The 56,623-nt window shown below is 64.3% G+C and carries 49 protein-coding genes and 1 pseudogene (2 of these 50 running past the window's edge); 24 read left to right on the plus strand and 26 right to left on the minus strand.

Annotated elements, in window-relative coordinates; translation table 11 throughout:
- Together AC1D3B_RS15450 and AC1D3B_RS15455 are read left to right on the plus strand one after the other, a co-directional pair.
- Positions 1-61, plus strand: a pseudogene (locus AC1D3B_RS15450) (DNA repair protein RadA) (its annotated part extends 188 nt beyond the left edge of the window); the annotation flags it as partial.
- 169 nt (positions 62-230) lie between these two features.
- A complete protein-coding gene (locus tag AC1D3B_RS15455; protein WP_478191541.1) occupies positions 231-587 on the plus strand; it encodes a hypothetical protein in 357 nt (118 codons plus the stop codon).
- A 255-nt stretch (positions 588-842) separates the two neighbouring features.
- Here the strand turns inward: AC1D3B_RS15455 and AC1D3B_RS15460 are convergent, their stop codons facing one another.
- From AC1D3B_RS15460 to AC1D3B_RS15470, 3 genes are all read right to left on the minus strand, one after another.
- Positions 843-1,337, minus strand: a complete 495-nt coding sequence (locus AC1D3B_RS15460; protein WP_478191542.1) for a methyltransferase family protein — start codon at positions 1,335-1,337, stop codon at positions 843-845.
- A 379-nt stretch (positions 1,338-1,716) separates the two neighbouring features.
- Entirely contained in the window at positions 1,717-2,646 is a 930-nt protein-coding gene (locus tag AC1D3B_RS15465; protein ID WP_478191543.1) for a class I SAM-dependent methyltransferase, read from the minus strand.
- A 280-nt stretch (positions 2,647-2,926) separates the two neighbouring features.
- The gene (locus tag AC1D3B_RS15470) at positions 2,927-3,898 is read right to left on the minus strand and encodes a Bug family tripartite tricarboxylate transporter substrate binding protein (RefSeq protein WP_478191544.1); all 972 of its coding nucleotides are present in this window, start codon (positions 3,896-3,898) and stop codon (positions 2,927-2,929) included.
- A 229-nt stretch (positions 3,899-4,127) separates the two neighbouring features.
- On the opposite strand from AC1D3B_RS15470, the gene AC1D3B_RS15475 reads away from it, so the two are divergent.
- Positions 4,128-5,078: an IS110 family RNA-guided transposase gene (locus AC1D3B_RS15475; protein ID WP_478191545.1), complete on the plus strand. Its 951-nt coding sequence runs from the start codon at positions 4,128-4,130 to the stop codon at positions 5,076-5,078.
- A gap of 33 nt (positions 5,079-5,111) precedes the next feature.
- Here the strand turns inward: AC1D3B_RS15475 and AC1D3B_RS15480 are convergent, their stop codons facing one another.
- Positions 5,112-6,320 (minus strand): acyl-CoA dehydrogenase family protein, encoded by a 1,209-nt coding sequence (locus AC1D3B_RS15480; RefSeq protein ID WP_478191546.1) that lies wholly within the window; start codon positions 6,318-6,320, stop codon positions 5,112-5,114.
- Between the two features lie 10 nt (positions 6,321-6,330).
- Positions 6,331-7,902, minus strand: a complete 1,572-nt coding sequence (locus tag AC1D3B_RS15485; protein ID WP_478191547.1) for an AMP-binding protein — start codon at positions 7,900-7,902, stop codon at positions 6,331-6,333.
- A gap of 172 nt (positions 7,903-8,074) precedes the next feature.
- On the opposite strand from AC1D3B_RS15485, the gene AC1D3B_RS15490 reads away from it, so the two are divergent.
- The gene (locus tag AC1D3B_RS15490) at positions 8,075-8,971 is read left to right on the plus strand and encodes a LysR family transcriptional regulator (protein ID WP_478191548.1); all 897 of its coding nucleotides are present in this window, start codon (positions 8,075-8,077) and stop codon (positions 8,969-8,971) included.
- Positions 8,972-9,567: 596 nt separating this feature from the next.
- On the opposite strand, the gene AC1D3B_RS15495 is transcribed toward AC1D3B_RS15490, so the two are convergent.
- From AC1D3B_RS15495 to AC1D3B_RS15510, 4 genes are all read right to left on the minus strand, one after another.
- Entirely contained in the window at positions 9,568-10,302 is a 735-nt protein-coding gene (locus AC1D3B_RS15495; RefSeq protein ID WP_478191549.1) for a Crp/Fnr family transcriptional regulator, read from the minus strand.
- 396 nt (positions 10,303-10,698) lie between these two features.
- Positions 10,699-11,127: a hypothetical protein gene (locus tag AC1D3B_RS15500; RefSeq protein ID WP_478191550.1), complete on the minus strand. Its 429-nt coding sequence runs from the start codon at positions 11,125-11,127 to the stop codon at positions 10,699-10,701.
- 216 nt (positions 11,128-11,343) lie between these two features.
- Positions 11,344-12,093, minus strand: a complete 750-nt coding sequence (locus AC1D3B_RS15505; RefSeq protein ID WP_478191551.1) for a sensor histidine kinase — start codon at positions 12,091-12,093, stop codon at positions 11,344-11,346.
- Positions 12,090-12,473 (minus strand): hypothetical protein, encoded by a 384-nt coding sequence (locus AC1D3B_RS15510; protein ID WP_478191552.1) that lies wholly within the window; start codon positions 12,471-12,473, stop codon positions 12,090-12,092. Before AC1D3B_RS15510 ends, AC1D3B_RS15505 begins: the two co-directional genes overlap by 4 nt.
- 394 nt (positions 12,474-12,867) lie before the next feature.
- Between AC1D3B_RS15510 and AC1D3B_RS15515 the strand changes: the two genes are divergently transcribed.
- A complete protein-coding gene (locus AC1D3B_RS15515) occupies positions 12,868-14,067 on the plus strand; it encodes a DesA family fatty acid desaturase (RefSeq protein WP_478191553.1) in 1,200 nt (399 codons plus the stop codon).
- Positions 14,064-14,222, plus strand: a complete 159-nt coding sequence (locus AC1D3B_RS15520; RefSeq protein ID WP_478191554.1) for a DUF3309 domain-containing protein — start codon at positions 14,064-14,066, stop codon at positions 14,220-14,222. Before AC1D3B_RS15515 ends, AC1D3B_RS15520 begins: the two co-directional genes overlap by 4 nt.
- A gap of 343 nt (positions 14,223-14,565) precedes the next feature.
- Here the strand turns inward: AC1D3B_RS15520 and AC1D3B_RS15525 are convergent, their stop codons facing one another.
- Together AC1D3B_RS15525 and AC1D3B_RS15530 are read right to left on the minus strand one after the other, a co-directional pair.
- Positions 14,566-15,471 carry a LysR family transcriptional regulator gene (locus tag AC1D3B_RS15525; protein ID WP_478191555.1) on the minus strand — a complete coding sequence of 302 codons (906 nt, stop codon included), beginning with the start codon at positions 15,469-15,471 and terminating at the stop codon, positions 14,566-14,568.
- 6 nt (positions 15,472-15,477) lie between these two features.
- Entirely contained in the window at positions 15,478-16,242 is a 765-nt protein-coding gene (locus AC1D3B_RS15530) for an SDR family oxidoreductase (protein ID WP_478191556.1), read from the minus strand.
- A 194-nt stretch (positions 16,243-16,436) separates the two neighbouring features.
- On the opposite strand from AC1D3B_RS15530, the gene AC1D3B_RS15535 reads away from it, so the two are divergent.
- From AC1D3B_RS15535 to AC1D3B_RS15550, 4 genes are all read left to right on the plus strand, one after another.
- On the plus strand, positions 16,437-17,009 hold the full coding sequence (locus tag AC1D3B_RS15535; RefSeq protein ID WP_478191557.1) for a TetR/AcrR family transcriptional regulator: 573 nt from the start codon (positions 16,437-16,439) through the stop codon (positions 17,007-17,009).
- Between the two features lie 76 nt (positions 17,010-17,085).
- A complete protein-coding gene (locus tag AC1D3B_RS15540; RefSeq protein WP_478191558.1) occupies positions 17,086-17,559 on the plus strand; it encodes a (2Fe-2S)-binding protein in 474 nt (157 codons plus the stop codon).
- Between the two features lie 65 nt (positions 17,560-17,624).
- Positions 17,625-19,826 carry a xanthine dehydrogenase family protein molybdopterin-binding subunit gene (locus AC1D3B_RS15545; protein ID WP_478191605.1) on the plus strand — a complete coding sequence of 734 codons (2,202 nt, stop codon included), beginning with the start codon at positions 17,625-17,627 and terminating at the stop codon, positions 19,824-19,826.
- Between the two features lie 310 nt (positions 19,827-20,136).
- A complete protein-coding gene (locus tag AC1D3B_RS15550; RefSeq protein ID WP_478191559.1) occupies positions 20,137-20,493 on the plus strand; it encodes a hypothetical protein in 357 nt (118 codons plus the stop codon).
- Between the two features lie 33 nt (positions 20,494-20,526).
- Here the strand turns inward: AC1D3B_RS15550 and AC1D3B_RS15555 are convergent, their stop codons facing one another.
- Positions 20,527-22,737, minus strand: coding sequence for a hypothetical protein (locus AC1D3B_RS15555; RefSeq protein WP_478191560.1), 2,211 nt, complete (start codon positions 22,735-22,737; stop codon positions 20,527-20,529).
- Positions 22,738-23,080: 343 nt separating this feature from the next.
- Between AC1D3B_RS15555 and AC1D3B_RS15560 the strand changes: the two genes are divergently transcribed.
- Positions 23,081-24,862, plus strand: a complete 1,782-nt coding sequence (locus tag AC1D3B_RS15560) for an ATP-dependent nuclease (RefSeq protein WP_478191561.1) — start codon at positions 23,081-23,083, stop codon at positions 24,860-24,862.
- A gap of 298 nt (positions 24,863-25,160) precedes the next feature.
- Here the strand turns inward: AC1D3B_RS15560 and AC1D3B_RS15565 are convergent, their stop codons facing one another.
- Together AC1D3B_RS15565 and AC1D3B_RS15570 are read right to left on the minus strand one after the other, a co-directional pair.
- A complete protein-coding gene (locus AC1D3B_RS15565) occupies positions 25,161-26,744 on the minus strand; it encodes a hypothetical protein (RefSeq protein WP_478191562.1) in 1,584 nt (527 codons plus the stop codon).
- 9 nt (positions 26,745-26,753) lie between these two features.
- On the minus strand, positions 26,754-27,473 hold the full coding sequence (locus AC1D3B_RS15570; protein WP_478191563.1) for a toll/interleukin-1 receptor domain-containing protein: 720 nt from the start codon (positions 27,471-27,473) through the stop codon (positions 26,754-26,756).
- 274 nt (positions 27,474-27,747) lie between these two features.
- Here AC1D3B_RS15570 and AC1D3B_RS15575 point away from each other — a divergent pair, with 274 nt between their 5' ends.
- Genes AC1D3B_RS15575 through AC1D3B_RS15585 form a run of 3 tightly spaced genes read left to right on the plus strand, consistent with a single transcriptional unit; the run spans position 27,748 to position 33,582 of the window.
- Positions 27,748-28,950, plus strand: coding sequence for an efflux RND transporter periplasmic adaptor subunit (locus AC1D3B_RS15575; RefSeq protein ID WP_478191606.1), 1,203 nt, complete (start codon positions 27,748-27,750; stop codon positions 28,948-28,950).
- A gap of 8 nt (positions 28,951-28,958) precedes the next feature.
- A complete protein-coding gene (locus tag AC1D3B_RS15580; RefSeq protein ID WP_478191564.1) occupies positions 28,959-32,123 on the plus strand; it encodes an efflux RND transporter permease subunit in 3,165 nt (1,054 codons plus the stop codon).
- A 1-nt stretch (position 32,124) separates the two neighbouring features.
- Positions 32,125-33,582 carry an efflux transporter outer membrane subunit gene (locus AC1D3B_RS15585; RefSeq protein ID WP_478191565.1) on the plus strand — a complete coding sequence of 486 codons (1,458 nt, stop codon included), beginning with the start codon at positions 32,125-32,127 and terminating at the stop codon, positions 33,580-33,582.
- 17 nt (positions 33,583-33,599) lie between these two features.
- Here AC1D3B_RS15585 and AC1D3B_RS15590 read toward each other — a convergent pair whose 3' ends face one another.
- The gene (locus tag AC1D3B_RS15590) at positions 33,600-34,148 is read right to left on the minus strand and encodes a nucleotidyltransferase family protein (protein ID WP_478191566.1); all 549 of its coding nucleotides are present in this window, start codon (positions 34,146-34,148) and stop codon (positions 33,600-33,602) included.
- 45 nt (positions 34,149-34,193) lie between these two features.
- Positions 34,194-38,225: a Pls/PosA family non-ribosomal peptide synthetase gene (locus AC1D3B_RS15595; protein ID WP_478191567.1), complete on the minus strand. Its 4,032-nt coding sequence runs from the start codon at positions 38,223-38,225 to the stop codon at positions 34,194-34,196.
- A gap of 202 nt (positions 38,226-38,427) precedes the next feature.
- Between AC1D3B_RS15595 and AC1D3B_RS15600 the strand changes: the two genes are divergently transcribed.
- Both AC1D3B_RS15600 and AC1D3B_RS15605 read left to right on the plus strand, forming a co-directional pair.
- Positions 38,428-39,075 (plus strand): dihydrofolate reductase family protein, encoded by a 648-nt coding sequence (locus tag AC1D3B_RS15600; RefSeq protein ID WP_478191568.1) that lies wholly within the window; start codon positions 38,428-38,430, stop codon positions 39,073-39,075.
- Between the two features lie 32 nt (positions 39,076-39,107).
- Positions 39,108-39,584 (plus strand): glycerate kinase, encoded by a 477-nt coding sequence (locus tag AC1D3B_RS15605; protein WP_478191569.1) that lies wholly within the window; start codon positions 39,108-39,110, stop codon positions 39,582-39,584.
- On the opposite strand, the gene AC1D3B_RS15610 is transcribed toward AC1D3B_RS15605, so the two are convergent.
- Positions 39,581-40,570, minus strand: a complete 990-nt coding sequence (locus AC1D3B_RS15610; protein ID WP_478191570.1) for a recombination-associated protein RdgC — start codon at positions 40,568-40,570, stop codon at positions 39,581-39,583. The genes AC1D3B_RS15605 and AC1D3B_RS15610 overlap by 4 nt on opposite strands.
- 113 nt (positions 40,571-40,683) lie before the next feature.
- Between AC1D3B_RS15610 and AC1D3B_RS15615 the strand changes: the two genes are divergently transcribed.
- Together AC1D3B_RS15615 and AC1D3B_RS15620 are read left to right on the plus strand one after the other, a co-directional pair.
- The gene (locus AC1D3B_RS15615; RefSeq protein ID WP_478191571.1) at positions 40,684-41,622 is read left to right on the plus strand and encodes a branched-chain amino acid transaminase; all 939 of its coding nucleotides are present in this window, start codon (positions 40,684-40,686) and stop codon (positions 41,620-41,622) included.
- Positions 41,623-41,627: 5 nt separating this feature from the next.
- On the plus strand, positions 41,628-41,840 hold the full coding sequence (locus AC1D3B_RS15620) for a zinc-finger domain-containing protein (RefSeq protein ID WP_478191572.1): 213 nt from the start codon (positions 41,628-41,630) through the stop codon (positions 41,838-41,840).
- Here AC1D3B_RS15620 and AC1D3B_RS15625 read toward each other — a convergent pair.
- The 9 genes from AC1D3B_RS15625 to AC1D3B_RS15665 all read right to left on the minus strand — a co-directional run bounded on the left by AC1D3B_RS15625 (position 41,806) and on the right by AC1D3B_RS15665 (position 51,175).
- Complete coding sequence (locus AC1D3B_RS15625) at positions 41,806-43,068, minus strand: O-antigen ligase family protein (RefSeq protein WP_478191573.1); 1,263 nt, start codon at positions 43,066-43,068, stop codon at positions 41,806-41,808. The genes AC1D3B_RS15620 and AC1D3B_RS15625 overlap by 35 nt on opposite strands.
- Positions 43,069-43,202: 134 nt before the next feature.
- Entirely contained in the window at positions 43,203-44,387 is a 1,185-nt protein-coding gene (locus AC1D3B_RS15630; RefSeq protein ID WP_478191574.1) for a sensor histidine kinase, read from the minus strand.
- A 4-nt stretch (positions 44,388-44,391) separates the two neighbouring features.
- Positions 44,392-45,105 (minus strand): response regulator, encoded by a 714-nt coding sequence (locus AC1D3B_RS15635; RefSeq protein ID WP_478191575.1) that lies wholly within the window; start codon positions 45,103-45,105, stop codon positions 44,392-44,394.
- A 133-nt stretch (positions 45,106-45,238) separates the two neighbouring features.
- A complete protein-coding gene (locus AC1D3B_RS15640) occupies positions 45,239-46,867 on the minus strand; it encodes an NAD(P)/FAD-dependent oxidoreductase (protein ID WP_478191576.1) in 1,629 nt (542 codons plus the stop codon).
- A gap of 5 nt (positions 46,868-46,872) precedes the next feature.
- Positions 46,873-47,703 carry a beta-ketoacyl synthase chain length factor gene (locus tag AC1D3B_RS15645; RefSeq protein WP_478191577.1) on the minus strand — a complete coding sequence of 277 codons (831 nt, stop codon included), beginning with the start codon at positions 47,701-47,703 and terminating at the stop codon, positions 46,873-46,875.
- Entirely contained in the window at positions 47,700-48,893 is a 1,194-nt protein-coding gene (locus AC1D3B_RS15650) for a beta-ketoacyl-[acyl-carrier-protein] synthase family protein (protein WP_478191578.1), read from the minus strand. The genes AC1D3B_RS15645 and AC1D3B_RS15650 overlap by 4 nt, the downstream gene beginning before the upstream one ends.
- A 119-nt stretch (positions 48,894-49,012) precedes the next feature.
- Complete coding sequence (locus AC1D3B_RS15655) at positions 49,013-49,456, minus strand: type II toxin-antitoxin system VapC family toxin (protein ID WP_478191579.1); 444 nt, start codon at positions 49,454-49,456, stop codon at positions 49,013-49,015.
- Entirely contained in the window at positions 49,453-49,776 is a 324-nt protein-coding gene (locus AC1D3B_RS15660) for a FitA-like ribbon-helix-helix domain-containing protein (protein ID WP_478191580.1), read from the minus strand. The genes AC1D3B_RS15655 and AC1D3B_RS15660 overlap by 4 nt, the downstream gene beginning before the upstream one ends.
- Before the next feature lie 34 nt (positions 49,777-49,810).
- Complete coding sequence (locus tag AC1D3B_RS15665; RefSeq protein ID WP_478191581.1) at positions 49,811-51,175, minus strand: AmpG family muropeptide MFS transporter; 1,365 nt, start codon at positions 51,173-51,175, stop codon at positions 49,811-49,813.
- Between the two features lie 283 nt (positions 51,176-51,458).
- Between AC1D3B_RS15665 and atzF the strand changes: the two genes are divergently transcribed.
- The 6 genes in view from atzF to AC1D3B_RS15695 are tightly spaced (at most 44 nt apart) and all read left to right on the plus strand, a layout consistent with a single transcriptional unit that may run on beyond the window.
- Positions 51,459-53,183: an allophanate hydrolase gene (gene atzF / locus AC1D3B_RS15670; RefSeq protein WP_478191582.1), complete on the plus strand. Its 1,725-nt coding sequence runs from the start codon at positions 51,459-51,461 to the stop codon at positions 53,181-53,183.
- A gap of 44 nt (positions 53,184-53,227) precedes the next feature.
- Positions 53,228-54,241: an ABC transporter substrate-binding protein gene (locus AC1D3B_RS15675; RefSeq protein WP_478191583.1), complete on the plus strand. Its 1,014-nt coding sequence runs from the start codon at positions 53,228-53,230 to the stop codon at positions 54,239-54,241.
- Positions 54,242-54,245: 4 nt separating this feature from the next.
- Positions 54,246-55,076, plus strand: coding sequence for an ABC transporter permease (locus AC1D3B_RS15680; RefSeq protein WP_478191584.1), 831 nt, complete (start codon positions 54,246-54,248; stop codon positions 55,074-55,076).
- Positions 55,073-55,903, plus strand: coding sequence for an ABC transporter ATP-binding protein (locus AC1D3B_RS15685; RefSeq protein ID WP_435519620.1), 831 nt, complete (start codon positions 55,073-55,075; stop codon positions 55,901-55,903). The genes AC1D3B_RS15680 and AC1D3B_RS15685 overlap by 4 nt, the downstream gene beginning before the upstream one ends.
- Positions 55,904-55,912: 9 nt before the next feature.
- On the plus strand, positions 55,913-56,119 hold the full coding sequence (locus AC1D3B_RS15690) for a DUF4089 domain-containing protein (RefSeq protein WP_478191585.1): 207 nt from the start codon (positions 55,913-55,915) through the stop codon (positions 56,117-56,119).
- Positions 56,116-56,623, plus strand: the beginning of a protein-coding gene (locus tag AC1D3B_RS15695) for an AtzE family amidohydrolase (protein ID WP_478191586.1). The gene runs 917 nt beyond the window's last position; 508 of the gene's 1,425 nt are visible here — the first part of the coding sequence; the start codon lies at positions 56,116-56,118; the stop codon falls past the right edge of the window. The genes AC1D3B_RS15690 and AC1D3B_RS15695 overlap by 4 nt, the downstream gene beginning before the upstream one ends.

Below are 56,623 nucleotides of genomic sequence, written 5' to 3' on the forward strand. Positions count from 1 at the left end.
GACGATCCATGCGGTGGAGCGGATCGAGGAGGCGTTGGACATCGTGCGGCAGATGCAATAGGCGCTGGCATACTGCGTGCCCCCTTATGGCGGCTCGACGGGCGGGCGCAAGCTCGGCCGGTTTCTCGCAAGAGGTTGCCCGGTAAGTCCAACTCGTCGAGCTGCCGCCCTCGATTGGTCTCGGGAGCGGCGGTTTCTGCAAACCGCAATCTCTTGGGAGGCCTAAAAAAATGGCTAAGTCTGGTCGCGTCGCCGCGAGTTCTTCCGACAACTCCAAATCCAAAAGGCGCAAGGCCGTTGAACGCCGACAGGCGACAAGTCCCGCGCTTCAGACAGCCGCCACGAACAAGGCGGCCCGTGAAGCAGCGCTACTCGTCGAGGACCAGTTCAACAGCCTGCGCGCGGCGCATCGTGCTTACGACTGCGTGCAGAGCTTTCTGACGCCTCTCTATCTCCAAGAATTTGAGGAGTTCTCCATTCAGCCGACCGAGTTGCGCGCCTTGATGGAGGTAGTCAACGCGGAGATGGTGCGGCGAATGCAGATCGTGACCGAAGCGATTCAGTCGGTGCGCAAAGCGCTTCACTGAGGCTAGTCTGGTCGTTGTGCGCGGTCGGTGACGAACGCATTCATCGTCTGGCGGGACGACCGTTGAAGGCGCGCCAGCGGTCATTCACGCGCAAAGCGCGTACAGCAAGGATGGGCCCATCCGCGACCTTCGCGCCTCGCGGGTGGACTTCTGCAGACTTTCTCTGCCGCAGCCCCTCGTGGTTCAGTCGGCTCTCATCGGTCATGGTAGCGGCTGCGATGCTGGACGACGACGCGCACGCAGCGTTCTTACCACCTACCCGCGCCATGGGGTGATGCGAGGTAACCATCGCCTCACGTTTGCCCGGTAGCGCTTGTACTCGTCGCCGAACTGCTCGCCCAGCGTGGGCTCTTCGTAGGCGACAACGAACAAGAAGAATCCGGCCCACACGATCGCGCTGTACTCCAGCACCGTGACGCTCCCGAACAGGAGGCCCTGGCCTGCGATCAACGCCGTGACTGCGACGTATATCGGATTGCGGACGTGGCGATAGAGCCCGGTGACAACGAGGCGCTTGGGAGGCATCACAGGCGCCGGTGTGCCGAGGCCCTGCAACGCGAAGCGAGCGAACGAATCGAGCAAAATGGGCAACCCGGCGACGATCAGGGCGGCGCCGAGCACGCGCGCGATCGGGAATAGCGAAGGCGCGAAGTGCCAGTGCGTGAGGTACCAAGGGACGTACACGGCGAGCGTGCCCGGAGCGATGATCAGGAAGATCGCGGAACCGATGATCGCGGCGGCGCGCTGCACGATAGGATGATACTCAACGCCGCCGCGAATCGTGCGGATTGGGCGAGCGCTGGCGTCGCGTGATGTCCTGTGCGGGGGTGTAGTCGACTCGGGAGCACTTCCATCTTCGCCGGCAGTGTCCCGAAGAAGGTCCCGCGCCCGAGGGATTGCAACGGCCGGTTCAGCTCGCATTGCGGGCATGCTTGGGACGAAGCCGAAAGACTGTGATGGGCCCGAAGTTCTTGGTAGCCGACAGGCTACAGTCGGCCAGGAGCGGAAGTTCGCCTCATGTTGTCTAGATCGCTCCAAAGCCGACCTCTGCTGCTCGTGGTCCACATCCACCGAAGTCTCAGACAACTCTGATTTCGACCAATCGCGCTACGCGAGCCACGGCCCCGTTCTATGCAAGCGAATCAGCGCCGACCAGCCGCACATGGGCCATATGCGCGGCTTTAGAGGTCCTGAAGGCGTTGAGTCCGCCAGCGTCGTAGCGAGCAGCGGCTTGGTTTCCATCCAGATCCTCGAGGAGTCGTAGCCCGGTTTCGAGCAGCAAATCGTTGATGGTTCGCGGGTCGAACCCGGATAGAAACGCTTCTCCGGCAGCAGCGACGTTGCTCTTGAGTCTGAGAAACTCTTCATCGACTGCATGGTCCGGGCGAAAGATGGCCTCGTCAACATACGTGAAGACCATCTCGCTTCCCGCACGCGCGCAGGTGGCAATTGATCGAAGGGCTTTGAGGTTTGCCTCCCGGGTCAGGTAAGTCGTGACGCCCAACCAGGAAAAAAAGGTGAGACGGTCACCCTGAAACGAAGATCTCGTCAGCGCCGTTCCCAATGCCTCCATCGACAGGTCGGCTTCGACGAATTCCACGGAGCCGGGGACGCTCACGCCACAGGCAGCCAGGCGTTCACGCTTCAGCCGCTGCGTCGCCGGATGATCCACCTCGATGATCGTCACGCCCTCTGCCCATGCCGAGCGCCGGCAGATGAAGCTATCGAACCCGGCGCCGATGATGACGTATTGAACGATGCCGCTCGCTACGGCCTGCTTGAGCGCGTCCTCCGTGTATCGGGACCGAAGGATCACGCCCCCGTAGGCGGGATTGGACCGAAGAGCGAGGTCGAGACCCTGAACGCCATCCAGTGTCAAACCCGGCTTGGTGGCCTCTATGCGTGCCATCGCACGCTGAAGCAAGGCGGCCTGCGCCGATTCCGGGACAAGGCGATCTCCCCACGTATCGCTCAGGAGTGGCAGGGGGTCGTTGCGCGAATGAACTGCTCGCATGAGCGAAGTTGCAAGTGCGGTGCGGCTGGGTGTCGACGGGTTCAACAGATTCTCCAAGGTTGCTGACTAGACGAGCGAGCGGCAGCTTACAACCGAACCGTGAGGCTGCAATGGGCCCGAAGCTCCTGGTAGCCGACAGGCTACAGTCGGCCAGTTCCAGACCTTCGTCTGGTTGGCGTCTAGGTCCGCAATCGGGGTAACCGGTCATCCATCGGGGTTCATGGGATACCGCAGGTCACGCGTAGGCCTGATTCTGAAAATCGTTTGACGTGACGGCGAACATTGATCACCCGCATGTGGTCCTTCACGTCCGGGGCACCGGGATTCACTGCGCCGTGACGTTGGTGGCCTTCATCATCTTCTCCGTCAACGCAATCTCCGATTCGAGGCTTTGAGCGTATTCCTCGGACTTGCTGGCCACGACGGCGCCGCCGTTGGCTTCGAGCTTCGCACGGACGCCGGGGTCGATTAACGCCTTCTGCAGCGCGTCAGAGACGCGTTGCACGATTGGTGCGGGTGTCCCGGTCGGCAACGAAAGCCCTCCGTAGGACACCAGCGTGACATTTGGTATGCCCGCTTCCGCGAGTGTGGGAACTTCGGGGAGCCGTGGATTGCGGGTAGGCGCCGTCACCGCGAGCGCTTTCAGCTTCCCGCCGGCAATGTGGGGCAGCGATACCGAACTGATGGTGAGCGCGAAGTCCACCTGCTTGCCCAACACGGCATTCGCCGATTCCGACGCGCCCTTGTAAGGAACGTGTAGCGCCTGCGTCCCGGTCGTCTTGAGGATGAGTTCGGCGCCCATGTGTGCCGGGGTACCCACGCCGCCGGATGCATAGGACAACTTGCCCGGCTGCTGCCGCATGCGTTCGACAAGCTCCTTGGCGTCGCGGATGCCGCTATCTGCCGCCACGACCAGCACCACGTCCGAGCGGGTGATCCCGCCCACATGGATGAAGTCCTTCATTACGTCATAGCCGGACTTGCGGTACATGCGCATGTTGGTCGCCATAGGCGTCGCGGAGTAAACCCACGTGTAGCCATCGGCTGGGGCGCGGGCCGCGAGCTGCGCACCCAGATTGCCGGCCGCGCCGCCTTTGTTTTCGACCACCACCGGCTGCTTGAGGATCTGCGACATTGCCTCGGCAGTGATGCGTACCGTCGTGTCAGGGGCGGTGCCGGCGAGGTACGGCACGACCCATTTGATCGGCCGTGCGGGGTAATCCTGCGCCAGCGCCGCACCGTGCAGTGCGAGGCCGGCGGTGGCCAGCAACAGGCCGCGTCGGGTGATTGTCTGCATGCTTGTCTCCTTATATCTTTCAAATAATTCAAACTTCAGTGGTCGAAGTGCATGCGAGCACGTCGATCAGTGAACGGGTTGACTCGCCACCGCGCAGCCTGGGTCTCCTGCGAGCCCGAGCTCGAACCTCAGCACAGGGCGCGCGGTGGTGGTCTCTTTGTTCTGCTGCATCCCGAATGGTTGAACGAACACATTTCGTATTCATAAGGCTGGGAGCCGGAGAACTGCTATGAGTGAACCTGTCTATGTGGGCATCGATGTCGCCAAGGCCAGCTTCGAGGTGGCTGTCAGCGGCGAGGCGCAAACCTTGAGCCTGGGCAATGACGAGGCGGGCCACGCCGAGTTGTGCCAGGTGCTGGTACCGCTGGCACCGCGCCTGGTCCTGCTGGAGGCCACGGGCGGCCATGAGCGGCTCCTGGCGCTCGCGCTGGCTGCAGCGGGACTGCGCGTGTCGGTCATCAATCCGCGCCAGGCACGCGACTTTGCGCGCTGCACGGGCAAGTTGGCCAAGACCGATCGCATCGACGCGCAGGTGCTGCGCGGCTTCGCCGCCTTGCTGGACGCGCAGGGTCACGAGCCGCGTGCACTGCTCGATGAGCAGCAGCGCGAACTCACCGCGCTGGTAACGCGTCGACGCCAATTGGTCGCCATGCTGGTGGCCGAGCGCCAGCGCCTTGCGCTGGCCCACCCGAAGGCCAAGGCCAGCATCCTGGCGATCATGGATGCGATCGCCGCCCAGCTCCACGACGTGGACGGGCAACTGCGCGAACACGTGCAGGCCCACCACGCCGACTTGGCCAAACTGCTGACCTCCGTCAAAGGCGTTGGCCCCACGACCGCCAGCACGCTGCTGGCGCAACTGCCCGAACTCGGTCACCTCAACCGCAAGCAGATCACCTCGCTGGTGGGCCTGGCCCCCATGAACCGCGATTCGGGCACCTTGCGCGGGCAACGTCATATCTTCGGCGGCCGAGCCGACGTGCGTCGCGTGCTCTATGTGGCGGCCCTGGTGGGCACGCGATTCAATCCTGTGCTCAAGGCCTTCTACGCAAAGCTGTTGGCCGCGGGCAAGCCCAAGAAGGTCGCCCTCGTGGCCTGCATGCACAAGCTGCTGATCATCCTGAACGCCATCGCTCGCACCAAGTCGCCCTGGAGCCACGAGATTGCGGGTATTGCTTGAGCTAGTCATTCAAGATGGTTGCTGATCTGTGATTTAGCGCACCGCGTGGCCGAGTAGTTCGCGGGCGATGGTGTTGCGCTGGATTTCGCTGGTGCCGGTCAGCACGCGGTACATGCGCAGCAGCCGGAAGAGGAATTCGACGCGGCTGCCCTGCACGATGCCTTCACCGCCATGCACCTGCACGGCACGATCGGCGATGCGGAAGGCGGTCTCCGAACAGAACAGCTTCGCCATCGATGCATCGGCCCGCGCCTCGCCACCTGCGTCCAGGCTGCGCGCCACGCTGAGCATCAACGCGCGCGCTGCGGCAAGTTCGGTCGCCATGTCGGCCAGCAAGTGCTGCACGGCTTGGAAGGCGCCGATGGGCTGGCCGAACTGGCGCCGCGTCGCAGCATGCGCCAGCGAGTCCTCCAGTGCCAGCCGAGCCAAGCCGAGCATCGCAGGGCAGTGCAGCAGGCGGTTGACGGTAATACGCCCCAGGGCCAGCGCCAGTCCGCGGCCACGCTCGCCGATCTGGTTGGCGGCTGGAATACGGCAGTCGGTCAGGACGATGTTGCCTGTGTGCGATTGGCCCGCCATGGTCTTGTAGCCTGCTTCGACGCGGAAGCCTTCGCGATCGCGCTCGACGAAGAAGGCCGTCGTCTCGCGCACCGCCGGGTCCTCGCTCGTCGAGCAAATGATCACTGCAAAGTCGCAGAAGGGGGAGCCCGAGATGAAGCGTTTGGTCCCGTTCAGCACGAAGCTGTCGCCGTCGCGCACGGCGCGCGTTTGCAGTGCGCCGGCATCCGAGCCCGCCTCGGGCTCGGTGATCGCGAAGCAGATCGCCTTTTCAGCGCGTGCGACGGGCAGGATGAAACGTTCCATCTGGTCCGGCGTCGCCTGCTTGGCCAGCGCGCCCACGCGCGGCGGCCCAGTCAGCTCGCCAAGGACGTGTGGCGCGAAAGGGGAACCACTAGCGTAGATGAACTCCTTGATCAGCGCGTGATCGACGACGTTGAAGCCGGCGCCGCCCAGCGTCTTGGGCAGCGTCATGCCGTAGAAACCAAGGTCACGCGAGCGCTTCCACACCAGCTCCAGCAGCGCGCGCGGCGCGCCGTTCTCGGAAGTGATGTGGTGCTCGGTAGCGAGCGGCTGCAGCTCTTCGCGAAGAAATGTGTCGAGTCGGGCGATGAAGTCACGTGCGGCGTCGGAACCCTCGAAAGGAGGCAGCGGCATGCGCAGGGGCGGGTTGATGGCATTCATGACGGTCTCCTCAGTTCACGCGCCGCTCGCGGCCGCGCCAGTAGTGCTCGCGCACATCCTTGCGCGAGAGCTTCCCGTTGCCGTTCTTCGGCAACTGCGGCACGAAATCGACCGAGCGCGGCCGCTTGAAGTCCGCCAGCCGCCCGCGGCAGAAGTCCATGATCTCCCCGTCATCCGCGCGGGCACCATCTCGCAAGACGACAACTGCCTTGACCGTCTCGCCCCAGTGGTCGTCGGGCACGCCGACCACGCACACCTCGTAGATCGCGGGGTGCTGGGCCAGCACCGACTCGATCTCGCTCGGGTAAACGTTGAAGCCGCCGGAGACCAGCATCTCTTTCTTTCGATCGACGATGTAGATGTAGCCTTTCTCGTCTACGCGCGCCAGGTCGCCGGTGTGCAGCCATCCGCTGGCATCCAGTGCCTGCGCGGTCTGTTCGGGCTCACGCCAGTAGCCTGCGAATACGTCGGGGCCACGCACGCAGATCTCGCCGATCGCGTCGCCGCTGACGGGCCGTCCCGCGTCGTCCAGCACTTGGACATCCGACTCGCAGAAAGGACGGCCACACGCAGACAGCAGCGCGTCCTTGCCATCCTCGATGGCCGCGGCGTGGTCGGCGACGCCAAGACCCACGACGCCGCCGGTGGTCTCGCCCGCGCCGTAGCCTTGCGCCAGCACAGGGCCAAATGCAGCCCAGGCTTCGCGTATGCGTGCCGGCGACATCGGTGCAGCGCCATAGCTCAAGAGGCGCAGGCTGGAGAGGTCGCGCGTGCGGATGCTCGGCTCGGCCAGCAGCGCGTAGATCATTGCCGGGACCAGGAAGGCCATGGTGACGCGGTGCTTCTCGATGGCCTCCAGGTACTCGGCGGGGCGGAAACCTTCCATCAGCAGGATGGTCGCGCCCTGGAACAGCATCGGCTGGATGAACATGCCGCTGGCGTGCGTGATCGGGCCGGACAGCATGAGCACGTCGCCTGGGGCGGCATTCATGCGGCCCATGACATTCTTGCGCAGCGACGCATAGCGGTTGCCCACCGTCTGCATCGCGGCCTTGAGCTTGCCAGTTGATCCGGAGGTGTAGTGCAGTACGGCCAATTCCTCAGGCCGCATCTCCTCGTGCATGTGCGTGTCGGGAGCGCGGGCCAAAAGCGCTTCGTACGAGAGCCAACCACCTTTTTCGTTCGCGGGTCCAGTATCGAACGCGATTCGGTGCGTCAAACACGGCACGTTTGCAGAAGCCTCTTCGACCATTCCCCGGTGTTCGGGTCCGGCAAGACAGGCCATGGGCTCGGCGTTGGCGAGCGCGTCTGCCAGCTCCTGGGGTGCGAGCCGCGAGTTCAGTGCTACCTTCACGAGGCCAGCCTTGTAGAGCGCGCACTCCAGCTCCACGATTTCCGGCCGATTGGGTGACACCACGGCCACGCGGTCGCCGCGCTGCAGGCCCAGCGCCTTGAGGGCGTGGGCGAGCCGGTTAGAGCGCAGTTCCAGATCACGGTAGGTGAGAGCGCCGTCGCGGAAGAGTACGGCAGGACGCTCCGCCCACTGGCGGGCGCCGCGCGCGAGGTACATACCGAGATTCATGATTGGCGCTCCGGTCGGCAAGGGCTGTGGTTCATCTGTTGTCTCCGAAAGTGATGCGGAAGTCTAGGAAGCGGTGGCCTTGTTGCGGATAATCCAGTCGCGTTGTCCGATAACGGACGGTTATCGGATGGCGTACACCCGCGTGCAACGGGAATCTTCACGGAGGTACGCCATGGCCCTGCGGCTGGACGACATTGACTATTTCCTGGCGGTGGCTCAGCACGGGCAGGTGCGCCGCGCTGCCGCGGCTCTGGGCTTGTCACAACCCGCTCTGACAAAGGGTCTGCAGCGGCTGGAGAAGGAACTGGGCTTTCCGCTGTTCGAGCGAGGCGCGCGCGGCATGACGCTCACGCCGGTGGCCGAACAGTTCCGCCAGCGTACGCAGACCCTGCGCGCCAGCCTGGGCGACGCCATCAAGGAAGCCGCGGACCTGCACCTGGGCGCGATGGGCACGTTGCGCGTGGGCGTGTCTCCGCTCTACGCGGATCGCCTGTTTGTGCCGGCCTTCCTGCAGTTGCATCAGCAGCGCCCCGCCGCGCGGCTGCGCTTGATGATCAATCTGAACGACACGCTGCTCGCCGCGCTGCGACTGGGCGACCTGGACCTGAGCATCAACGCGATCCCGCGGGCGTTGCCCGATGACCTACAGGCGTTGCCGCTGATGAAGGACGACCTCTGCATGATCGTGCGCGAAGGCCATCCTCTGCTGTCGCGCCGACGCGTGCGCTTGCAGGATCTGGTGGATGCGCAGTGGATGCTGCCGGGTCCCGACGTCGCTGCCCGCCGCGGGGTTGAGGCAAGGTTGGCCGAGGCCGGCCTTCCACCCCCGCGTGTGGCGGTCGAGGTGAGCAACACGGCGTCTCCGCTGAGCCGATTGCTCGCGCACAGCGACCTGGTGGCGCTCATGAGCGAAGCCAGCTTGGCAGGGCCGGGTGGCGGGGGCTTCGTGCCGCTGCCCTTCGCGGAGGCGCGCTTCACGAGGGCCATCGGCGTGGTCATGCGGAAGAAAAACGTGCTCTCGCCGCTCGCGATGCGCTTTCTTGAAATCCTGCGAGAGGGCGCCGAGTAGCGGTCGTCAGTCTCCGACCGGTCCCTGTGCTTCGCTACGCCACGCCATCGGGCGTCCGGGACTAGGGCGGCGTACATGACGCGTCACTCGCGCCTCGCGCTCAGCCGGTCGGCCGGGTCGCGACTCTTTCCCGGCTATCTGCGCACATGGCTGGCGAGCACGCTTGCACCTCGTAGATGCCGAGCTTCTTGTTGAAATGTTTCTGAATCGGAGCGGCTGTTCCTGAGGGCCTGATGCTGAGCTCGGCATCGAGGTCAAGTGCCGGCCGTCTCAATGGCTCGCCTCGTAGCCAGAAGAAGTCCAGGGCGCGACGCATTGGGCAACTGCTTTCGTCAGCATTTCGGAAGTTTGCGGTCGCGATTCGAATTCTGCTCAGGGCCCAGTGCCGTCTTCCCACGTAGCGTCGCGTGTGACCGCAACACGACCGCAAGCGGTCGTTGCCTACCGTTCGTCGATCATATGCACGGTCGCGCCGAATGCGACGTCGCTTGCCGTAGCACGATAACGAAGCGCCTGCCTCCTCTCCTTCGGGCTACGGGCCATCATGCAGCGCCTTGATCGCCGCGACGGTCCCGCGATTGACCTAGCAGACTTGGTCATGTCGCTATTTCGTGAGGCAGTAGGCGGTCGGTCTCGCGCTTCACCACCGCATAGCATTCGCACACGTGCCGTTCGAGACCGACGCGGTCAAGAACCAGAATGTGCCCCCGGCTGTATGTGATGAGGTTCAACCGCTGCAGTTTGCCTGCCGCCTCGGTCACGCCCTCGCGCCGCACACCGAGCATGTTGGCAATGAGTTCCTGCGTCATCGATAGTTCGTTGCCAGGCAACCTGTCGAGACTCAGCAAGAGCCAGCGGCACAGCTGCTGTTCAAGTGAATGGTGCCGGTTGCACACCGCCGTCTGCGACATCTGGGTGATCAACGTCTGGGTGTAGCGCAGAAGCAGATGCAGCAAGGGGCCGCCATTCTCGACCAACTGCTTGATGTGGCTCGCGCCCAGCCGAAACGCATGACCTGCGCTTTGCACCACAGCTCGGTTTGGCGTACTGCCGCCGCCCATCAGTAGCGATACGCCGACCATCCCCTCGAATCCCACGACCGCAATCTCCGCGGATTGCCCGTTCTCGAGGACGTACAACAACGAGACGATGCAGTCGGTCGGGAAATACACGTACTGCTGCGCGGCGCCCGACTCGTACAGAACCTCTCCCAGATTGAGCGTAACGTGCTGAAGAAGCGGCGTCAGGCCGGCCCGAACCTGTGGAGGCATCGCCCCCAAGAGGTCGTTGTGCGCCGCAGCAGAGCGCGGCGGAAATGGCGTCAATGACATGGCGAACCGCGGCCCGCGAAGTTCACCAATATTCTGTAGCAAACAGACTGCGGGCGTGCGCTATCGCACAAACGAAAGAGATAGCCAATTCTTGACCGCGTGGGTGCGCGAGAGAGATCGGGAACTAGAGCAATCCCAAGTGGGCGAACGCTAGCACCAGGGAACTTCCGACGGCGCCCACCAAGCACGCCGACGTCACAATGTGTGACCCCATCTTCATTCGCACAGTATCCGCCGCCGAGTGCAGTCGTGGGACACGACCGAGTGCGCGCTCGCATTGCTTCATGTGTTGCGCGAGCCCGGCGATGTCGTTTTCGACCAGGCCCTCCGTGGTCGACCAGAGACCATTGGGCTTGCAGGCTTCCATGGTGAACAATCCTTCAGCGCATCACAGATTCAGTTCTTCCCGAACTTTGTCCTGGCGACACCCATGCAACTTGCCTTGGCATCACCCGACATGCCGTCGCACTTCTCGGTTGCGACCTTGGCATTGCCAGACTGGCCATCGCACTTTTCCTTGGCGACGTCGTAGGCTGCCTCAGCCTTCGCCACCAGCACCTTGTTCCGGTCGCTGGATTTGGCGGTGTAGCCGTATTCCAGTTCGGCGCGCGCGACCTTCTCCTTGGCCTTGGCTTCTTCTACGCAGATGTCCTTGGCGTTGTCAGCCAATGAGGCGCACGCCGCCTTGTCCGCCTTGACCTCCGCGCTGATGCGGGTCTTGCCATCCTGATACTCAGCCTTGTGCAACGTCGCTGCCTGTGCCATTGGCAGCACCAGCATGGCAACAACAAGCATCGAAGCCTTGAGATTGAAATGCGTGTTCATACGAACCTCTCTTCGCCCATAAAACTGGAGATCGCAGGCTTTGGCTGCGCCTTACTCGAGCGCCCGGCAAAGTGCGCGATACCACCTTGGCTTCAGTATTTGTAGACGGTCGAGCGCGTCTTGTCTGTGCGCTACCGAGCACGAACCGCCGAGACGAGCTTTGAGCCAGGATTGCCGGCGCTGGAGAGCTGGTCGGAGCAGCCGCGATGCCGCTTTCTAATGAAGCATTCGACGGGGAAGCTCAATGGTGAAAACGCACCCGACGCCTGCTATGTCCCGAACGCGCAAGACACCACCGTCAGCCTCGACGTGCCGCCGTGCAATGGAAAGACCAAGTCCCAAACCGCTCTTGTCCTCGCCGACCTGCATGAAAGGTCGAAAGATGCTTGCGGTAGCTCCTGGCGGGAGCCCTCCGCAGTTGTCCTTGACGTCGACCAGAACACGGTCCCCCTTGGCATAGGCGCTCAGCGTGACTTCCGTATGAGGGAGGGTGAACTTGAATGCGTTGCTGAGCAAGTTCACCAAGGCTGCCAACAGATGGTCTCGATCCCCGGAGATACCCAGTGCGGCGTCGACGTCGGAGACCGAAAACGTGCAACCCTTGGCACTCGCGTTCAACGAGGCGGTAGTCTTGGCCTCTGCTACAAACGACGCGAGCGAAAAAGCTTCCGCGTGCGGCGTTTCAGCTGCGCCTCTGACCTGCGATAGCGACGTGTCAAGCAAGGCCGCCAGAGAAGCCAGACTCCTCTTCAACACGGCGCCGGTCGCACCACTGATTGGCACTTTCCCCGATTCCAGTGCCGCAAATGCGAGCGTTGCGGAGTGCAGGTAATTTCGGAACTCATGAACCAGCACGCCGAGACGCTCGTTCTCCTCGGAGGACTGCTGCAGAGCGACGTTCGCGTCACGCCAGACGCCGAACTCAGCGACCGCATCGGCAATTGCGTTGTCGAGGCAACGGTTCAATGTGCGGAATTCATCGACGGAGAAGGGGGTGCCTCGCGCTCGACCGCGAGGTCTGTGATGGCTTGGCAAAGGTCGCCGTAGTCGTGCACAACCTGGTCCACGGAAAATCCAAGCCCCAAGAGTGCCTTGCCATGCGCGGCGGCGCTCAGGCCCATCTCGGACAGAGAGGTTGCGTCGCCGCCAGCGGCACCGGAAATCTTGAAGCTCTCGCCAAGTTCACCGTTTTCCTGTGCTTGCAGCGTTCTCATGAGCTGATCCAGAAAGAGCGGGATGCCGTTGGCAAGCTGCGCTTCGGTCGCTGCCCGCCTGGGCCGCTGCGCGACCTTCGATTTGCACCGAGCAATCAACTCTTCCCGGTTGTTGGCTAGAAACTTATGCATGTGATCCTCCTTCGTCGGTGGCCCCCGGATTCGTGCAAGCTGAAGCGTTCAGCGGGCTTGCAGTGAGCGTCTGACGCATTTACGCAGGACTTCTGCGATCCTGCACCATTTTGTGCTTGATATATGTGCGCCGCCGAACGTAACGCCTCTTGACGAACTCGCAAGGGGACTTTCCATTAACTTCGACGACAAGAGTAAGACCATGGAGGAGAGCGGGGTTCGGCAAGCTCGACATCCCCGGTGGAGATTGAAGCCAGCCCGGACGCGAAGAAGCCGGCTCGCTGTTCGGCAGCGCACAGACAGCGGCCTTCGTTTGCCTAGCATTGCAGTCTGGACATCGAGGCAACTTCCAAGATCAACGGTGGTCGCCGCGCAGTCCTGAAATGGATTTGTGATGAAACTCAGCCTGCTCGATCTGCCGTGGTGGGGACTCGTGCTCGTCACGCTGGGCTTGACCCACGTCACCATCGCAGCGGTCACCATCTTCCTGCATCGACAACAGGCGCATCGAGCTCTGGAGCTTCACCCCGCCATCAGCCACTTCTTCCGATTCTGGCTGTGGCTCACCACCGGCATGGTGACCCGGGAATGGGCGGCGATTCACCGTAAGCACCACGCCGAATGCGAAACCTCGGAAGACCCCCATAGCCCGCAGTTCCACGGGATCAAGACAGTGCTGTTCAAGGGCGCCGAGCTCTATCGCGTGGAAGCCCGGAACCCCGCAACGCTCGAACAATATGGCCGCGGCACGCCGGACGACTGGATCGAGCGCAACCTGTACGCGAAGTACACCCGGCTCGGCATCGGCCTCATGCTGGGAATCGACATCGCCCTGTTCGGCCCGATCGGGCTCAGCATGTGGGCGGTGCAGATGCTATGGATTCCGCTCTTCGCAGCGGGCGTGATCAACGGCATCGGTCACTACTGGGGCTACCGCAACTTCTCGCCCGACGACAACTCCAGCAATGTCGTGCCTTGGGGCATCCTGATCGGCGGCGAAGAACTCCACAACAACCACCACGCTTACGTCGCCTCCGCCAGGCTGTCGAACAAATGGTGGGAGTTCGACATCGGCTGGATGTACATCCGCATATTGGCGACGCTGCACCTTGCAAAGGTGCGCAGAGTTGCACCGAGGATTCGCTACGACGCATCCAAGACTCGATGTGACTCGGGCACCCTGCAAGCCGTCGTCACTCACCGCTACGAGGTGCTGGCCAGGTTCGCCCGATCGCTGCGTCCGGTTGCCGTGAGGGAAATTCGCAGCCTCCGAGCCAGTGTGCTGCCCGGTTCGATGGACTTCAAGGCGCTGGACCCGGTCAAGTACCTGCTGCAAAGAGATGCGACGCAATTGCCCGAACCGCAGCGCGCGGTCCTGAGACAAGCGCTGGACCGCAGCAACGTGCTGCGCACCATCTATTCGATGCGGCAGGATCTCACTGGCCTGTGGAGCCGATCTACCGCCTCGAACGAGCAGTTGGTGAAGCAGTTGGAAGACTGGTGTCGGCACGCCGAGGAAAGCGGCATCGGTGTGCTGCGTGAGTTCTCTCGAACCCTGCGCTGCTACGACTCACTGAGAGGAGACATGAAATGACATTGGGAACAATTCTGTTGATCATCGTGGTCCTGATGCTCGTCGGCGCGATGCCAACCTGGCCCCACAGTCGTGCATGGGGCTACGGCCCCAGCGGCGGCATCGGGCTGGTGTTGCTGGTCCTGATCGTATTGCTGCTGATGGGAAAGATATAGCGGCGCAGTCGCCGCTTCGGGCGGGTCTCTATGACCGCTCGCTGCGCTTGACCGGACATCGAGGCTTGAGGTACGAAGGTCTGTTGATGGCCGATAGTTCCAGTTCGCCGCCCAAGTTCGAAGGCCGGCTTTCGGTGCATTGCTGACGCATCTATGGAGACTGGGTACTAGCATCTCGACACCATCCACAACGCACGGTTCTGGCGTCGCGGTGGTGCCGAAGGCGAACGCACCGCGCGAGGGCTCTAAGGAGATCGAGGGGCTGACGATCCATGCGGTGGAGCGGATCGAAGAGGCGTTGGACATCATGCGGCAGATGCAATAGGCGCTGGCTTGCCCCGCATCACAGCCCCGAATCCCAATAGGGCGGATCACCGAACGCCGCCTTGAGCGCATCCGTCATCGCGCGCAGCTTCGCCGAAGGCGACCGGCCTTCCGGATGCGCCACATACAGAAACTCTTCCTCCGAAGGAAGCCCGATATCAATGGCAAGCAGCCTGCCGGCCCGCAAAGACTCCCCAACGATGAACGTCGGTAGCAGCGCGATCCCCAGGCCCGCCTCGCAGGCGTCCCGCATCATGTCGCCGTTGTTCACGCGCAGCGCCCGCGACGCGCGCACAGACACCAGCTCGCCATCGCGCCGGAACTGCCAGTCCGCAACGCCCCGGTTCGTATAGAACACGCCCCGGTGGCGCTGCAAGTCTTCGATGCTGGAGGGCCGGCCGTGCTTCTCGATGTAGTCCGGCGAGGCGACGAGCGCCCGGCGGCTGCGTGCCAGCGTCCACGCCACCAGACGCGAATCGACGAGCGGCCCGTTCCGGACCACGCCGTCATAGCCCTCCGATGCGGCGTCGATTCTTCGATCATCCAGTTCAAGCGCCAGCTCGATGCCGGGATGCGCCGCGATGAACGGATACAGCGCCGGCCCCAAGTGCATTCGCCCGAAGGTGACCGGCGCTGAAATCCTCAGCGGCCCGACCAGCGCGCCGCGCCGCTGCGCCAACTCGGCAGCCGCCTCCTCGACATCCCGCATGATGGCCGAGGCGCGCGCCAGGAAGGCGCTGCCGTCTTCGGTGAGCGTCAGCCCGCGCGTCGAGCGGTGCAGAAGACGAACGCCCAGTTCCTTCTCAAGGTCGGCGAGGCGCTCGCTCACGACGGACTTGGACAGGTTCAGCCGTCGCGATGCTTCGCTGATGGAGCCCGACTCCGCGACCGCCACGAAGGTGGCCATCCCGTCCAGCTTCACCATGCCCGATCAGGTCCGGGTGATGGATGCACCGCCATCGACCAGCGATGCCGTGCCCGTGACGAACGCCGAGTCGTCCGACGCCAGGTAGAGCACCGAGCGCGCCAGTTCTTCCGGCGTCGCCACCCGCTTGAGCGCATGGAGGTTCGTGATGAAGGACTGCGACTCCTTGGTGTTGTTCATGCTGCGGTACATGTCGGTGTCGACGGCGCCCGGCAGGATCGAATTCACGCGCACCCCTTGCGGACCGTACTCGGCGGCGAGCGCCTGCGTGAGGCCGATGAGGCCGGCCTTGCTCGCCGCATAGGCAGCCACGCCCGGGAACGCGAAGCTATGGCCTACGAAAGTCGAGGTGAAGATGACCGAGCCGCCGCCGTTCTCCAGCATCTGCGCGACCTGGTGCTTGGCGCCGAGGAAGGCGCCGGTCAGGTTGATGGCCAGGGTGTCGGTCCAGCCGGCTTCCGAAATCCCCGTGCTGGGGCCGCCTTCGCCGAGGGTGCCTGCGTTGTTGAAGGCAATGTCGAGGCGACCGTAAGTCGACACGGCCAGCGCGACGAGGGCGCGCGCATAGTCTTCGGATCGCACGTCGCCGGCGAGTGCGACGGCATGGCCTCCGGCAGCGCGAATTTCTGCGACGAGCTTTTCCAGTTCGGCCGTCCGGCGCGCGCCGACGACCAGCTTGGCGCCTTCCGCCGCGAAAAGCTTCGCGGTGGCATGGCCGATGCCGGCGCTGGCGCCGGTGATGAGAGCTACTTTTCCTTCGAGACGGTTCATGGTTTGTTCCTTTGGTTGTTGATCGAGGCGATCAGATGGAGTCAGTATGGGGACCGGAAGGCGTTCGCGCTAGACGTCGAATGCCGATGTTGGCTTTCGGAAAAGCCGAACGACCGGGGTCGTTTTGATTGGTGATCGTTACTTTTGGTGAATCTTTGTTCGTCGAAGATTTGGAAAGCCCTAAGATCGCGCCCGTGAAACCCAAGGACGACGAAAAGCTCCGCGCCATCGCCGAGGCCACATTCGCGCTGGTCGAGCAGACCGGCCTGAGTGGCCTGACCATGGCTGCCATCGCGCGCGAGGCCGGCCTTGCCACGGGCACGCTGTACGTCTATTTCAAGTCGAAGGAAGAGTTGATGGTCGCGCTCTACGAGCAGGCCAAGACGACGACCACCGCCAGCCTCATGCAGGGCGACGACCCGAAAGCGCCCTTCCGCAGCCGCTTCCGGCACATGTGGATGAACTGGCTCGAACACCGCCTGACGCACTATGCAGAGGTCGTCTTCCTGGAGCAGTACTACAACTCGCCCTGGTTCACCGAAGAGAGCCGCAACCTCTCCGCCCGGCTCATCAAGCACTGGGTCGACATGATCGAGTCGGCCAAGGCGCAGCAGATCCTGAAGGACGTGCCCACGGTGCTCCTGACCAACAGCTTCGGCGGCTCCGTGCGCGAGACCGCCAATCTGCTTCGCTCCGGCGCGCTGGCCCGCACGGACGAGAACCTGGCGATGGCCTTCGCGCTCTGCTGGGACGGCATCAAAGCCTGAGTCCCTTGACCTGGCCCGCGCACAGGTCTATTGTTTGCCCGAATCGATATTCACCCAAGAAGAGAAAGCCCCACCCATGACCACCCTCCAGATCAACGGCAAGGACCGGCAGGTCGACGCCGACCCCTCCACCCCCATCCTCTGGGCCCTGCGCGACACGCTGGGCATGACCGGCACCAAGTTCGGCTGCGGCGCGGCGCTGTGCGGCGCCTGCACCGTGCACCTCAACGGTCAGGCGATCCGCTCGTGCGTGACGCCGATCTCCGCCGCGGCGGGCCAGAAGATCACCACCATCGAAGCCATCACCGATGGCAGCGACAAGGTCGGCAAGGCCGTGCACGACGCATGGGTCAAGCATGACGTGGCGCAATGCGGCTACTGCCAGAGCGGCCAGATCATGTCGGCCACCGCCTTCCTGAAAACCGTCGCGCCCGGCAAGCTGCCGAGCGAATCCGAGATCGACTCGGCCATGGCCGGCAACATCTGCCGCTGCGGCACCTACGCGCGCATCCGCGCCGCCGTCGCCGATGCCGCCAAGACGCTCGCTTGAAGAAGGAAATCACCATGAACTTCGATCAAGCCACCTTCGAGCTGCCCGCCAACCTCCGCGCGCTGATGACGCGCCACGAGGACACCCCTGAACCCACCGGCCTGCCGCGCCGCAGCTTCCTGAAGCTCACGGCGGTGAGCGGCTTCGCGCTCGGCGTCTTCCCGATGGCCGCGCTCGCGCAGGACACGAGCGCCGCGGCCGCCAAGCCCGCAGGCCTGAAGCCGCTGCAGCAGCCCGCCGCCTTCGTGCACATCGACCGCGACGGCACGACCACCATCACCATCAACCGCCTCGACTTCGGCCAGGGCGTGCAGACCGGCCTGCCGATGATCCTGGCGGAAGAACTCGACGCCGACTGGTCGAAGGTGCGAAGCGTCCACGGCACCAACGACCCGGCCTATGTCGACCCTGCCTTCGGCATGCACATCACCGGCGGCTCGGGTTCGATCAAGAACTCGTACACGCAATACCGCGAACTCGGCGCCCGCACCCGCGCCATGCTGGTCAGCGCGGCGGCGGCACAGTGGAAGGTGAATGCCGCCACGCTGCAAACTCGCAATGGCGTCGTCATCGGCCCCGGCGGCAAGCAGCTCGGCTACGGCGAACTGGCCGAAGCGGCGATGAAGCTGCCGGTGCCCGAGACCGTCAAGCTCAAGGACCCGAAGGACTTCCGCCTCATCGGCAAGCCCACCGGCCGGCTCGACGCGCAGGCCAAGTCCAGCGGCCACCAGGACTACGGCATCGACATGCACCTGCCCGGCATGCTGACCGCCGTCGTGTCGCATCCGCCGGTGTTCGGCGCCAAGATCAAGTCGGTGGACGACAGCGCCGCGAAGGCGATCAAGGGCGTCAAGGCCGTGCTGCGCGTACCGCTGGACCGCGGTGCCGAAGGCGTGGCCGTCGTCGCCGACGGCTACTGGCCCGCCAAGCAGGGCCGCGATGCGCTCAAGATCGACTGGGACACCAGCGCCGTCGAGAAAGTCGACACCGACAAGCAGCTCGCGCAATACCGCGATCTCGCGAAGCAGCCGGGCAAGCGCAAGTACGACGCCGACGTCTCCAAGCTCGCCGCAGCCCCGCACAAGATCGAGGCCGAATTCGTCTTCCCCTACCTCGCGCACGCGCCGATGGAGCCGCTCAACTGCACCGTCAGCCTCGCGGCAGGCAAGGCCGAAGTGTGGACCGGCACGCAGATGCCCGGCATCGACGGCATGGCCGCCGCCAAGGTGCTGGGTGTGCCGCCGGAGAACGTCAAGGTCCACGTGCAGATGGCGGGCGGCGGCTTCGGCCGTCGCGGCCTGCTGACCAGCGACTTCGTGGCCGAGGCCTGCGGCGTCGTCAAATCCGCGCAGGCCGCGGGCATTGCCGCGCCCATCCGCACGCTGTGGAGCCGCGAGGACGACATCAAGGGCGGCTACTACCGCCCGATGCACCTGCACACCGCCAAGATCGGCTTCGACGCGCAGGGCAAGGTCACCGGCTGGGACCACGTCATCGTCGGCCAGTCGCTGCTGATGGGCAGCATGTTCGAGCCGATGATGGTCAAGGACGGCATCGACGCCACCGCCGTCGAAGGCATGAAGGAGCCCTACGACCTGCCGATGCGGCTCACCGTGCATCACCCCAAGCTCAACGTGCCGGTGCTCTGGTGGCGCAGCGTGGGCTCGACCCACACCGCGTTCGTCATGGAAACGCTGGTCGACGAGATCGCCCGCACCACGAAGCAGGACCCGGTCGCCTACCGCATGAAGCTCATCGGCGACCAGCACCCGCGCCACAAGGCGGCACTGCAACTGGCGGTGGACCAATCCGGCTACGGCAAGAAGAAGCTCGACGCGGGCCGGGCCTGGGGCGTGGCGGTGCACGAATCCTTCAACTCGGTGGTCGCGTATGTCGTCGAAGCCTCGGTGAAGGACGGCACGCCCATCCTGCACAACGTGACGGCGGGCGTGCATTGCAACCTCGCGGTCAACCCGAAGAGCGTGGAGGCGCAAGTGCAGGGCGGCGCGGTGATGGGGCTGTCGATGTGCCTGCCCGGCGCGGCGATCACGCTGAAGGATGGGGTGGTGCAGCAGAGCAACTTCGGAGACTTCGTCGTGCCGCGGATTACGGACATGCCGCAGGTTGCGGTGCATATCGTGCCGAGTGCGGATGCGCCTACCGGCATGGGTGAGCCGGGGCTGCCGCCGCTGGCGCCGGCGTTTGCGAATGCGGTGGCGGCGATTACGGGGAAGGCGGTGCGGGGGTTGCCTTTCAAGTTGGCTTGAGGCACTAGAAGTCGTGCACAGGTGCACTAGCGAATAGCGCTGGCATACTGCGCGGGCCACGTCGCAAAAAAGACGTGGTCGGGTTTGGAAGCCCGAAACAACTTACTTACGGCGGAAGCCGCAAGCCTTTCTGGCCTGCGGCTTCCTCGTTCGCGTCCCAATTTTTGGCGGCTCGAACGGGAGGGCGAAAGTCCTGCCGGTTTGTTCGTAAGAAGTTGTCCGGTCTTCCAACCCGTTCGAGCTGCCGCCTTCGTTTGGAAGCGGAGGCGGTCGTTTTTGCAAACGACAACTTCTAGGGAGGCCAAAAAACATGGCCAAGTCTGATCGCACGTCTGCGAGTTCTTCCGGCGATTCCAAATCCAAACGGCGCAAAGCTGTCAGGCGACGACCGACAACGAGTTCCGCACCGCGAAAGTCAGCCAAGAACAGGGCCGCGAGCGATGCGGTGCTACTGGTGGAGGACGAGTTCAACAATCTGCGCGCGGCACATCGTGCGTATGACTGCGTGCAAAGCTTCTTGACGCCGCTCTATCTCCAAGAATTCGAGGAGTTTCCCATTCAGCCGACCGAGTTGCGCGCCTTGATGGAGGTGGTCAATGCGGAGATGGTGCGGCGGATGCAGATCGTGACGGCTGCGATTCAGACCGTGCGCAAAGCGCTTCAATGAGACTCGCGGCAAGTTCTTGGGAGCTGGCTCTTCTCAAGATTTGCGAAGAATCGGCCCCCACTGCCCGCGCCAAAAGTCCGGGGCCTCTGCGGGAATCGATACGTCCGGATCTGCGGTAGCGACCGTCCGGCGGAGACGTCTCATCGCTGCGGCATGGATCGGACGATTGAGCGCCTCCGGGACAAACCAAAAGCTGCCAGCTGCGAGGAGCGTGGCAAACAACAGATTCAGGTTGGGATTGTTGTTGGCGACAGAGCCGACCAAGAAAGTCAAACAGCCGAACGCTAGAACAACGCTCCATCGCAGTACCCTGTACAGACTTCTGCCCGCGTCGAAGCCGCTTCGCAATATGCGCACCTTTCTTGCATCCTCCTTGCTTTCGCGAGTCTCCAGTTCCAGCCGAAGGGAATGTTTTTCAAGTTCAGTTGTTGCGCGCGCCTGTTGTTCTTCGGAGAGCCGTTCGGCCATCAAGTTGGCCACGCGCTTTTGCTCCTCCATTGAAGCAGTTGCAGCGGCCATGACTTCAACTAACGCCTCTTGATGTCGGAGTGCCAGATCTGCTATCGCCTTCTCTCCCTCTTCCCTGACCTTGCCTGCTGCGAACTCACCAGCAGCAAGCTTCACTTTCTCGAGAATAAACGGCAACCTTTCTGCCGTCACATCTTCTGGATCCCCCTTTGTTGCTCGCATAAGAGCCCGAGATCCTTCGCGGTCTTCCAGAAGCGCGGCGATGTCATCAGCTTCCTCCTTGCCGCTTAGTTCAAGGACTAAGTTGTAGGCCTTTGCCTTGACATCCGCCCTTGGTCTGACTGCAGCCGAACAGTGGGCTAGCAGTCGAGCCCTCGACATCGCAACACTGCCGCCACCCGCCCGTGCCCATACATAGCCTGCGAACTGCTTGTCGGACATAGCCACCGGTGCCCATTTTTCTATGTGAGCCGAGCTGTGCCTAGTGGTGCCCTTTAGCCACCGTGTCCAACTGTCATTTGCGATCGATACAAGCGCGGTGTTCTTTGCCAGAAGCATCCATCGGGCGTCACAGATTCGGGGATATGGTTTGCTTGTATCGCGGAGAGCCAATAGTGTCCAAACGGACTTTCGATCGTGCTCCTTGGCTTCAGCGTTTCGCCAGGCTTGCATCCGACTGTTAAGTTCCGCTTCAATGTCTCCAACTACCGCTGCTGCGCGACGATGGAGATTGATTTCCGGATCCCTGTGTACTTCAATCTGCAATCGCTTCTCGGCGCGCTCCCCAACGTTTCCCACAAGCGCCGAGAGGACAGCCGGCTTGGCCGACGTTCCCCAGCGAACCGATAGCTGATTAATACCTGAGCGCAAATGATTCACCAAAGCGTACACCGCAGCTTCAGCTTCCGCGACGCAATGGTCGAGTACAGCCGGCGTGGCGCCACTTGCCTTGATGGTCTCCAAAAGCTCCTTGCCGTAGTCCGCATACTCCGTATTGACGCCAAGCATGTCGAGGAGTAACGGTGAGTCGATATAGACCGTCAAGCCAGCTAGCGTGGTCGCGACATCAATCGGTTCACGAAAACATGCCAGCGCTTCAGCAGCCATGTTCGCAAAAGCGATGTTGGAGACAATTTCAAACGCTGCGGGCTTGTTGTCACGGAGATCCAACAAGAACTGGGACGTTAGGAAATCAAGGTGTAGCGTCCGCTTATCCACATTGTTTGAGGGCTCGGCAGGCTTGGTCAAAACGAGCGTCTCAGCGGTCTTCTTCGCGCCGATGGAGGCTTCTCGTCTGCTTAATATACGCATCGATTCAACATGAAGTAGACGTTCGAGGAATTCCTCATGCAATGCCTCGGAAGATTCGATTCCAAGCGTTCCGTCCGCTTCACAATAGCCAACAAACTCTCCAAGAATCCGTTCGATCTCTACTTCAGTTAATGGCGATATTCCCTCTGCGCTGTTGGCTCGAATGCCGTCTACAAACTGATAGACAGCGCCATGGGCATATCCAGAGACCAGTTTCAGCAACCCTTCATCTGCAAGCTGTTCTGCGAGTCCCAGCGCTGCAAGGCGCGGAATTCGGATTCCGTACCATTCATGCATCGCCGCCGAAAACTTTGCCGCGTCGAACATCTGACCAGAAAATTGCTCGCACACTTCGGCAAAGAAGGGCGTGAGCGAACTGATCGCGCCAGTGCCCGCAACGCTTAGGCGTTCTGCCAGTGCGCAATATGCCACCAAGGCTCGTTTAGGCCGTTGTCTTGTATTCATGTTGTCTTTGCTGCAATACCCTACTGTATTCCGCGCGCGATTTCGCTGCGTTGGGCATGCGATTTGGCGAAGCGACCCGGCGCACGATGCTAGGTGCGTCGCACCGCGTCTAGCGCAGTCCGATGGGGAACAGATGCGTTGATCGTGAAAAAGGTCCGGGTGAGCCCTCGCTCGAAACCTAATTCTCCACAACTTTGAGGAGGAACACCCACAGTCTCGCGTTGTCATCGATGGTCCTGAATCGTCTCGCTGCTATGAGCAAAGATGGCAAACCATTTTTATGCTTCATTTGCCGTGAACGGCTACTATCGGATGAGAATCGGGACCGAGAAGGAAATTTTCAATGTCGAAATCAACAAGTCAAGTGCGTATCACGAGCGTTGCATTCCACCACTACAAGGGTCTGAGCCGATACAGTGTTTCTCTCGACCATGTAAATGTGCTCACTGGTGCAAACAACTCAGGCAAGTCCACTATCGTTGGCGCATTCAGAACGCTGGCGGTCGCGTTACGTGCTGCGCGCACCAGAAATCCGCAGCGCGTGAGCGTAGGAGAGTTGAATTCGATAGGTTATGTAGTAACCGCCAGCCAACTACCGATCTCTCTTGAGAATGTCGCGACAAATTATGAAGACGGCGACTCTCGCGTTAGCTTTCGCTTGAGCAACGGCAATCACCTGCACTTGTACTTCGACCGGGAAACTTGCATTCTCGTCGCGGATGCCAATGGGTCCCCGATTAGAACGCCGCTAGCGTTTAAAGCCAATTTCCCCATAGACCTCGTTGTCATCCCGGTGCTCGGACCCGTTGAGCATCGCGAGCAGTTGCGTGAGAAAGATACGGTCACTTCGTCTCTAGCGACTCATAGAGCGTCTCTACATTTTCGAAGCTACTGGTACCACTTTCCGGAAACATTTGAGCAGTTCGCCGAGCTAGTTGAAGCGACTTGGCCCGACATGAAGCTTCAACGACCTGCGCTATCAATGACAAGGGAGTTGACAATGTTTGTTAAAGAGGGTCGCATGGACCGAGAGTTGTACTGGGTCGGGTTTGGCTTTCAGATCTGGTGCCAACTCCTAAGTCACATACACCGAGCTTCGTCCGCTTCAATGATCGTTGTAGATGAGCCGGAGGTCTACCTTCACCCTGATGTTCAGCGTCGTCTTCTTGGCGTCCTTAAGACCGTGGGCCCGGACATTGTGGTTGCAACCCATTCGACCGAGATCATTGCCGAAGCCGACCCGGCTGACATCGTCCTAGTCGACAAGACAAAAGCGAGCGCAGAGCGCATCAAGGACATTGCCGGCGTACAGAAAACGATGACGGTGCTGGGGTCGCAGCAAAATATCTCTCTCGCGGCGCTTGCCCGCAATCGCAGGGTTCTATTTGTGGAGGGAGACTATGACTTTGCCCTTCTGAGGCGCTTCGCCCGGCGGCTGGGATTGGACGATCTGGCCGCCGGGCTTGGCTTGGCCGCAATGCCGTCAGGCGGCTTCGGTTCATGGTCTCGCATCTCTGCGCTTGCGCAAGGAGTAGAGCAAGCCCTTGGCACCGAGCTATTGATTGGAGCGATCTACGACCGCGATTACTACTGCGACCAACAGATCGAGGAGGTTCAAGCCAAGCTTCAGGCGTCGCTAAAGTTCTCGCATGTGCATGCCCGCAAAGAGATTGAGAACTACCTATTGGTGCCCGCAGCACTCGACCGGGTCATTTCGAAGGGGATCCTTGAACGCCAATCCAAGGGAGCGTTTGTAAAAGACCCTGGCGAGGCATCACTCGAGACTCTACTTGGCCTGACGGAAGAGCTGAAGGATGAGGCGGAGCAGCAGTATGTGAGTCGATACGTGGATTTTCATCGCGGTGGGTCGAAAGACACTGCAACGAAGATGAGGGAGGCGACAGGCCATTTTCGTGCTCGATGGAACGCCCCTGAGCAGCGTCTATCCATAGTCTCGGGCAAAGAGCTTTTGCGACTCTATCGGGAGCACGTTCAAAACGCGTACAGCGTATCGTTGACGGACGCCAAGATTGTCGATGCCATGCGTCAAGACGAGTTGCCGGATGATCTGGTTTCTCTACTGCGCGGAATCGACGAGTTCCGCAAAGCGAAGGTCATCAGCTAGGAGTCTGGGCGGCAGAAGGTCAAGTTTCTGTCGACGTAAGGTTTGGTCGCCCGAAGGCTCGAGTCGAACGCCCGGGCCTCCGCATTGAGGGGGACAGTGCCTTGGAACATTTCGGTCGAGGGGACCACCCTTTCCGGTACGAAAGAGTTGTCCTTTATCAGACTCTACCTCGACCGCTTCGGCGCGCGCTTTTGGCAACAAGGGGCCTTCGAGGCTTGGCATCAGCAGGCGCATACGGTCTCGATTGAGACTGGAAACGCATGTGGCCAACGCGACTCCGCAAGGTCACTGCTTCCTCCTACGAGGAAGAGGTCTCAAGTACCGACTCCTTCTGCAGTGCTTCTGCACTTTCGGCAAACCTTGCGTAGACACCTGGAGCGACCTTCTTTGCGCCTTCCCTAGGCGATTTCGGCTTACCTCCTCCTGGAGGTTCCTCGGCGCCAGCGCCGGCAGCACGGGGCTTCTTCGGCGGTTCGATGCCTCCACCATCGCCGCCTTCGGCGAGCAGGCTCTGGATGCGCCCGTCGATGTCTGCTCGACTCCTATCTCGGTCCACTGTCGATCTGGCGTAGCCGGCGCGAACCCAGATCGTGGATTTTCCACCTTTCTCGTCCTCAATTCCTATTGAGAAGAGAACCTCGTCTCCGATGCGCGAAATCTTATCCGGGTCTACCGAGATCCCCGGGGGCAACGCGCCAATTCGATAGGGTGGCTTGTCGTTGCTAACCAAGACGCTCGTTGTGACCGCAACTGTCGCTTGGTAGACATTTACTTTGCGCTTCACCCACGGCAGTTCCAACACTGGTGCGGGCTTGCGCTTCTTCTGCACGAGCGCGCCTAGGCCCTCTGACTCGACACTTCGCCTCTCAAGTTTGCGCTCGTAGCCCAGGTACTCTTCCTGAGAGAGTTCCTGTGTCTTCCTATTGTCAAGAGCGTTGGCCCGAATCACGGCAACAGAGATACCATTCGCTCGTAGACCTTCGACAATTCGAGTCGTGTGTGCAGCGCCGATGACGCCCGCGATTGGCGAACTCTGTTTGGACAGTTCCGATAGTTTCCGAATCATGACTTCGCTACGAGTCTCGGATGCGCTGTAAAAGCGCTTCAATAGCTGCATGCCACTAGCTAACTCCGGCGGAATGTCCACGCCGCGTCGTTTGGCTTCAGCCTCAAGCCTGGCGAGGCCTTCCAACTCTTGTGCCGTCGATCGAATATCGGTCCTGCGCCGCGTTGCGTACTCACCCTTCGTCCATGGATCTGAGTTGACGGTGAACGACAGGGCGTCGGGACTCTTCGCCGAAAGGAGCTCCTCAAGCCGTTGCTTGTTCTTTTCTGTCATACCATGCTCTGCAATGAGCACTAGGTACATTGTCGGAGCAGCTCCGGCGGCGCGGTCCGGAGAGACGGCGTACTGCGTCGGATCGTCTATCCCAACCACGGACACGTCATCAAAGGCAACGCACAGAAATTCGGCACTGCTGATTTCACCGTCGCCGAGAAGACGCGCTCCAACCCGCAATCGCGTGGCAGCGTCCATTTTCTCCGCCCAAGGCGCCTTTAGCGGACGACTCTCGACATAGCCCTCAAGACCGACCGTGCGCAGGCCTTGATTCTTGTGCAGGCGCAAAAGCATTCTTGCAATTTCTACCTGTCCGACCTTGGAACTGTGATTCTCTTCAAACAAATAGACGGTTCCGCCCGCGCCCAAAGTGACGGAGGTAACTCTTCCCTGGGCCTCCACGATCGCGTCGGCAGATGCTTGAAGGCCGCTCGTTGTGGCATACGCAGAGGGCGCCTGAAGCAAAGGCAGAAGTAGCGACAGACCGTACAAAACTATTAAAAGCAGTCGTCGTGTTGTCATGATGGCCTCCAGGTTGATCATTCGCAGAGATCAGAATTCGTCGAACTGGGCTTCCCTCTCCCTCGCCTCTATGCGCTCGAGAGCTGCCTGTGCGGCGTGGCGGGTGAGGAACTCACCAGTCCTGATGAGCTCCGTCAAGATCGCTTTCACCTCACCTGCGGGGCCAAGCGGGAATTCGACACTGCCGAGGTAGCGGGCAAGCCACTGGCTGACCGTGTCGTCGTGCTCGATTGCGATCCGTCGCTTCACGGCGAAATAGGCGCCAGGGTCTTGCAAATCAGTCAGGATGCGGGCGGCCTCGCTTCGCTTTTCTGAGTCGTCATGGTCGAGGACACCGACGATCAACTGCCAGCGATTCAGCGACCTCAACCCTGTTGCGAGTTGACCGACGGATGCGTCGAAGAACGCTGCGTTTGTGAAGTCAACGTGCAGCGCACCGGCAAGGGGCTTGGGAACCTCACATCTCTCTACGATTGCCGCCACCATTGGACGGTGGTGCTTTACCGCGCAGCGAAGCTCATCCATACAGTTTCGCGAAGCGAGTGTTGCTGGCGCCAATAGCAAGACAAATACGTCGCTCTCATAGACTATGCCTTGTTGCTGACGCACTGTGATGTTCTGGCCAGGAAGCATCTGCTCCTGATCCAGCCAAACCTCAATGTCGGATCTTCTTAGCTCAGCTGAGAGTCGCACAGCCAAGTGGTGCACGTTGCTCGCCCACGGATGACTGAGAAAGCACCGAAAGGTCATATGCGCCACCCTTTCAAAGGCGAGTGGATCGCCTCTGACGTTCCTAGACACGCAGCTTCAATCCAATCGGATGCCGGGCGTCGGTCGGAACTAGGGGTCGAGTGTGTCACCGGCCATCGCCGACCCAGTCGAGCAAAGACAGCTTGAACCCAAAGTTTTAGTTTGTCACACTACCCGCCGGCCGCGCAGGTTGTGCTGCCGGCAAAGCTACCGAAAGGGCGCCCATGGTTCACGACCTAGAGCTGGCAGAGCCGGCGTTACAACCGTGATCGCCATGGGCATCGACGTCGCCGCATCCCCCATGCGCCGCACGCTGTCCTGTCGGGTCGTCGTTGTCCTCGGAGCACTGTCACTGCTCACCGCCTGCGGCAAGGAGCCACCGAAGCTAGCCCCAGCGCCGCTGGAAGTCAGCATCGTCACCGTCAAACCGGGCGACATCAACATCTCGCGCGAATACGTCGCGCAGACGCAAAGCTCGCAGGCAGTCAACATCCAGGCGCGCGTCTCGGGTTGGCTCGACAAGCGGGTCTACACCGAAGGCTCGGTGGTCAAGGTCGGGCAGGTGCTGTTCCGCATGGACCCGAAGCCCTTCCAGGCGCAGCTCGACGCGGCCAAGGCCGCGCTGCAGCGCAACCAGGCCGCACTGACGGTGGCGACGGCCAACCTGAACCGCACCAAGCCGCTGGCGCAGAAGAACGCGCTGTCGCAGAAGGACCTGGACGACGCGCAGGGCCAGTACGAACAGGCCGCCGCGGCGGTGGAGCAGTCGAAGGCGCAGGTCACTTCGGCGCAGCTGGACCTGAGCTACACCGTGATCAGCTCGCCGGTCAACGGCGTCAGCAGCTACGCCGCGGTGGCCGACGGCACCTACCTGAACCCGCAGAACGCGCAGTTGACGACGGTGTCGGTGCTGACCCCGATGTGGGTCAACTTCAGCCTGTCGGAGAACGAGTACCTGCGCGTCCAGGACGACATCCGCGAGGGCCGGCTGATCCTGCCGAAGGACATGGCGATGACGGTGGAGATCGTTCAGGCGGACAACAGCGTCTTTCCTTTCAGCGGCAAGATCACTTTCGCCGACCCCTCGTACAGCGCGCAGACGGGCACATTCCTGATCCGCGCCACGGTGGACAACCCCAAGGGTGTGCTGCGCCCCAACCAGTATGTGCGCGCGCGGCTGAAGGGCGCGGTGCGGCCGAATGCCATCCTGATTCCGCAGCGCGCGGTGCAGCAGGGTGCGCAGGGCCATTTCGCGTGGGTGTTGAACAAGGAAGGCATGGCCGAACTGCGGCCGCTGGTGCTGGGCGACTGGCTCGGCGAGAGCTGGTTCGTCAACGAAGGACTGAGTGCGGGCGACCGGCTGGTGGTCGACGGTGGCCAGCGCCTGTCACCCAATGCCCATGTGATCGTCGTGCAGACCGACGGCACCCCCACCGGCGCTGGCGGCGCCAGCGCTCCGGCAAGCGCCACACGCTGAAGGAGCGCATGTTCTCCCGCTTCTTCATCGAACGACCGATCTTCGCGGCGGTCGTTGCCATCATCCTGTGCCTCGCCGGGCTGGTGGCGATGACGCAGCTTCCGGTGGAGCAGTACCCGGCGATCACGCCGGTGCAGGTGACCGTGCAGGCCACCTACCCCGGCGCCGACAGCAAGTCGCTGGCCGACAGCGTGGCCTCGCCGATCGAGGCGCAGATCAACGGCGTCGACAACATGCTCTACATGAGCAGCACCAGTTCGGCCAGCGGCCAACTGACGCTGACCGTGTACTTCGCGCTCAACACCGACCCCGACATCGCCCAGGTGCAGGTGCAGAACCGCGTCAACATGGCGTTGCCGCAATTGCCCGAAGCGGTGCAGCAGCAGGGCGTGTCGGTGCAGAAGAAGAGCTCGTCGATCATGATGCTGGTGGCCGTCACGGGCAAGGGCGGGCGCTACAGCGCGGATTACGTCGCCAACTACGCCAACGTCTACGTGCTCGATGCGCTGAAGCGCGTCAATGGTGCCGGCCAGGCGCAGATCATGGGCGTGCCCGACCAGGCGATGCGCATCTGGATGAATCCGGACCGCATGGCCTCGCTGAGCGTCACCACCACCGACATCGCCAACGCGGTGAATCAGCAGAACGCGCTCTTCGGCGCCGGCCAGATCGGGCAGGAGCCGAGCAGCGGCGACGTGCAGCTGACTTTTCCGGTGGTGACGCAGAGCCAGTTCGTCGATCCGCGGCAGTACGAGCGCATCATCCTGCGCGCCAATTCCGACGGCAGCGCCATCGTGCGCCTGGGCGACGTGGCGCGCGCCGAGGTGGGCCTGCGTCAGTACATCGTCGACAGCCGGCTGAACCGCGAGCCGGCGACCCTCATCGCCATCTACCAGCAGCCCGGCGCCAATGGGCTGCTGGTGTCGAATGCGGTGCGCAAGGCGCTCGACGAGATGAAGTCGCGCTTCCCGGCGGGGCTCGACGCCACTATCGCGCTGGACACCAACGACTTCGTGCGCCTGTCGATCGAGGAGGTGATCCACACGCTGGCCGAGGCGCTGGTGCTGGTGGTGCTGGTGGTATATCTGTTCCTGCAGAGTTTTCGCACCACGCTGATCTGCGCGGTGGCGATCATCGTGTCGCTGGTCGCGACCTTCACCGGCATGCTGGCGTTGGGCTTCTCGATCAACCTGCTCACGCTGTTCGGGCTGATCCTGGCGATCGGCATGGTCGTCGATGACGCCATCGTCGTGTGCGAGAACGTCGAGCGCAACATGGCGCAGCACCACCTGTCGCCGAAGGAGGCGACGATCCGCTCGATGGGCGAGATCGGCAGCTCGCTGGTGGCAGTTGTGCTGGTGATGGCGGCGGTGTTCGTGCCGGCGGCCTTCCTGCCGGGCACCACCGGGCAGCTGTACAAGCAGTTCGCGATCACGATCGTGGTGTCGGTGATCATCTCCGGCTTCGTCGCGCTGACGCTGACGCCGGCGATGTGCGCGCTGCTGCTGAAGCACAGCCCGCCACCGACGCGCGGTTTCTTCGCGTGGTTCAACCGGCAGGTCGACGGACTGACGCGCGGCTTCGGCCATGCGGTGGAGTTCGTCATTGCCCGCATGCTGGTGGCCTTCGTGCTGCTGGCGCTGTTCCTGTACGCGATCTGGCACCTGTTCCACGTGCTGCCGACGAGCTTCGTGCCGCAGGAGGACCAGGGCTACGCGATGGTCGCGATCATCATGCCGCAAGCCGCGAGTCTGAAACGCACGCAGGCGGTGGCCGAACGCGCCGACGCGATCCTGGCGAAGATTCCCGGCGTGGCCACGCGCTCGATGATCACCGGCTACAGCCTGGTGGACAGCGGCTTCAAGACCAACGCCGCCACTTTCTTCATCACCTTCACCGACTTCAGGCAGCGCTACGCCGACGTCGCCACGGCCAAGGAACAGAACGCGCGCGCCATCCTGAGCCGCTTCTACGAGGAAGCAAAACACATCCAGGAGGCGGTGGTGCTGCCGATCGCGCCCCCGGCGATCCCCGGCATCGGCACCACCGGCGGTTTCGAGTTCTGGATTCAGGACACCGCCGCCGGGTCGTCGATGGAACTGGGCAACAACGTGCAGGCCTTTATCGCCAAGGCGCGGCAGCGGCCCGAGCTGAGCGGCGTGAACACGACTTTCAGCGCCAACAGCCAGCAGTTGCGCGCCGACGTCGACCGCGAGAAGGCGATGCTGCTGAACGTGCCGGTGCAGGACGTGTACAGCGCGATCCAGGCGCAGTTCGGCTCGTTGAACGCCAGCCAGTTCAACCAGTACAGCCGCGTGTGGTGGGTGATCGTGCAGTCCGACGCTCCGTTTCGCCAGACACCGGATGATTTGACGCGCCTCTACACGCGCTCCAACCAGGGAAAGATGGTGCCGCTGTCGGCCCTGGTCAACACCAGCTGGACGGCCGGGCCGGACCTGCTGCCGCATTTCAATGGCTTCCCGGCGGCAAAGATCATCGGCAATCCGGCCGCGGGCTACAGCTCGGGGCAGGCGATCGCGGCGATGGAGGAACTGGCGCGTGAGCTGCCGGGCAACTACAGCTTCGCCTGGTCGGGACTGGCTTTCGAGGAGAAGCAGTCCGGCGGCACTTCGTCGCTGGCCTTCGTCTTCGGGCTGATCATCGTCTTCCTGGTGCTGGCGGCGCAGTACGAGAGCTGGACGCTGCCCGGTGCGGTGATGACGGCCATCCCGTTCGGCGTGCTGGGCGCGCTGCTCACCAACTACATCCGCGGGCTGGAGAACGACGTGTACTTCCAGATCGGCCTGCTGGTGCTGATCGGGCTGGGCGCGAAGAACGCGGTGCTGCGCGTGAGCGCGGCCGTGGACTTCCGCAAGCAGGGCCACAGCATCATGGAGGCCACGCGCCTGGCGGGCGAGCAGCGGCTGCGGCCGATCATCATGACCTCGCTGGCCTTCGCGGTGGGCTGCCTGCCCCTGGCCATTGCGGTCGGTGCCGGCGCCAATGCGCGCCACTCGATCGGCACCGGCATCATCGGCGGGATGCTCGGCGAGACCACGCTGGCCATGCTGTACGTGCCGCTGTTCTTCTATCTCTTCGATCGCCTGGGCGAACGCCGCAAGGCCAAGGCCCCGCCCAAGGCGGATGCGACTGCCGCCGGCGAGGGAGCCTGAGATGCTGCGGCGCACGCTTTTCACGTGCGCCGTGCTGGCGCTGGCCGGCTGCACGATGGGCCCGAACTACCAGCGCCCGGCGGTGGTGACGCCGAAGGCCTTCCAGTACGAAGCCAAAGATGCCGCCGAGACCGCCGACACGCTGTGGTGGCAGCAGTTCCACGACCCGGTGCTGGACCAGCTGATCGACGAGGCGCTGAAGCACAACAGCAACGTGCAGATCGCCGCGACCAACGTCGAGCAGGCGGCAGCCATCCTGACGCAGGCGCGCTCGCAGCTCTTCCCGGCTGTTGGCTACGGCGCCGGGGCGCAGCGCGCGCGCTCGCCCGCGCCGGCCTTCGCCTCGCTGATCCCGAATTACCCGAACCCGGCCTCGGCCTACCAGGCGGCGCTGCAGGTGAGCTGGGAGGTCGACCTGTGGGGCCGCATCCGCCGTCAGTCGGAAGCCGCGTACGCCAACGTGCTGGCGACCAACGAGGCCCGGCGTGGCGTCATCCTGTCGTTGGTGGCGCAGGTGGCCGTCAGCTACCTGCAGTTGCGCGGGCTGGATGCGCAGCTGGAGGTGGCGAACAAGACGCTGGGCACCTACAAGGAATCGGTGGACCTGTTCACGCTGCAGTTCCAGTACGGGCAGGTGTCGATGATGAACGTCGCGCAGGCGCAGTCCCAATACGAGACGGCCGCCGCGCAGATCCCGCTGATCGAATCGCAGATTGCGCAGGCCCAGAGCTCACTGGCCGTGCTGATCGGCCGCGACCCGGGGCCGATCGCGCGCGGCAGGTCGGTGTACGACCTGCAGCTACCGCAAGTGCCGCAGGGTGTGCCCTCGGCGCTGCTGGAGCGCCGGCCCGATCTGCTGCAGTCCGAGCAGCAGCTGATCGCGGCCAATGCGCAGATCGGCGCAGCCAAGGCGTTGTACTTCCCGGCGATCTCGCTCACCGGTGCGTACGGCAATGCCAGTTCCGATTTGTCCAATTTGTTCAGCGGGCCGACCCGGGTGTGGAGCTACGCTGGCTCGGTGGTCGGGCCGATCTTCAGCTTCGGCGCGGTCAGCGGCCAGGTGGCGCAGGCCGAAGCCACGCAGGACGCGGCGTTGCTGAGCTATCAGCTGTCGATCCGCAATGCCTTTGCCGACGTGGACAACGCGCTGGTCGCCAGGCAGAAGCTGCAGGAGCAGTTGGATGCGCAGGTCAAGCTGGTGGCCGCGCTGCAGCAGTACAACGAGCTGGCGCGGCTGCAGTACGACGGCGGCTACACCGGCTACAGCACCGTGTTGCAGGCCGAGCAGGCGCTGTTCCCGGCCGAACTGAACCTGGCCTCGATCCGGGCGCAGCTGTTCGCTTCGGCCGTGAACATCTACAAGGCGATGGGCGGCGGCTGGGTCGCGCAGGCCGACCAGCGCACCGGCAGTTCACCGCCCGATCCGGCGCCCAGTGCGCTGCCGCCGCCGCTGTTCTGACGAAGGCCCCTGAGCAGTCAGCTCGTCAAAACCTGCAGCCATGGCCATCGCGTGCGATACGACGCAGCCTTGTCATTGAACAGATCGCGATGCTGCATCAGTGGATTCATCGTCAGTACGCCGTCGTACAGCATGGAGAGGCCATTCGGCGCATAGAGCTCGTCCGGCCGAACACCGACGCACGTCGCCGGAACAAGGAACCGATCGATTCCATCGCATGCGCTGCGCAATTCCTCGTACGGATGACCGAAGTACGACTCGTACCAGAGATGAACACGCGCCTGGTTCGATGCCTCGACCGTGATGCCGAGATCGCCGAGCGCTTCGTCAACGCGCGCTTGCACGCAACGCTCACCTTCGTCGCTCGTGTCGGTGGCATCGAAATAGAACAGGTCGTAGTCCTTGATGCCCGCCTCCGGCGCGCGGCCGGACCGCAGGTTCCACACCGTTTGAAAGAGGCAACCAGCGACCAGCCATCCGTCCGGAAGGGCCAGGGCTTGCCATCGCTCGAGGATTGCCCGGTTGTTCCGGTTCTTGAGGATGTCAGCGATGAAGCGTTCTTGCATGGCGAAGGCTATTCGAGGACGAGCGTTGGCCGGAGCCAGCCCTGATCAAGCCGGCGCCGCGGGATTCCCGCTCCAGCGCGAAGCAGCCGGGATGCTCTCGCCCTTCATCACCAGCGTCAGCGGGCCGAGTTGCGCGCCGTCGTTCACCGTCGCGCCGTAGAGCACGATGCTGCGCGCGCCGATGCTCACCTTTTTGCCGATGTTCACCTGATGGATTTTCATGACGCGGTCCTCGAACAGGTGGGTCTGGGGACAGCATTGCGCGTTGATTTCGCTGTAATCGCCGATGTGCACGCAATCGAATTCGGTGAGGTCGGTGGTGTCCAGGTACACGCCGCGGCCGATGTGCGCGCCCAGCAGGTTGAAGGCGATCGGCAGCCAGGGCGTGCCGCGCAGGTAGTGCATGAAGTTGGGCACCGCGATGCCCTCGTACAGGTTCGTCGCTGCCTCGGAGAGCCAGACGAAGGGCGTCCACATCGGCACGGCGAGCGGGCGGTAGCGGCGCAGGAAGATCCACTTGAAGAGCGCCACGAACACGAAGGTCGAGAGGCCGAAGATCAGGCCGTCGACGGTGAGGTACCAGGCCACCGCGCCCCAATGCTCGGCAGCCGCCGAGGGCATCACCGCCAGCACGATGCTGTAGCCCGCGGCGATCACCATCGCATGTGGCGCGACGATACGGAAGGCCTCGACCACGGCGCGCCCCAGCCGGCGCACCGGCGATGGATTGAAGGTCAGCGATGCGGGATGGCCGGTCACCGTTTCCCGCGCCGGCAGCCGAATGGCGGGTGAGCCGACCCAGGTGTCGCCGCTGCGCAGCGCCGCCGGATCGGGTGCGCGTCCGAGCACGCCGATCAGCACGTTCTCGGGCAAGGTGGTGCCGTCGGGAAGGTAGGCGCCGTTGCCGACGAAGGTGCGCCGCGAGATGACGGTGGGCCGCATGGACATCCAGCCGCCATCGATCTCTTCGTCGCCCAGGAGCACCGCATCGGCGATGAAGGTGTCGTCGCCGAGCGTGAGCATGTCGGGCACCACGCCGAGCGCGGTCGATATCTCGGCGTTGCGGCCGACCTTGGCCCCGAGCAACCGGTACCACATGGGCGCGAACAACGTGGCGTAGACGCCATGCAGCACCTGCAGGCTCGATTCCTGGATCTGGTTGACCAGCCATTTGCCGCAATAGACGTTGCTGTGCACGGGCCAGCTTCCGCTCTTGAGCCGCGGCAGCACGCTCCAGCGGATGCCCGCGGAGATCAGGGCCGTGAGCACGATCATCACGGCGCCCGCAGGCAGCGCCAGCACGAAGTACTTGAACAACTGCAGCACGGTGGAGCTGGTTTCGAGCCAGGGGAACCGTTCGGTGTCGTCCAGTACGTCGATCAGCATGAAGGTCGGGAACACCGGCAGGAAGAACAGGGCCGCGACCAGCATGGCGCCGCAGAAGAAGAACAGGCCTTCGCCGGCGAGTCGGCGTTTGCTGACCGGCGGGCGCGGGCGCAGCGAGGCGGGGTCGAACGCGCCCGTGTCGCGGGCCGGCGAGCCGCTCCAGATGCGCCCGGCCGGCACCGTCTGGCCGTCGCTGAGTGCGGATTGACCGTCGAGATGGCCCCAGTTCCCGACCCGTGTGTTGCCTTCCAGCACGGCATAGGAACCGATATGGGCCTCTGCGCCGATCTCGATGGGACCGATGAGCAGTTCGCCGCGCTGCACGCGCACATTCTCGAAGTTGACCGCGTTGCCGATGCTGGCACCGTCACCGACCGTCAGCAGATCGGGTGCGCGCAGCTTGATCGAACCGATGCTCACGTTGCTGCCGATGCGCGCGCCCMGCGCGCGCAGCCACCATGCGTGCAGCGAGGAGCCGCTGATGAAGTAGGTCGGCGCGGCATCGACCAGCCGGTCGGCCAGCCACCAGCGGAAATAGGTGAAGCCCCACAGCGGATAGCGGCCAGGCGCCAGTCGGCCCGCGATCAGCCATTTGCCGGCGATCGCCACCACGAACTCGAGCACTGTCGCCGCGAGGAACACGGCGACGGACATCGCGACCGCGTGGGGGATCGAATCCCCCGACCCGCCGGTGTAGAAGTGGTAGGTGAAGAACGGTGCAAGCCACTGCATCATGCGGACGGCCACCAGTGCCGGGATCGCCGCAGCCTGCGCGAGCCCGCAGCGCCAACGGCGCCAGGCCGATGGCGGGGTCCAGTCGGGCACGGGCGTCGCCTGCGTGGCGCCACAGGCGTCCAGCGCGGCGGCGATGCCGCCCACGGTGCGGCGCTGGTAGATGTCACGCACCGTGATCCGGGCGAAGCGGGGGTCGGCACGCAGCACGGACGCGAGCCGCGCTGCCAGCAGCGAATGGCCGCCGAGCTCGTCGAAGAAATCCGCAGAGCGCCGGATCGCGAGGCCGGGAAAGAGTCCGGCCAGGGCCGCGAATAACGCGATCTCGGTCGGGGTCTCGGGTGCGTCCGACCCTTCGGACGGACCCGTCGCCTCGGCCAGCGGCGTCGTCTTGAGCGTCTTGCGATCGATCTTCCCGGAACTCAGGCGCGGCATGTGCGGCAGCACTTCGAAGCGGCCCGGCACCATGTAGGGCGGCAGCCGCGTACCGAGCGCCGAGCGCAGCGAAGACGCCGATACGCCGATGGCACTCTCGGTCACCAGAAAGGCAATCAACTGGTCGACACCCTCGACCTGGCGCAGCACCACGGCCGCAGTGCCGACACCCGGCTGCTGCGCCAGCACGGCCTCGATCTCGCCGAGTTCGACCCGGAAGCCGCGGATCTTGACCTGGTCGTCGGTGCGCCCGAGGCATTGCACGCGCCCGTCCTCGTCGATGCGCGCCAGATCGCCGGTGCGGTAGAGCCGATCGTCGCGCGTGCCGGTCGACCAGGGGTTGCGCAGGAACTTCTCTGCCGTCAGCTCGGCGCGTCCGAGGTAGCCCGACGCGACGCCGGGGCCGGCGATGCACAGTTCGCCGACTTCGCCGCGCGGCAGCAGCCTGAGGCCCTGCTCGACGTCGGGCGCGATGACCAGCAGCGCGTAGTTGGGCAAGGGCCAGCCGATGGTCACGGTCTCGCCCGCGCGCAGTTCGGCCATGCTGGCCGACACGGTCGCCTCGGTCGGGCCATAGCTGTTGAAGATCTGCCGGCCGTCGGCCGCCCAGCGCGCCACCAGTGATGGCGGGCACATTTCGCCGCCGAGGTTGATCAGGCGCAGCCCCGGCACATCGCGATCGAAAAGGGCCAGCAGGGTCGGCACCGCGTGCAACACGCTGATGCGCTGCTCGATCAGGGCCTTGGGCAAGGCCTCGGGGTCGGATGCGATGGCCTTCGGCGCGATCCACAGTGTCGCGCCGACCAGGTAGCTGATCCAGATCTCCTCGAAGGACATGTCGAAGGCAATCGAGAAGCCCTGGTAGACGCGGTCGTCCTGGCGCACGCCCAGCACGGCGTTTTCGCTGCGCAGGAAATGGCAGATGCTGCGCTGTGTGATGGCGATGCCCTTGGGCTTGCCCGTGGAGCCCGAGGTGTAGATAACGTAGGCAGGGTGGCCGGGCAGCGCACCCTGACGACGGTGCAGAGTGGCGTCGGGGGCCTCATCGGCCAGCAGCGCCTCCGCGGTCCAGAGGGGACGGCCGATCGCCGCCAGCCGGGGCGCCAGCGCTGCGCAGCTCACGAGGCCGGCGGCATCGGCGTCGTCGAGGCACACGGCGATGCGTTCGACCGGTGTATCGGCATCCAGCGGGAGCCAGGCGGCGCCCGTCTTGGCGATGGCCAGTTGCATGACCAGGAGGTCGATGCCTCGGGGCAGCCAGAGGCCCACGATGTGGCCGGGACGCACGCCGGCTTCGATCAGCTTCGACGCGGCGCGATCCGCTGCAGCACCCAGTTCTCCGTAGCTCAGCGCCCGCTCGCCGAAGATCAGCGCAGTCTGGGCGGGTATCCGCTCGGCGGTGGCCTCGAACAGGTCGGCGAGGATTTCGGGCCGGAGCAGGTCGGCCCGGTCTGGGCCGTGAACGATATCGGGGGAGTCGGAGGGGGTGGTGCGGGAGAGGGAATCAGGGTTCGTGCGAAACATCGGCAATGCTGGAGTGGCAGAGCGGCCATGTGGCAGCTGGCGATCCAGTCGCCATTGTCCTCCTGGCGGGGGTGGATGCGTACATGCACGCCGGCGATTCTGAAGAAGACCGGAGGATCGGCAAAAATAGCTCGTCGCTTGTGTCTCGCAAGCCACAACAGCGCGTCCCCGATCCCGTCTTTATCAAGCCAGGAGCCCTCCCATGCCCAAAGTCCGCGTCCAAAGCTTCGCCGTCTCCCTCGACGGTTTCGGTGCCGGCCCGAGCCAGGATCTGCAGAATCCGCTCGGCATCCGTGGCCCAGAGTTGATGGAATGGTTCATGCCCACCCGCCTGTGGCAACAGATGCAAGGCATCGGCGAAGGCGAGACGGGCGTCGACAACCGCGTGGCCGAGGAGGGCTTCAAGGGTATCGGCGCCTGGATCCTCGGCCGCAACATGTTCGGCCCGGTCCGGGGCCCGTGGCCGGATGACAGCTGGAAGGGATGGTGGGGCGACGAGCCGCCGTATCACACGCCTGTCTTCGTGCTCACGCATCACGCGCGAGCGCCGCTGGCAATGGCCGGGGGGACGGAGTTCAGGTTCGTCACCGAAGGGATCCATGCCGCGCTCGAACAGGCGAAGGCTGCGGCCGGCGACCTCGATGTGCGGATTGGGGGTGGCGCCGAGACGGTTCGGCAGTACCTGAGTGCGGGTCTGATCGACGAACTCCACTTGGCCGTGCGGCCGGTGCTGCTCGGGAAGGGGGAATCGCTCTTCCAGGGGCTCGATCTCCCGGCCTTGGGCTATGAATGCGCGGAAAGCATCGCGGGCGAACGCGCAACGCACGTCTTCTTGCGCAAGCGATCCTGAGCCCGTTGGCGGCCGCGCGACAATCCCCACCCATGAATCTCAGCAAAGTCTTCGTCCCCGTCGGCGGCCTCGTGCTGCTCGGCGTGGCCTATCGCAGTTACGGGTGGGCGGGCGTGGCGCTCGTCGGCGGTGCCATCGTCATGTTCCTGCTCATGCACTTCAACCGCACGATGCAGGTGCTGAAGCGCGCAGCCGACCGTCCGATGGGCACGGTCGCGAGCGCGGTGATGCTCAACGCCAAGATGAAGCCGAAGTCGACGCTGCTGCACGTGATCGCGATGACGCGCGCGCTCGGCGAGCTGCGTTCGCCGCAGGACGCGCAACCCGAAGTCTTCCGCTGGACCGACGCGGGCGGCTCGTGGGTCGATGCCACTTTCGTCGGCGGAAAGCTCACCGAGTGGAAGCTGGTGCGGCCCGAGCAGCCCGAGGACGATGCGCCTCAGGCCGAGCCGATGGGCGCCGATGCGATCAAGCCGGGCGCGACGGACGCGCTGCGGCCGCCGGTCTAGAACGGCGCCGATTCGTCGGCCAGCTCTTCTGCTTCAGCCTTTGGCTGCGCGGCCGCAGGGGCTGCATCGGCGGATGCAGTGCCCAGGCGCATTTCGCCGCCCAACGCTTCCAGCAGCTCCGGCACGAGTTGGCCGAGTTCGCCCGTCGCGATCGCGGCATCCGCGTCGAAGTTGTCTTCCTTGCCCGACGAGGCCGGCGCATCGTCCAAGGTGCCTTCGAGGAAGACGATCTTGCGGATCTGCAGGCCTTCGGTCAGCTCGAAGGACACGCGGTCGTCCCACGTCATCGCGAGCCGGGTCGGGCGCTTGCCGTCGGCGATGTGCTGGCGCACTTCCTCGATGTCGAGCGGGTGCTTGGCGTAGCGCACCACGGCCTTCGATTCGTCGCTGGCCTTCAGCTCGCATTCGCGGTCGATGGTGAAGCCGGCCGGCGGTTCCTGGCTGGACAGCCATTCGGACATGGCGGCAGCCGGCTCGACCTGCGTGTTGATCAGCGAAACGGCAAATCCGTCGAGCGCCTTCACGAGGTTCGTGACGACTTCATCGGCGCGGGCTGCATTGCTGGAGTTGACGACCAGCCGGCGCGCAGCCGGGTCGATCCACACCGCGACGCGCGCATGGCGGGTGAAGGCCAGCGGCAGCAGCTCGTGGGTGATGTCCTCCTTGAGTTCCTTCTTTTCCTTCTTGCCGGGCTTGCGGCCGGTGGTGGCCTCGATCTGCGCGGCGCGTTCGTCGACCTTGCGACGCACGACCGAAGCCGGCAGCGCCTTGGTTTCGATCATGAATTCGAGCAGCCACTGGCCGCCGATCGATTCGGCGAGCGGGCCATGCTCCTGGCCGCGGGGTTCGACCCAGCCGGCGGACTTTTCCTGCGAGGGGCTGCAGGGGACGAAGCGTTGCGTGCCGAGGCCCTGCTCGACCTGGTCGAGCGACTGCGACCACGTGGCTTCGATGCGGTAGACGATGACGTTCTTGAAGACGGACACTGAAACCCTTTGATGGCTGATTGGCAAAGCTGTGCATTGTCGGTGCGGTGCAATGGGACGCCGCCGTAAAATCGTCAGCTTTTGCGACATACCAACGCCTGAGGACCAAGAACATGAGCGCGCTGCCCCCCGCACTGGACGACCGTGACGGCAAGATCTGGATGGACGGTGATCTCGTGGACTGGCGCGATGCCAAGATCCACGTGCTGACCCACACGCTGCACTACGGGTGCGGCGCCTTCGAAGGCGTACGCGCCTACAACACGGTGAATGGCACCGCGATCTTCCGGCTGGCCGAGCACACCGAGCGGCTCTTCAACAGCGCCAAGATCCTGCGCATGAAGATCCCGTTCACGCCCGAACAGCTCAATGAGGCGCAGAAACAGGTGGTGCGCGAGAACAAGCTCGAAAGCTGCTACCTGCGCCCGCTGGTGTGGATCGGCTCCGAGAAGCTCGGCGTCAGCCCCAAGGGCAACCGCATCCACGCGATGGTCGCGGCCTGGGCCTGGGGTGCCTACCTCGGCGACGAAGGCATGAAGCGCGGCATTCGCGTGAAGACTTCGAGTTTCACGCGCCACCACGTCAACATCACGATGACGCAGGCCAAGGCGGTCAGCAACTACAGCAACTCGATCCTCGCCAACATGGAAGCGCTGGACGACGGCTACGACGAGGCGCTGCTGCTCGATGCGAGCGGTTTCGTCTCGGAAGGCGCGGGCGAGAACGTGTTCGTGGTCAAGGGCGGCGTGGTCTACACGCCCGACCTGTCGGCCGGCGCGCTCAACGGCATCACGCGCAACACGATCCTGCACATCTGCAAGGACCTCGGCGTCGAAGTCGTGCAGAAGCGCATCACGCGCGACGAGATCTACATCGCCGACGAAGCCTTCTTCACGGGCACTGCGGCCGAAGTGACGCCGATCCGCGAACTCGACCGCATCGAGATCGGCATCGGTTCGCGCGGTCCGGTCACCGAGAAAATCCAGAGCGCGTTCTTCGACATCGTGAACGGACGCAATCCCAAGTACGCCCACTGGCTCACGAAAGTCTGAAGACCATGTCGACTCCCAACGCCGCCATCGAACTGCTCGCCAAGGACCTGAACGACCAGGGCGGCGTGTTCTGCCCGAACCCCAAGGCCGACATGCAGCTCTGGAGCGCGCACCCGAAGGTCTATCTCGACGTGGCCCGCACCGGCGAAGCCAAGTGCCCCTACTGCGGTACGGTCTACCGACTCAAAGCGGGCGAAGTGGTGGGGCACCACCACTGAGAGCGGATGATGGTTCGCGGCGCGGCACCAGTCCGCGCCACGAGTCGCCCGGTTCCTGCGCCAGCCGCAGGTAGACCATCGCCACCCACAGGATCGCGAGCCCGATCTGCGCGTCGCGCAGCGCGGAGTTCACGCTGGTGGCGATCAGCACGATCAGCGTGGCGACGAAGGCCAGGCGTCCGGCCAGGTCGTCCCGTCTCCATGCCACCCAGACGCTCACGAGCAGGATCGCCAGCAGGGTCAGCGCGCCGGGAACCCCGCTCTGTGCGCCCATCCACAGGAAGTCGTTGTGGGGCATGTTCTTGTAGTCCAGCAGCTTCGGCCCGCGCAGGTGCCACTGCTCGGTCCAGCCGCCGATGCCCCATCCGGTGAGGGGCCTGTCGATGATCATGCGGGCCGTATCGCGGTACATGTAGTAGCGCACCACCCAGCTGGCTTCCGAGATCTCGCCGGCCTGCGCTGCCTCGATCTCCTGGATGCCGACGGCGAATTTCTGCTGCACGATCGGTGTGTTCCACAGCCCGGCCGCAGCAATGACACCACCGACCATCAGGACCACGGCCAACACCTTGAGTTGCCGGCGCCACTTGTGCACGCAGGCAGCCGGGATGACCAGCAGCAGCGCCAGCAGCGAGGTGCGTGACGGCAGCGTGAACGTGATGATCGCCATCACGGCCACGATCAACGCAGCGGCCGCGACGACCCTTGCCGGGCGATGCTCGGTGAGCCACTTGAGGCCGAACACCGCAGCAGAGGCGGCCATGATGGTGAACAGCAGCGCATTGCTGATGGATTTGTTGCCGATCAGGATCAGCACGCCGCGCCACGGCTCCAGCATCGGGAAGCCGACCGTGTAGTACAGCGCGATCATCACCATGTTCACCAGCCCGATGATCCAGAAGCCGCGGAGGGCCCAGATCGCCTCTTCGCGCGTGAGTGCCAGCGCCATCAATATGGTGGCCGCGATGCGCAAGCCGTGGAAAAGGTTCGACCCGGTCTCGGGATAGTGGCGCCCCACCGCGAGGATGATCAACGTCCACACCACATAGGCCACGACCGGCCACCACATGGGGTTGTTGCGCAACCTGATCGCTCGCTCGCGCAAGCCGCCGGCGGCCAGCAGGGTGACCAGCATCAGGACCGACGCAACGTACGTGACCCCGACCGGCATGAACACCGTGAGCCCCCAGAACATGGCCGCGGGCCCGACGAACTTCGATCTCTGCATGTCCCGAATTCTAGGGGCGGCCTCCGCAGGGGCCGTTGTCGTGAAACGCCGCAGATCCGGCTCTGCCGGTCTGCTGGCGTTGCCCCCGGAAGGGGGTGGGCGGCCACACGAAGTGGGCAAGCCTGGGGGAGAGCTCAATGCGGCAGGGTAATGACGAAACTCGCGCCGCCGCCGGGACGGTCTTCACAGTGGACACTGCCGCCATGGCGCTCGGTGATCGATTTGACCAATGCCAAGCCGAGGCCGACGCCGCCATTGCGCTCGCTGGCACCAGGAAGTCGGTAGAAGGGCTCGAAGATGCGTTCGCGCAGCGCGGCGGGCACGCCGGGGCCACGGTCGTTGACACGAATCTCGGCCTGGCCGGCACGGCTGCCGATTTCCACGCTGGTCTCGCCGGCGCCATAGCGGCGGGCGTTCTCGAGCAGGTTGCGAATCGCCCGGCGCAACAGGCGCGGAACGCCGCGCACCGTGAGGGCGTCGCTGTCGGCGCCTTCCCTGACTTCGAGGTCAGCATCGACGCGGGCGCACTCCTCGGCTGCGAGGCCGGTGAGGTCGACGGTCTCGACGGTGCCCATGTCCGCTTCCTTGGCGTCGAGACGGCTGGCGAGCAGGATCTCGTCGATCAGTTGGTCGAGTTCGGCGATGTTGCGAGAGATCTCCTCTCGCGCCCCCGCCGCGGGACGTTCGCCCATCAGTTCGAGGCCCATGCGGATGCGCGTCAGCGGCGAGCGCAGCTCGTGCGATGCATTGGCCAGCAGCGACTTGTGCGAGTGCACCAGTTGTTCGATGCGGGCCGCGGCGGCGTTGAAGCCGTGCGAGAGATCGGCCACTTCATCCTGTCCCTCTTCGGCGACGCGCACCGACAGATCGCCTTCGCCCCAGCGCTGAACGCCGCGCTGCAGCGACTCCAGCCGCTTCGTGAGCCGGCGCACGATCGGATAGACACCGAGCGCGACGATGACGCCTACCACTGCCACCATCCAGCCGAGTCCGAAGGGCGTGCGCCACGGCGACATCGGCGGAGGACCGATCGCGCGGTCACGCGGCGCCACCTGCAGCGTGACCGCGCGGCCGTCGCCCAGCGTGACGTCGAACTCCAGGCCCTGGCCCGGCACGCGGATGGCCTTGCCGGAGCCGATCTGCTTGTCGTTCGAGTCGAGCACCACCACATCGCGCGGCACCGGCGCCAGCCGTTCGCGTTCGCTCTCGGCGGCTTCGCGGACGATCCAGTTGGCGGTCAGCGTGAGGATGAACACGCCCGCTACGACCGCGAGCCAGATGCGGACATACAGATGCCGCCGGTAGAGCTTGAGGAGCATCGCGTCAGTCTTGCTGCTTGGCGAACACGTAGCCGACGCCGCGCACGGTCAGGATGCGCTTGGGGTTCTTGGCGTCGACCTCGATCGCGGCTCGGATGCGGCCCATGTGGACGTCGATCGACCGGTCGAAGGCTTCGAGCTCGCGGCCGCGCACGGCTTCCATGATCTGGTCGCGCGTGAGTACGCGGCCCGCACGTTCGGCCATCGCGACCAGCAGGTCGAACTGGTAGGAGGTGAGGTCCGCGGTTTCGCCGCTGACTGTGACGCTACGGGCGTTGCGATCGATCTCCAGCGAGCCGAAACGCAGCACCGACGGGGTCCTTGTGTCGGCCGCGCTTTCTCCGCGTCGGCGCAGTACCGCGCGGATGCGAGCGAGAAGCTCGCGTGGCTCGAAGGGCTTCGGCAGGTAGTCGTCGGCGCCGATTTCGAGGCCGATGATGCGGTCCATCGGGTCGCCCTTGGCAGTGAGCATCAGCACCGATACCTTGGCGAGCCCGTTGGGCAGTGCGCGGATACGGCGACAGACTTCCAGGCCATCGGTGTCCGGCAGCATGAGGTCGAGGATGACGAGGTCGGGCGTGCGCTGCTGGAGCTGTTCGAGCCCGCTGGCGCCGTCGGCCGCGTGGGTGAAGCCGAAGCCGGACTGCGTCAGGTATTCGCCCACCATCTGCGCCAGGCGGGTGTCGTCTTCGATCATGAGGAGTTGGGGGGTGCTCATCGTTGGATGTCCTTCGCGCATTGCGCTGCGGTGTGGCCTCGGAGGAAGGCTCAAGTCCTAGATTCTTCTTGCGGCGCCAAGCAGGCTTGAACGCTTCGTAAAGTTGGGTAAACCTTGCGGAAGGCCGCGGCCTTCATCCCGGCTCGAAAAGCATGGCTTCCCGCACGGCGTTCGCTGGAGCCTCGCTCGAATTGTCGGCCAGCACGGCGCGCAAGTCCTCGCTCGCGAGACCGGGGTGACTGCAAGTGGCGCGCTCGAGGATTTCGGCGGCCAGCGCCCGCAGCTGCCGGGCTGAAGCCCGCATGCGTGCCTTGAAGGCGTCGTCGTCGAGCCTGTCGTTCAGGCTGCGATTCAGCTCGGCGAACCACGGCAGGGTGGCCTGGTCGAGCATCACCGGCCGGTTGCGCCGGTGGCTCACTCCCGACCATGCGCGCAGGAAGTCCTGCATGGCGATGTTGAGACGCTGGCACTGCTGCAGCTCTTCGCGCAGGCTGCCCAGCACCGCCATGTCGGTGAGCCGCTGCTGGAAGAAGATCTGCGAGAGCACGCCCCAGTAGTAGGTGTAGTCCCAGATCACCTTCACCGGCAGCACTTCCGGATCGCCGAAGAGCGGGTATTGGTCGGTGTACAGCGCGAGCGTGCTTTCGTAGAAGGAGTGGTAGATCTGGTCGTAGAGCTGCGCGCGGGCCTCCAGCGCATGCCCGACACGGTCGTGCGCGATCAGGTCGGTGATGTAGGTGTTGCCCACGGCGATGAAATCGCTGCCCGGCGAATAGAACGGGTCCAGGAAAAGCCCCGCTTCGCCCGTCAGTGCCCAGCGCCGGCCCGAGAACACCTGCTTGCATCCGTAGGAGAAGTTGCGGAAGAACGCGAAGTCCTGCAGCAGGTGGCGCTTGCCATCGAGGTCGTCGTAGAGGCGTGGTTGCCACCTCCGGAGCCACTCCATGGCCTTGTCGAAGCTGTTCATCGATTCGAGCGGATGCAGGCGCGGGTCTGCGACGATGCCGACCGAGTGAGAGCCGGACGCCAGCGGAATCAGCCAGACCCAGTAGCCCGCGCCGACGAGGTGATTGGTCGAGAGCCATCGCGCCTGCGGCTCGCATCGGGCACGCCACGCAGGATCGTCGGACCAGTCGTCGATCGTGATGCGATCGCCGATGCGGAACCACACCGCATTGCAGTCGTGCGTATTGGCTTGCGCCAGCCCCAGCTTGCGCTTGAGCATGCTGGCGCGTCCGCAGGCATCGACCAGCCAGCGCGCATGGACGACATGGCGTTCGCCATCCTGCGACCACTCGATGCGATGCGGCTGGCGCGCGTCTTTGGCCAGATCGATATGGCGCACCGTCGCGTTGTCGATGAAGCGCACGCCGGCGCGCGCAGCCTCCTCGGCGAGGTAGTTCTCGAAGATGCCGCGATCGATCTGGTAGCTCGGGACCGAGAGGTATCGGCTGGCGCCGATCTCCGTCACCTGGTCGATGTCGCGGCGGCCTTCGCTGAAGAAGAAGCGGAAGCCGAACTTGCGCAACTGCGCGTCGTGCATGTGCGGCTGGAGGCCGAGCACTGTATCGAAGTAGTGCGCGCCGATCTCGACCGACGACTCGCCCACCTTGTGTGTCGCATGCGGCACCGGATGCCCACGGCGCTCCAGCACCACGACGTCGATGTCGGCGAAGCGCTGCTTGAGCTGAAGCGCCAGCGTGAGCCCCGCGAGTCCCCCGCCCATGATCACGACATCGTGCTGGTGGAGGATCGCGGCCATGGGCGTCAACTCTGCGCTTCGAGCTGCAGTTCGGGTTGCAGGTCGAGCCGCAGCGACAGCGCGGCTGACAGCGGCAACTCAAGCGACTCGGCCTTGCCGCGCGCGAGGGCCTCGTAGAGCGGCAGCGCGTCGGCCATGGCGTTGACCTTCAGTGCGCGCGCGGCGTCGGACCGAAGCGCCGGCGCTGGCGAAGTCCCCGGAGTGAGCGACCATTCGAAGGACACCACGGTGCGTTCGGTGCGCGTCGGGGAGATCACCAGTGCCACGGCCAACATGTCGCGGCTCGTGGTTACCGAGGCGAGCGCTCCCACGGCGGGCATGTCGTAGCCGGCCAGGAGAACGGCGCGATGGTCGGCCGCACACTGCGCCGCCGCTTCCAGCAGGCCGGAGGCGAAAGTGCTCTCATAGGCGGTCAGCGAGTTGCTCGCCGCCATGCAGCCGGTGCCGATGGTCCAGTAGCCAACCGCCGCGTTGTGCACCGAGTTGTGGAACTTGATCGGCGACAGGAGCGTCGGCTCGCTCGCCAGCGTGCTGCACATGTAGTCGTTGATGCCGAGGTCGCCATGCGCCGATGCGAAGACGCATGGGAGATCGGCCGCATTGCGGCCCGAGGCGGCGATGGCGGCCGCCGCGACTTCCAGCGCCAGCGCGACGGTATCTGGCGCGCGGCGCCGTTCGGCGGGTGCCAGCACTTGCGGTGACGGGCGTTTGGCCGGCGGATCGTTGGGCGAGGCTTCGCCGCGGAATACCGCGCTGGCGAGTTCCCAGCCGGGCAGGCTGGGCGCCCAGAAGGCCGGGCCTTCGATGTACAGCGTGGGTGTCTTGTGTGCGCTCATGCCGAGGCTCCCTTGCCGAAGACCAGCGAGCAGTTGTTGCCACCGAAGCCGAAGGAATTGCTCAGTGCGTAGCGCACCTCGCCGCGAGCGGGTTGCAGCTTGATCTGCGGACCGCATTCGGCGTCGAGCGTCGTGGTGTTGACGGTGCCCGGCTTCAGGCCGGTTTCGATCGCCAGCAGGCTGATCACGGCCTCGACGATGCCGGCTGCGCCCAGCGTGTGGCCGGTGAAGCCCTTGGTCGAGCTGGCGTGGGTGGTGTCCGGAAAGCGTCGCGCCACCAGTGCGCCTTCGACTTCATCGTTCTTTGTGCTGGCCGTGCCGTGCATGTTGATGTAGTCGATGGCGTCGGTCTTCAGGCCGGCGCGTGCGAGTGCATCGTCGAGCGCCTTCTCGGCGCCGAGGCCCTCGGGATGCGGCGTCGACATGTGGTGCGCGTCGCTCGCTTCGCCGTAGCCGAGCAGTTCGAGCTTGCCGGGGCCGCGTTCGACCAGCGCGAAACCCGCGGCCTCGCCCAGGCTGATGCCGTTGCGCGCTGCATCGAAGGGCCGGCAGGGTTCGGGCGATACCAGTTCGAGCGAATTGAAGCCGAACAGCACGCTGCCGCACAGCGTGTCCACGCCGCCGACGACGGCTGCATCGACCAGGCCGAGACGGATCAGGCGTTCGGCCGATGCGAACACCTTGGCGCTCGACGAGCAGGCAGTGGAGATCGTCTCGGCCGGGCCTTCGAGGCCCAAGGCCTCCTGCACGAACATCGTGAGCGAATGCGGTGTATGGACCTTCGGGCGCCGCTGGTCGGCGGGGAACGCGCCGTCATCGAGCCGCGTGTAGGCCTCTTCGGTTTCGCCGATGCTCGAGGTCGAAGTGCCCAGGATCAGTGCGATGCGCGACGGTCCATGGCGCTCGCGAGCGGCGGCCACGGCCTCCATGAAGCCGTCGGCCTGCAGGCCGAGCCATGCCAGTCTGTTGTTGCGGCAGTCCCAGCCCGCGAGCTGCTCCGGCAGGCGGAGTTCTTCGAGTCCGTCGACGCGCCCGATCCAGGTAGGCAGGGGCGTGGGGCCGAAGTCATTGGCGCGCAGGCCGCTGCGCGACTGTTCGAGCGCTGCGAGTAGGGCGGTCTTGCCCACACCGACCGACGACGTCGCGGTGTAGGCGCTGATCTGCAGGGGGGGTATGCGGGAGGGTGACACGGTGAAGAGGGGGTAAATAATTGACGGTCGCGTGCAAGACGTCACAGCCTACCAGCTAGGGCCGCCAGACCCGCGTCGGTCAATATGCCGGCTTGCCGCAGTGGGGTGCAAACCACGGCTCAGGGCAACGCGCTGAGGTGGGCTTGGGCTGCGGTTGCAAGCTTTCGGTCGAAGGTCGCGAGTGGCGCCTTGAGTTTTGCTGCGAGCCAAAGGTACGCCGAGTCGTATGCGGACAGGTCATAGCGGGCAGCGAGCTGGTATTGGGCGTTTGGATCGACCGCGTGCAATTCGATGTCGTACGCCGCGTAGTCGGCAAGTGCCAGCGCAAGAGAGTCCGCGGGCCAATCCTGCCGCCGCTTCTTCAGTGCCACGCTGACGATCTCGTGATCGAGCAGGTTCGGCGCATGGAGGCTGCAGCCGACGAGCCGCGCCAGGGCTTCGTCGCGCGTGGTTTCATCGAAAAGGACGGCGCTGAGGGCGCTGCAGTCCACCACCATCGGAGGGCGCGTGCGGTAGGCCGCTGGCGGTTCGGCGAGGAAGAGGGGGCTTGCCGCACTGCTCACCGTGCATCCCGATCCGCGCGAATGATGTCTACGGCGCGAGGCCCTCGCGCGATCGGTTGCGGGAAGCGGATCCGGTGCTCGGCAGCGACTTGCTCGATGGATTTGCTGCCGCGCCGCACGGGAGGACTGGCGCTCCATCCAACGTCCGGGTCCTTGACGTTGGACGGCACCGGGCGGGCGACCTGCGGCTCCGGTTCATTGGCGGCCTGCTCGATGATGGCCATCAACTCTCCCTGCAGCGAACGATGGTTGCGAGCGGCTCGCTGCCGCAATCGCTCGGCCAGATCGTCCGGCACATCCTTCACGGAGAGATTCGTCATGGCGCCTCCAAAATGGCGCCATTATGGATTCATTTCATGTGGGCGTCGCGCTGGCTGCGGTCGCCGGCACCTTGCCGTTCGAATAGTTTCGGGATGCCAGCGCCACCAGGAACAGCACCGGAACCCCCAGCGCCGCCGTACCGACGAAGAAAGCGTGGTAGCCGTAGAGGTCGACGAACTTGCCCGAGTAGCCCGCGATGAACTTCGGCAGCAGCAGCATCAGCGAGCTGAACAATGCGTACTGCGTGGCCGAATAGCTGATGTTGGTCAGGCTCGACAGGTAGGCGATGAACGCCGCGGATGCGATGCCACCGGCCAGGTTGTCCGCCGAGACGACCAGCACCAGCGCCGTCAGGTCGTGCCCGCGCGTGGCGAGGGCGGCGAAGAGCAGGTTGCTGGCCGCGCTGAGCACTGCCCCCAGCATCAGCACCCGCATCACGCCGAGCCGCATCGACAGGACCCCGCCGACGAACGCGCCGGCCAGCGTCATGATCACGCCGTAGATCTTGCTGACTGTCGCGACCTCGTCCTTGGTGAAGCCCATGTCGACATAGAAGGGGTTGGCCATGATGCCCATCACCACGTCGCTGATCCGGTAGACGGCGATCAGCGAGAGGATCAGAACCGCCTGCCACTTGTAGCGACGGATGAAGTCGGCGAAGGGTTCGATCAGAACGCTCTGTAGCCAGGCGCCCGCGGTCTTTGGCTGCGGCAGTGCGGCGCGCACGGGTTCCGGCGAAAGCAGCACAGTGAGAACGCCCACCGCCATCGACGCAGCCATCACCAGATAGGCCGTCTTCCAGGCGCTGTCCTGGTAGCCCGTGAGGCCCGGCAGTTCGGCCCAGGCCGCGACCCAGAGGACGCCGGCGCCGGCCCAGATCATCGCGAGCCGGTAGCCCGTCTGGTAGGCGGCAGCCAGCGCGGCCTGCTTGCGCGTGGCCGCGGATTCGATGCGGAACGCGTCGAGCGCGATGTCCTGCGTCGCCGAGCCGAAGGCGACCAGCAGGGCGCACCACACCAGGGGCGGCAGGCCGTCGCGCGGATCGTTGAACGCCATGCCGACGAGCCCCGCGATCACGGCGATCTGCGCCAGGAGCAGCCAGCCCCGGCGGCGGCCAAGCAGCGTGGTGAACGGCGGGATCGGCAGCCGGTCCACCAGTGGCGCCCACACCCACTTGAAGCCGTAGGCGAGCCCGACCCAACTCAGGAAGCCGATGGTGGTGCGATCGACGCCCGCCTCGCGCAGGCGAAAGCTCAGCGTGCCGAGCACCAGCAACAGCGGCAGACCGGCGGAGAAGCCCAGCGCCAGCATGCGCAGCGTCGCGGGTTCGAGATAGACCTTGAGCGCGTCGCGCCAGGGTAGGGAAGGAGAGGCTTCGTCAACCGATGGTGCAGGCATGAACCATTATCTCGCCCCCAGGCTTGCCCACTTCGTGTGGCCGCCCACCCCCTGCCGGGGGCGCCGCCTCCGGCCTGGCGGAGCCAGTTCCGGGGCAGCCCTGAAATTGCAAAGCTCCGTCGAGGGCTTGTTGGTGAAACACCGCGGAACCGGCTCCGCCGGGCCGCTGGTGTTGCCCCCGGTAGGGGGTAGGCGAAGCGACACGAAGTGCGCGCAGCCTGGGGGCGAGCAACATGTTGGCATAGGCTTTGCATGGCATCTTGTACACAAGACAGGATGCGTGATGATGGTGCACGAAAGAGGCCTGCCGGAGGGTGGGGCCGGGATTCAGTTGAAGGAATTGGCTGCTGCGGCGTGGATCGCTCGGCTCGATTCGCCGTTGCGTGGCGCTGGCGCGGGGCCGCTCGCCGGACTTCGGTTTGCCGCCAAGGACAACATCGACGTAGCCGGCGTACCCACGACGGCGGCCTGTCCGGCCTTCTCGCGCACGCCGAGCGAACACGCTTACGTGGTGCGGCGCCTGCTCGAAGCCGGTGCGGACCTGCTCGGCAAGACCAATCTCGATCAGTTCGCATGTGGCCTCAACGGCACGCGGTCGCCCTACGGCGCGGTTCCGAACAGTTTCGATGCGCGCTACGTATCGGGTGGTTCGAGTTCGGGCTCGGCCTACGCCGTGGCGACGGGGCAGGTGGACTTCGCGCTGGGCACCGATACCGCGGGCTCCGGGCGGGTGCCGGCGGGGCTCAACAACATCGTCGGCATCAAGCCGTCGCGCGGTCTGCTCAGCGCGCGCGGCGTGGTGCCGGCGGCGCAGAGCGTGGATTGCGTATCGATCTTCGCGCGCACCGTGGCCATGGCGGCGCGCGTATTGCAGGCGGCGATGGGCTTCGATGCGGAAGATCCCTATTCGCGCAGCCTTGCGCTCGCGACACAGCCGCTGCCTGCCAGCTTCCGCTTCGGCGTGCCCACGCCGTTGCGCTTCTTCGGCGACAGCCAGTCGGCCGCTGCCTTCGATCGGGCGGTCGAGCAGATGAAGGCGCTCGGCGGTACGCCGGTCGCGATCGACTACGCGCCGCTGGCCGAGGCCGCATCGCTGCTCTACGACAGTGCGCTCGTTGCCGAACGCTATGCGGCAGTGCGCGAGTTCTTCGATTCGCACGGGGCCGACGTGATCGAACCCGTGCGCAGCATCCTGGCGCAGGGTCGGGGCTACAGCGCCGCTGACTTCGTCGACGCGCGCGCCAAGCTCCAGGCGATCGGCCAGCGCGCCGCGGCGATGTGGGGCGACTTCGACGTCCTGCTGGTGCCGACCGCGCCCAGTCACTACACGATCGAGGCAATGCAGGCCGACCCGGTCGTGCTCAATCGCAACCTCGGCGAGTACACGAACTTCGTGAACCTCCTCGACTACGCGGCCATCTCGGTGCCCTCCGGCCTGCGCGAGGATGGCCTGCCTTTCGGCATCACGATGATCGGCCGCTGCGGCAGCGATTTCCAGCTTGCGGAACTCGGGCAGCGCTTTCATCACGCGACCGGCCTGCCGCTCGGCGCGACAGGCGAGCCGATGCCCGCTGCCGAAGTGCTGCCGGTGATCGCGCCCGTGCCGATGGTCAAGGTCGCGGTGGTCGGCGCACACCTGTCGGGCATGCCGCTCAACGGGCAATTGACCGAGCGCGGCGCACGGCTGTTGACGGCCACGCATACCGCACCGCTCTACCGCCTCTACGCCTTGCCCGGCACGGTGCCGCCCAAGCCTGGCCTGCTGCGCGTGCAGCCTGGCGAAGGTGCAGCGATCGCGCTCGAAATCTGGGAGATGCCGATGACGCAGTACGGCAGTTTCGTCGCGCTCATTCCAGCGCCGCTCGGCATCGGCAGCCTCACGCTGGCCGATGGCAGCAGCGTGCAAGGGTTCCTGTGCGAAGCGCTCGCAGTCGCGGGCGCCGACGACATCACGCAGCTCGGCGGATGGCGTGCCTACATCGCCTCGCGCGCCGCGCTCGCAGCCTGAGCGCTTTCAAGACCTGTCACCCCTCGAACCTTCCGGAGTATCCAATGGCCTTCAAACACACGTTGCCCTCCATCGCCAAACCGGCTTCGCGGCGCCAGGTGCTCCAGGCCGGGGCCGCCGGTCTGATCGTGCTCGCCGCGCCAGCGTTCGTTCGTGCACAGACTGCGACCAAGATTCGCATCGGCTATTGGCCCATTGCCGCGGGGCTGCCCTTCTACGCCGCCGTGGAGCAGGGTTTCTTCAAGACTGCCGGTCTCGACGTCGAAGTGCAGCGTTTTGCCGGCGCGCAGCAGATCATGGAAGCCATGCTGTCCGAACGCTGCGATGGCAGCGCGAACGGCACCGGCTCCGCCAACATCGCGATCGGCGAGATCGCGGCACCGGGCAGCTTCAAGATCTTCTGCTCCAACCCGAGCAACGTGAAGAACGTGCTCGACCAGATGCTGGTGCCGACCGCCAGCACGGCGAAGACCATGGCCGATCTCAAGGGCAAGCGCGTCGCGTCCGGGCCTGGCATCCAGAACGTCACGCTGGCGAAGACCGTGCTGGAGCGTGGCGGTGCAACCGGCGCGACCGTCGTCGAACTGCCGATCGGCCAGCACGTCGCCTCGCTCGCGGCCGGCCAGGTCGATGGCTGCTACACGTTGGAGCCGACCGGAACGATCGGCCGTCTCAACGGCAGCACACGCGTGCTCGAATCGGGCGTGATCGCGAAGTACGTCCTGGGCGATCCGATGGCGCCATGGTTCGGCGGCTCGGCCTCGCTGACGTCGGCCTTCATCAAGAAGAACCCCGACGCGGCAAAGAAATTCATCACGGCCTACGGCCAGGGCGTGGCCTTCGTTCGCACCAAGCCCAACGAGGCGCGCCAGTACCTCAAGGGCTACACCGCCATCGAAGGTCCGCTCACCGGCGAGGTGCCGCTGGCGGCGTACACCATGTACAACGAGTTCACGCCAGCCGACGTCGCGTACTTCCAGAAGTTCTTCGACCTGTTCTCGGAAAAGGGCATCTTCTCGTCGCGCCTGATGGTCGACTCGATGCTCTACAAGGGGTGAAGACATGAGCACTCCTGCACCGACGGGCACGGCACCCTGGGCTGCGCCGGCTGCTGCCACGGTCTCTGCGCCGCCGCGCGAATCGCATTGGGTCAAGGCGCTGCCCTTCATCGGCCCGGTGGTGCTCTTCATCATCTGGGACCTCGCCGTCCGCCTGGGCTTTATCAAGGCGATCCTGCTGCCGATGCCGGCGGACACGATCGGCACCTTGCTCTCCGGGCTGGCGGGCGGACCGCTGCTGGCGGACTTCGCGGTCACCGTCTGGCGCACGCTGCAGGCCTTCCTGATCGCGGCCATCATCGGCGTGCCGCTCGGCGTGCTGCTCGGCAGCAACGAGAAGGCGTACCGCAGCGTCGAGTTCCTGATCGACTTCTTCCGCTCCACGCCGTCCTCCGCGCTGATCCCCCTGTTCCTGATGATCTTCGGTGTCTCGGACGTCAACAAGGTCGCGATCGCCGCCTTCGGCGCGATGCTCATCGTGGTGTTCAACAGCGCCTACGGCGTGATCAACGCGCGCAAGCAGCGCGTCATGGCCGCGAAGGTGATGGGCGCATCGCGCTGGCAGATCTTCCGCGACGTGCTGGTGTGGGAAAGCCTGCAGCCCAGCTTCGTCGGCCTGCGCTCGGCCGTGTCGATGGCGCTCGTGATCGTGATCGTGGCCGAGATGTTCATCGGCTCCGACAGCGGTCTCGGCCACCGCATCATCAACTCGCAGCAGGTGATGAACGTGAAGGACATGTACGCGTCCATCCTCGCGGCCGGCGCGCTGGGCTATGCGCTGAACATCCTCTTCCTGCTGGCCGAGCGCCGCATCGTGCATTGGAGCGGACGATGAGAACCGTCGACAACGTGATCAACGGGCCCGTCTACGCGGATGTGCCAAAGCCCGTCTTCACGCCGGGCCCGACCGGCACGCACATCACCATCCGGGGGCTCACCAAGTACTTCGCCGGCTGGCCGCTGTACGAGAACTTCGACCTCGACATCCCCAAGCAGAAGATCGTCTCGGTCTTCGGGCCCAATGGCTGCGGCAAATCGACGCTGATCAACATGATCGCGGGGCTCATCCCGATCGATTCGGGCGAGATCCTGTTCGACGGCAAGTCGCTCAAGGACACCAAGATCGGCTACGTGTTCCAGAACTACCGCGAGGCGATGTTCCCGTGGATGCGCACCATCGACAACATCGCGTATCCGCTCAAGCTGGAGGGGCGCTCCAAGGCCGAGGTGGATCGGCGGATGCAGGAACTGGTCGCTTCGTTCGACGTGAAGTTCGATCTCAAGCGCTATCCCTATGAGCTCTCGGGCGGGCAGCAGCAGACCGCCTCGATCATGCGGGCGCTGGCGCCGAACCCGGAGGTGCTGTTTCTCGACGAGCCTTTCTCCGCCCTCGATTTCGAGATGACGCTTTTCATCCGCGAGAAGCTGCAGGAAGTGTTCATGCAGACGGGTACCACGATGCTGCTCGTTTCGCACGACCTGGAGGAGGCCGTGTACCTCGCCGACCAGGTGCTGTTGTTGACCAAGCGACCGACCAAGGTGGCCGAGATCCTCGACTACGGCGATGCGCGGCCTCGCACGCTCGAGACGCTGAGTTCTGCCAGCTTCGTGAGCATGAAGAAGCTGAGCCTGGAAATCTTCCAACGCGAAGTGCGGCGATAGGGGATTGGCATGACGCCCGCACAGATCGAAACTTTTGTCGATGCCACCTCGGCGGCCCTCGGGTTGCGCTTGCGGCCTGACCATCGTCCCGGGGTCGTTCGCTTCTTCGGGTTGGCCGCGGAATTCGCTGCGCTGGTGGAGGCCGTCCCGCTGGGTCCGCACGACGAGCCGGCGGTGAACTTCGTACCGGTTGCCCCGCGGGAGAAAGACGCATGAACGGGGGCGATCTGCTCCAGAAGGATGCGTCGACCATGGCTGCCGCGGTGCAGTCCAGGGCGGTCACCGCCGTTGCCCTCGTCCAGGCCAGCCTGGACCGGATCGATGCGACGGACCGCCGCGTGAATGCCTTCACCGACGTGGTGCGCGAGCGCGCGTTGCGGCGGGCGGCACAGATCGACGCCTCGCTGTTCTCGGACAGGGCCGCGCGCACTCGCGAGCTGCCCCTGCTCGGCGTTCCCTTTGCGGTGAAGAATCTCTTCGACATCGCCGGCCTGCCGACCCTGGCCGGCTCGAAGATCGAGCGCGAGAGCGCACCGGCGCGTGGCGATGCCGAGCTGGTTCGTCGACTGGAAAACGCGGGCGCGGTGCTGGTCGGGGCGCTCAACATGGACGAATACGCCTACGGCTTTACGACCGAGAACAGCCATGTCGGGGCGGCGCACAACCCCCACGATCTGTCGCGCATCGCCGGCGGCTCGTCGGGCGGCTCCGGCGCCGCCG

Source organism: Variovorax sp. P5_A3 (assembly GCF_056400665.1).

What these genes read in the sequence shown, in the direction of transcription:
- AC1D3B_RS15455 (WP_478191541.1), top strand. Translation starts at nt 231, where the DNA reads ATGGCTAAGTCTGGTCGCGTCGCCGCGAGTTCTTCCGACAACTCCAAA.
- AC1D3B_RS15470 (WP_478191544.1), bottom strand. Translation starts at nt 3,898, where the DNA reads ATGCAGACAATCACCCGACGCGGCCTGTTGCTGGCCACCGCCGGCCTC.
- AC1D3B_RS15475 (WP_478191545.1), top strand. Translation starts at nt 4,128, where the DNA reads ATGAGTGAACCTGTCTATGTGGGCATCGATGTCGCCAAGGCCAGCTTC.
- AC1D3B_RS15480 (WP_478191546.1), bottom strand. Translation starts at nt 6,320, where the DNA reads ATGAATGCCATCAACCCGCCCCTGCGCATGCCGCTGCCTCCTTTCGAG.
- AC1D3B_RS15485 (WP_478191547.1), bottom strand. Translation starts at nt 7,902, where the DNA reads ATGAATCTCGGTATGTACCTCGCGCGCGGCGCCCGCCAGTGGGCGGAG.
- AC1D3B_RS15490 (WP_478191548.1), top strand. Translation starts at nt 8,075, where the DNA reads ATGGCCCTGCGGCTGGACGACATTGACTATTTCCTGGCGGTGGCTCAG.
- AC1D3B_RS15495 (WP_478191549.1), bottom strand. Translation starts at nt 10,302, where the DNA reads ATGTCATTGACGCCATTTCCGCCGCGCTCTGCTGCGGCGCACAACGAC.
- AC1D3B_RS15500 (WP_478191550.1), bottom strand. Translation starts at nt 11,127, where the DNA reads ATGAACACGCATTTCAATCTCAAGGCTTCGATGCTTGTTGTTGCCATG.
- AC1D3B_RS15510 (WP_478191552.1), bottom strand. Translation starts at nt 12,473, where the DNA reads ATGCATAAGTTTCTAGCCAACAACCGGGAAGAGTTGATTGCTCGGTGC.
- AC1D3B_RS15515 (WP_478191553.1), top strand. Translation starts at nt 12,868, where the DNA reads ATGAAACTCAGCCTGCTCGATCTGCCGTGGTGGGGACTCGTGCTCGTC.
- AC1D3B_RS15520 (WP_478191554.1), top strand. Translation starts at nt 14,064, where the DNA reads ATGACATTGGGAACAATTCTGTTGATCATCGTGGTCCTGATGCTCGTC.
- AC1D3B_RS15525 (WP_478191555.1), bottom strand. Translation starts at nt 15,471, where the DNA reads ATGGTGAAGCTGGACGGGATGGCCACCTTCGTGGCGGTCGCGGAGTCG.
- AC1D3B_RS15530 (WP_478191556.1), bottom strand. Translation starts at nt 16,242, where the DNA reads ATGAACCGTCTCGAAGGAAAAGTAGCTCTCATCACCGGCGCCAGCGCC.
- AC1D3B_RS15540 (WP_478191558.1), top strand. Translation starts at nt 17,086, where the DNA reads ATGACCACCCTCCAGATCAACGGCAAGGACCGGCAGGTCGACGCCGAC.
- AC1D3B_RS15545 (WP_478191605.1), top strand. Translation starts at nt 17,625, where the DNA reads ATGACGCGCCACGAGGACACCCCTGAACCCACCGGCCTGCCGCGCCGC.
- AC1D3B_RS15550 (WP_478191559.1), top strand. Translation starts at nt 20,137, where the DNA reads ATGGCCAAGTCTGATCGCACGTCTGCGAGTTCTTCCGGCGATTCCAAA.
- AC1D3B_RS15555 (WP_478191560.1), bottom strand. Translation starts at nt 22,737, where the DNA reads ATGAATACAAGACAACGGCCTAAACGAGCCTTGGTGGCATATTGCGCA.
- AC1D3B_RS15560 (WP_478191561.1), top strand. Translation starts at nt 23,081, where the DNA reads ATGTCGAAATCAACAAGTCAAGTGCGTATCACGAGCGTTGCATTCCAC.
- AC1D3B_RS15565 (WP_478191562.1), bottom strand. Translation starts at nt 26,744, where the DNA reads ATGATCAACCTGGAGGCCATCATGACAACACGACGACTGCTTTTAATA.
- AC1D3B_RS15570 (WP_478191563.1), bottom strand. Translation starts at nt 27,473, where the DNA reads ATGACCTTTCGGTGCTTTCTCAGTCATCCGTGGGCGAGCAACGTGCAC.
- AC1D3B_RS15575 (WP_478191606.1), top strand. Translation starts at nt 27,748, where the DNA reads ATGGGCATCGACGTCGCCGCATCCCCCATGCGCCGCACGCTGTCCTGT.
- AC1D3B_RS15580 (WP_478191564.1), top strand. Translation starts at nt 28,959, where the DNA reads ATGTTCTCCCGCTTCTTCATCGAACGACCGATCTTCGCGGCGGTCGTT.
- AC1D3B_RS15585 (WP_478191565.1), top strand. Translation starts at nt 32,125, where the DNA reads ATGCTGCGGCGCACGCTTTTCACGTGCGCCGTGCTGGCGCTGGCCGGC.
- AC1D3B_RS15590 (WP_478191566.1), bottom strand. Translation starts at nt 34,148, where the DNA reads ATGCAAGAACGCTTCATCGCTGACATCCTCAAGAACCGGAACAACCGG.
- AC1D3B_RS15600 (WP_478191568.1), top strand. Translation starts at nt 38,428, where the DNA reads ATGCCCAAAGTCCGCGTCCAAAGCTTCGCCGTCTCCCTCGACGGTTTC.
- AC1D3B_RS15605 (WP_478191569.1), top strand. Translation starts at nt 39,108, where the DNA reads ATGAATCTCAGCAAAGTCTTCGTCCCCGTCGGCGGCCTCGTGCTGCTC.
- AC1D3B_RS15615 (WP_478191571.1), top strand. Translation starts at nt 40,684, where the DNA reads ATGAGCGCGCTGCCCCCCGCACTGGACGACCGTGACGGCAAGATCTGG.
- AC1D3B_RS15620 (WP_478191572.1), top strand. Translation starts at nt 41,628, where the DNA reads ATGTCGACTCCCAACGCCGCCATCGAACTGCTCGCCAAGGACCTGAAC.
- AC1D3B_RS15625 (WP_478191573.1), bottom strand. Translation starts at nt 43,068, where the DNA reads ATGCAGAGATCGAAGTTCGTCGGGCCCGCGGCCATGTTCTGGGGGCTC.
- AC1D3B_RS15630 (WP_478191574.1), bottom strand. Translation starts at nt 44,387, where the DNA reads ATGCTCCTCAAGCTCTACCGGCGGCATCTGTATGTCCGCATCTGGCTC.
- AC1D3B_RS15635 (WP_478191575.1), bottom strand. Translation starts at nt 45,105, where the DNA reads ATGAGCACCCCCCAACTCCTCATGATCGAAGACGACACCCGCCTGGCG.
- AC1D3B_RS15640 (WP_478191576.1), bottom strand. Translation starts at nt 46,867, where the DNA reads ATGGCCGCGATCCTCCACCAGCACGATGTCGTGATCATGGGCGGGGGA.
- AC1D3B_RS15645 (WP_478191577.1), bottom strand. Translation starts at nt 47,703, where the DNA reads ATGAGCGCACACAAGACACCCACGCTGTACATCGAAGGCCCGGCCTTC.
- AC1D3B_RS15660 (WP_478191580.1), bottom strand. Translation starts at nt 49,776, where the DNA reads ATGACGAATCTCTCCGTGAAGGATGTGCCGGACGATCTGGCCGAGCGA.
- AC1D3B_RS15665 (WP_478191581.1), bottom strand. Translation starts at nt 51,175, where the DNA reads ATGCCTGCACCATCGGTTGACGAAGCCTCTCCTTCCCTACCCTGGCGC.
- atzF (WP_478191582.1), top strand. Translation starts at nt 51,459, where the DNA reads ATGATGGTGCACGAAAGAGGCCTGCCGGAGGGTGGGGCCGGGATTCAG.
- AC1D3B_RS15675 (WP_478191583.1), top strand. Translation starts at nt 53,228, where the DNA reads ATGGCCTTCAAACACACGTTGCCCTCCATCGCCAAACCGGCTTCGCGG.
- AC1D3B_RS15680 (WP_478191584.1), top strand. Translation starts at nt 54,246, where the DNA reads ATGAGCACTCCTGCACCGACGGGCACGGCACCCTGGGCTGCGCCGGCT.
- AC1D3B_RS15685 (WP_435519620.1), top strand. Translation starts at nt 55,073, where the DNA reads ATGAGAACCGTCGACAACGTGATCAACGGGCCCGTCTACGCGGATGTG.
- AC1D3B_RS15690 (WP_478191585.1), top strand. Translation starts at nt 55,913, where the DNA reads ATGACGCCCGCACAGATCGAAACTTTTGTCGATGCCACCTCGGCGGCC.